This window comes from Ensifer sp. R-19, from assembly GCF_049905105.1.
In the GTDB taxonomy this organism is placed as follows: Bacteria; Pseudomonadota; Alphaproteobacteria; order Rhizobiales; family Rhizobiaceae; genus Ensifer.
This window is the reverse complement of sequence record NZ_CP184569.1, coordinates 2,802,776-2,847,500: the sequence shown is the minus strand read 5'-3', so window position 1 is coordinate 2,847,500 and position 44,725 is coordinate 2,802,776. Positions and strand designations below refer to the sequence as shown.

Here is a 44,725-nt window from a genome sequence, read left to right as displayed (position 1 = left end):
GTATACCAAGGCGCTTGAGAGAACTATGCTGAAGGAACTCGGCAAATTGCACGCGTAACTTCGGAAGAAGCGTGACCCTTTTTGACGCAAGTCAGATGGGGTGGCACAGACCAGGGGGTAGCGACTGTTTATCAAAAACACAGGGCTCTGCGAAGTCGCAAGACGACGTATAGGGTCTGACGCCTGCCCGGTGCTGGAAGGTTAAGAGGAGGGGTGCAAGCTCTGAATCGAAGCCCCAGTAAACGGCGGCCGTAACTATAACGGTCCTAAGGTAGCGAAATTCCTTGTCGGGTAAGTTCCGACCTGCACGAATGGCGTAACGACTTCCCCGCTGTCTCCAGCATAGACTCAGTGAAATTGAATTCCCCGTGAAGATGCGGGGTTCCTGCGGTCAGACGGAAAGACCCCGTGCACCTTTACTATAGCTTTACACTGGCATTCGTGTCGGCATGTGTAGGATAGGTGGTAGGCTTTGAAGCAGGGACGCCAGTTCTTGTGGAGCCATCCTTGAAATACCACCCTTATCGTCATGGATGTCTAACCGCGGTCCGTTATCCGGATCCGGGACAGTGTATGGTGGGTAGTTTGACTGGGGCGGTCGCCTCCGAAAGAGTAACGGAGGCGCGCGATGGTGGGCTCAGACCGGTCGGAAATCGGTCGTCGAGTGCAATGGCATAAGCCCGCCTGACTGCGAGACTGACAAGTCGAGCAGAGACGAAAGTCGGTCATAGTGATCCGGTGGTCCCGCGTGGAAGGGCCATCGCTCAACGGATAAAAGGTACGCCGGGGATAACAGGCTGATGACCCCCAAGAGTCCATATCGACGGGGTTGTTTGGCACCTCGATGTCGGCTCATCGCATCCTGGGGCTGGAGCAGGTCCCAAGGGTTTGGCTGTTCGCCAATTAAAGCGGTACGTGAGCTGGGTTCAGAACGTCGTGAGACAGTTCGGTCCCTATCTGCCGTGGGTGTAGGAATATTGACAGGATCTGTCCCTAGTACGAGAGGACCGGGATGGACATATCTCTGGTGGACCTGTTGTCCTGCCAAGGGCATAGCAGGGTAGCTATATATGGAATGGATAACCGCTGAAGGCATCTAAGCGGGAAACCAACCTGAAAACGAGTATTCCCTTGAGAACCGTGGAAGACGACCACGTTGATAGGCTGGGTGTGGAAGTGCGGCAACGCATGAAGCTTACCAGTACTAATCGTTCGATTGGCTTGATCGTTCCCATTGCTTGTGCTCATCACGTTCGGACGAATGCTTTTGCATTCGCCTTGAGATGAGTGACGTGTTCAAAACAACTGAAGTGAAAACTTCAACCAGCTTCTCATTCGGTTTGCGCCAAGCTAGGCGCAAATCTTGCGCTTTGCCGACCTGGTGGTTCTGGCGGGGTGGCTGCACCCGTTCCCATTCCGAACACGGCCGTGAAACGCCCCAGCGCCGATGGTACTTCGTCTTAAGACGCGGGAGAGTAGGTCGCTGCCAGGTCTGCAAAACGCAAGAGAAACAAAACCGAAAACGATCTTCTTCTCTTCTGTCTCGGCCCTGCCGAACACGGGCCGCCACCAAGCGGCCCTTTTGTTTTGCTAGGCTGAAAATAATCAGTGCGTCCCTTACGCGAGACAAATCCTCACGGATTTGCTCGGCAGAGACAAACAACGAGATTTTGCTTCGCAAAACTCGGACCGGATTAAACGGGATTTTGCCTTCGGCAAAACCCGGAAAGAGCGGATAAATCCGATAGGGATTTACCGCGATGACGGATAAACCGCTTAGCGGTTTACCTAGATGGCGCGGGGTGGAGCAGCCCGGTAGCTCGTCAGGCTCATAACCTGAAGGCCGCAGGTTCAAATCCTGCCCCCGCAACCACTGAGACTTGAATATTTTGCCATTCAAGTCGTTTCAACGAAAGCTCCTCCGCGTAGGCGTCGAGGAGCTTTTTTTGTTTCTGCTCCGTGTCGAGTTCGCCGGCGCGCAGCTTCTCCAGATAGTCGTGCTGCTTCAGTGCCTCGAACTGCTTCTCGAGAATCGTTGCGGCTTCCATCGCAGCCAGGATCGAGGCAATGCGGCCGTGGACTTCGAGGGATGCCGGCTGGTGGCCCGGGGTCTTGCCGATGACGACCTTCTGGATGAACTGGCGCACGATGTTGATGAACGGCTGCTTCGTCTCGGTATCGGCGTGCTCGCGCAGGTAATAGAATGCGGAGTTGATGATCAGCTCGACAGCTTCGGGACTGACTTCCGCCTTCAGCTTCCTGATCTTCTCCCCGAAATCTTCCTCCGCCGGCGCCTGCGTCAGGCGCGCCTCGAGGCCGGCACGGCGTTCCTCAAGCGTGTCGAGCATATCGTCTAGGGCGGCGAGGCGAGGGCGGCCTTCGGCCGCACGATCGCTGATCTGCTGGATGATCTGGCGCTGTTCCTGTTCGGCGGCTTTCAATTCCCCGGAAATGCGCTGGCGCTCGTCCGGTTCCTTCTTCATCGAGGCTGCAAGGTTATGGCGGGCCTGTCCGGCGACATCGTCGAATACACCCATGCCGAAGAAGGCGGCAGGGAGGCAGGACAGCACCCGATCCTCCAGGTTCTTGCGGAGAATGGTCTTCTGGTTGGAGCAGCAGGCGCCGTCGAGCCCGTCGATAGGCAGCTTGTTCTTGTGGTTGGAGCAGCCGTAGCGTTCCTTGGCCATGATGGCGTAGGAGCCGCCGCACTCGGCGCATTCCAGCATTCCGCTCAGCAGGTAGCTCGGCCGATGCGTCCTGTTGAGCCGGTTGGTGGTCGTGCGGGAAAAATTCTCGAGCGTCGCCAGTTGCCTTTCTTTTACGCGCGCCCAGAGTTCGTCGCTGACGATGCGCATGGACGGCACTTCCGTCACGACCCATTCGCTTTTGTCGTTGAGGCGGGCGGTGCGCCGTTCGGTCTCCGGGTTTTTGCGGTAATTCTGCTTGTTCCAGACGATCCGGCCGACATAGAGTTCGTTGTGGAGGATGCCGGCCTGCCGCTTGCCGTCACCGCGGATCGTGTCGTCGCGCCAGTATTTGTGCTGCGGCGCGGGCACGCCGCGGGTATTGAGGCTCTGGGCAATTGCCGCCGGACTGACCCCGTCGGCATATTGCTCGAAGATCCAGCGCACGATCTCTGCCTCGGCCGGTTCGATCTCACGCAGGCCCCTGATCCGGTCGCCATTGGCGTCGCGCTGCTGGCCGAGCCGGTAGCCGTAGCACAGGCGGGTCGTCGCCTTGCCCTTGCGCGCCGCCGTCTTCATGCCTTCGCGCGTGCGATAGCGGATCTGCTCGACCAGTTCATGGCTGAGCGTGGAGCGCATATGCAGCTCGATATGGCTGATCGGCTGGCCGGCCTGCACGGTCCAGATCGCCGCGTCGTGGTAGTTGAGTTCCTTGAGGATCTTCGAGCTGTGCTCGACGTCGCGCGACAGGCGGTCGACGGTGACGCAGAGGACCACGTCGATCCGCTCGCGCTTCACGTGGGCCAGGAGCTGCTGGATGCCGGGGCGCGATGTGAAGGAGGTTCCGCTGATCGCGGAATCGGCATAGGTCTCGACCAGCTTCCAGCCCCTGTCGGCGACAAACGTCTTGCCGAGTTCGATCTGTGTTTCGATCGACACTTCGTTCTGGCGGTCGGTGGAGTAGCGGGCGTAGAACAAAACAGTCTTGGTCATGTGTAGGCTTCCATCTCAAACAATCTCTTTGGTGAACAGTGGCCGGCTTTGCGGGCCAATGTGATGCAGACCTGCTCGTGGTGGTGGGCTATTCTGCGACGCCCCGTGCTGCCAGACGCTGACGCTGCTTCACGCGGTACCAAAGATCCTGGGTGACGATCTGAAGCGCCGGCACGAAGTCGAAACGGTCGCGGCCCGGTATCCAGAAGCGGCCGAGATAGATCTCATCGTTGAGAATGCCGGTACTTTGCGTGCGGTCACCGCGGATCGTGACGTCGCGCCATGCCTTGCCGCGAGGGCCGGTGACACTCACTGTATTGAGGAGTGCTGCAATCTTTGCCGGCGACATGCCCTCGGCATACAACTGGAAAATCTGCTGAACCGCGTTGGCAGCGTCTGCATCCACCGCCGTGAAGCCGAAGATGTATTGTCGGTCGGCGTTGAAGGCGCCCTTATAGCGGTAACCGAATGGAAGGGGCACGAGGTGTTCATCTTCCCGCAGGTCATCGGGCACGTGGGCAATGTGGCTGCCCATGGCAAGCATCGTGCTGCGGTCATCGATATAGTGATCGGACAGGTTCCGGGCGGTGATCCGCTCGCCGGGATCAGCAGCCCAGAGTTCGATGCCCTTGCGAGCGAGTTCGCTCAACAGTCGGCTGGCGATATCAAATCGCGAGCACAACCGGTCCAGTGTATGGCAGAGGACGATATCGACCGTCTCACGCTCGATATGGGCGAAAAGCTTGCGCACGCCGGGCTGCGCCATGAAGACGACTTCGCCGATGTCCTCGTCAGCATAGGACTTCACGAAGGTCCAGCCATTCTCCTTGATGAAGCGGTGCCCGTAGTAGAGCTGCGTTTCGAGGCAGGCATGGTCATGGTATCCGGCGGAATGGCGTGCGTAGAACAGAACGTTCCTGGTCAATGAAGTGATCTCCGTTCGAACTGGCTAAGTCGGGGGACACGGTAACCGGCGGCGGGGTGCTTGAGAGCCCCGTCGCGATGCCGGGTCATCATGGCCCGGCAGGTGTGGGGTGCCGGCGGCAATAATTGCCGCCGATGAAGTGCTGCTCCTGAGCGCTGGTCAGTAACCCATCGTGGCGCGGTAGGCCGCGGCCGCATCGGTGTTGCCGCCAATCCAGCCATGCTGCTGAAGCGTGAGCAGGCTGTCGACGACGCCATCGCGCGCGCCGCACCACGTCCAGCCGGAATCGGCGGGGCGGATAATGAAGACTTCGGTGGAGGTCACTTTGATCCGCGTTGCACCGGTCTCCGCCTTGACGGCTTCGCGAAACAGGCGGTCCAGTTCCTTGATCCGGCGTTTCTGTTCGGACGTCAGGTGCGCCGGCTGGACGCGGGACGGGGTCCTCGACGGGATCTGCGTCGCGGGGATGCGGTGGGTGAGGACGAACACATGGTGCACCTGCTTGCGCCGCCAGGGTGCTCGGTCGATATCGACCATCAAGCCGTTATTGGTCACATCGCAAAACAGTTCGCCACTGATCGCGACGCGGTGGTTGCCCAGAAAAACGATGCAGGGATGGCTTTGCTGAATTCCCGTCCTGGCTGCGAGGTACGCAGCAAGGGTCGGGCGACCTTTGATGTCGTGCCATGCTCCTGCATAACCCAGCAATCGCAAGGTGCTCTCGATCTCGTCGTCACTTGTCGTTGTGACCGCAGGAGTGCGGCGGCGGTCTACCCAGCCTGCGCCGTGACGGACGAGCCGCACGGCATCCCGGACGCGGGACATCGATGCGCCCGTGATGGAGGCCATGGCTACTGTGCCGGAATACAGCCGGGCTTTGGTGTCGTTGTCGACATCGTGGAGGTGATGCGTTTTAACCGCAACGATGGCAGACGGATGCTGGATGATATTCGACATGGAATCTCCTTGTGCTCGTGGATCGTCGTCGCTTGCGACGGCGAACCACGCGGAGAACTTCCTCGCGCATGCGGCCGGTGCAGATTCCGAGACCGGAACCGTCCTTGCACTCGATGTCCCGGGACGGCTGGATCGTGGCGCCGTCGACATGGATAACGTGAACCATGGGCGCCTCCTTTCCGTTGCGGGCTGGCCTGTTGAACACTTGTCGGCGCCAATAGCGCACAAAGCGCGGCACTTCTCAAGCGTCCTCATCTGTATGGCTTTCGATGCCAGTTTGCCGAAAATTACCGGAATTCCCGAAATGGCACGGCCGGAATCATTGATCTGCGGGGAAACGTCATCACCGACCCAAACGGCGGTAAGTCATTGTTAGGTATAGAGTTATGAAAACTGTGGCTGATGTGCAACACGCTTGTTCCCGCGACCTATCCGCCAGTCGTGGATCACGCGTTGGCCCCGCGTCCCCTGTGAATAAGCTCGAAACATTCGATTCAGAATCAAACGGCGTTTGACCGAGTAATGGGGGGAGGAGCCGTAGAGTCTGCAAACGCCGTTAGGCGTTCCCGTAGCCATCGTTGATGTGCAAAAGACCGAAACCGCAGGCGGCCGTTCGGATGCAACCGGTCAGTCAGCGTCGTCGGCACCATCAGGATAGAGCAGGTGGGGCTTGCGGCGGAAGGGCGAGCCCCCCGTTCGGTATTTGTAGATGAGCTCGTCGAGAACGATCTCGGATTGGCGGTTGTCGAAGCCTTGTTCTGCCAGCATCGCAACGATCCTGGCTCTGAACTTCTCGAGGTCCTCGTGCAGCTCCTTCTCGATCGCCCGATTGATGAGCCAGTAGAGTGCGACGCGGGCCACATCGTCTCGTCCGGGGCGCTTGGCCTTTCTGTCGGCATCGCGAAGCTTCTGCTGTCGCTCGCGCTGTTTGCGGTTGCGGATCTCCTCGGACTTCGCTGGCATGCACTCTTCCCCATCAGGTCTCTGGCTACCGATGCCAGACCGTTGTCCATCCAGCAACGCCGTTTGCATGGAATCGGAAATCCCGGTTTATGAAACGTTTTTTTAGGGTTCTGAATCAAATGATCGCAATTTGAGATCAATTGCGGGCACGTTGAGACAGGTCGAGATAAGCTGGCGAGGGCAAACGGCGGTCGTGAATCAAATGACCAGCGTTTGGAATCAAAAATATCGGACCATGAATCAAATGAGCGCAATTTGTCTCGACGTGCGGGCACATTGAAACGACCTGTGGGCAAGCTGACGGAAATCGCCAGCGGTTCGTGTCGCGATTGCGCCTGCAGGGCCATCTCCATTCCGGACTATGAGGCGGCGACGAACCAAAAACTTCCCGGTGGGTACATCCGCGAAGTCGCTTGTCATATGTCCAAGCCGTTCGTGCGGAATGTGCCATCTTCGGGTGGAAATCGAGCGTCGCTCTTAGACGGCAAGACGCTGGCTTCGTGTTTACTTCGTCGCGTGTTTCCGTGACGGCCAAACTACTTCGTGAAGGCCTTAAATGTGGGGGGCGGCTATCCGGCTCCGGATTCTGGATTTTGCGGTGAAATAATATCGATCGAATATGAGTAAAAAATTTCCATAGATATCGTATATCTCAATATTAATTGATTAATTCGTCGTTTATAATTGAATATAGTTGCTGAAAACCGCAGGGAAATAAAGATTATAATCAATATTATACTATAATGATATTTTACTTAAATTTGCATTACATCCGTATTGGCGCGATCATATAGTCATCCGACGGGTTGTTCGTCGGATGCATTGTAAACGCGTCACACGGAGACTTCCATGCCCACAAAGCCCACCAAAACAACCACGACTGCCGCCTTCTCCTACAACTACGAAGAAGAGGGGATCGCGCACACAACGCGCGATCTGCTCGAAAGCAGCGCGGCCCATATCTTCGACCTCGGGCGCCGCACCACCGAGCAGACTTTTGAGCTCGGCGATCATCTGGCGAAAGCCGCGGACCTGCTGGCCGATGGCCGGTTCGACAAATGGGTAAAGATGCGCTGCGGCCTCGCACCTCGCAGCGGTCGCAACTATATGGCGGTGTTCCGCAACCTCGGCCATGTTCGTGATGAACTGGTCGATCTCTCGGTCGGCGCGACGGTGTTGTTCCACCTGAGTTCGGCAACCGATGATCAGGTGAAGGCGGCCATTGCCTTTGCCGAGGAGAACGGGCGCCTTCAGGTCGCCGACGTGAAGGCCATTTTGGCCGGCGGCGAAGAAGGCGGTGACAAGGCCGAGAAGGACGATCAGTTCTGGACCGGTGGCGTTGGCGGACTGAAAGTGTTGATTGCGGCCAAGATCCGCGATGGATTGAAGGTGTTCATCGAGCATGTCGTCACGATCTGCAAGGCCGTCGAGGCTGCGCTGACCAGAAGCCGGGTGATCAAGGAAGCGCTGGCGAAGGAAATCCAGGACATGGCCCGTATCGCCCGTCAGGAGCTCGAAAGCCTGGCCTTGTTCCTCGAGCCGGAACTCGATTATGGCCGCAACACCCGGCCGACCAAGTTCCCGAAGAAGACCGGCTGGGCTGAGGTCAACGATACGCTCTATACGTTGGGTGGTGTCGATGGCTGGCCGAAGTCGAAAGACATGCGCGACTGGCTTGCGCTGCATGTGCTTCCGGTGCTCGGCTGGGCGGTGTCCAAAGAGCGGAAGCCGGAATGGCCGCTCGCGGCGCCAACTGCTCCGGCTTCCGAACCGGCGGTTCCGGCAGAGGCGGACAGTGTCGGCGATCGTCACGATAGCGAGCCGGCTATGCTGGACGAGGTCTCTGATGATGCCGATGTCCCGGATGAGGTGACCGACCGGTTCGGCGCGGCGCTGGAGGAGGCGACCGGCGGCTTCATGACCGTCAGCCGGGAGGTGCCGCGAAACCGCAAGCAGTTTGCCAAGGTGCCGGCGCTCGCCGATGACAGCGTCGCCGATGTTGAACTCGCGCCAGCCGTCACGCGGTAAGATGCAAGTTGCACGAAGGCCTGTGAACCGGCCTTCCCGCCAAACTCGAAAGGGCCGCATGTCGGCCCTTTTCCTTTTGCTCGATGATAGCGAGCGGAAACGCGCAGGCCGACCGCGATCGCCGGAAGCGACCATCGGTTTTGGACTTCGTGAGCCCGACGTTAACTATGTACCGGCTTTGTTCTTTTTTGCTCTCCCGGGTCCTTGAGCCCGGCTCCCGGTCCTGCCAGGTTAGGGCTGTTCGGAAGACCGGACACAAAACGGCCCAAGGCAGCGCGCCAACGCTACCAAGGGCCTGACCCTCAGCCTTCGTGAAAAGGAATCGGGCTATGAGCACCATTACCTCTACACTTCCCAATGGGGAAGTTCTCCGTTCGACCGTCGTCGCGGCATCCATGTTCTCCCAACGCTCGTCCGGCGCCGGCGCCCGGGTCGGCATCGGCGCCCGCAGCAGTATCGCCGAGCCGGCGGCGTTGCGCCGTCATCCGCACATCGTTCGTTTTGCCGAAGTCGAGGCTGATCTCGATCTGCTGATCGATCGTGCCATCGCGGCGATCGCCGACGGCGAACCGGTCGAGGACGAGATCCTCGGCCATTACGTTCACATCGCCTCGCTCGTCCGTGCGGTGTCGTTCCGGGAAGGCAAGTTGCTGGAGCAGGCGGTAGAGCGGCTGGCCAAAGCCAATCCGAATGTAACGGTGCTGACGCAGTCGCTGAAGCTGCCGCTGGTCAAGGCGGCGCTCGAAGCCGTCTCCGGCAACGACTGGTCGAGCCTCGATGGGATCAAGCTTGACTGCGAGGCGCCGGCAAAGGGATCGTACACGCCGGACCTGATCCTCGTGAACCGCGCCCGGCACACCGCCTACATCCTCGACCTGAAGCGGTCGCTCGCTTCTTACGGCGACACCAACCGTCTCGAAGAGTTGAAGCTGAAGATGATGGCCTCGGCGATGGTGTTGCCGGACTGGCTCTACAAGCATCACAAGCGGATGATGGTCGATACGGTCGAGGTTGCGATCGTCGACGGTGCCAGCCGCCCGAGCGATCATGCCACCGGGATCTGGGCCTTGTCCGAGATCGACGACCTGCTGGAAATCGACGGTGTCGCCGCCTGCATGGCCGATCTGCGTCTGCGCTTCGGCCGCCGCGTGCAGCAGCTTCTCGAAGCCGAAGCCAGCAAGGCGCTCGGTGTGACGATGACCGCGTCGGACGCGGCCGCTACCTCGACCGTTTCCGGCAAGCCGATGATTGCGCTGAACGGTTCGTCTCGCGCTTACGAGGAAGAGCAGGCGATGGCCGCGCCGGACGAGGACGATGGTCACTACGATCTCGGCTGCTTCGACGATCAGGACGACGAGCCCGAACCGGTCCGTATCCGGGTCGGCTTCGCCCGCCGTCCGCGCCGGCACTGACGAGCCGCTAGCCTAACGGCACTGATCGCGGCCGCGCCTGAAGCGCGTGGCCGGCTTCTCCAGTCCCTTCCATTCTACGAACGCCGGATGCGATGCGCTCCGGCGAGGAGACAGTCATGTCCATCGATACCCACAGCCCGTCTCTGGCCGGCTTCCGTTGCGAAGCGGTCACGACCGATACCATCGCGTCGCCCTGCCTTCGCAGCAAGCCTGCGAATCTCTCTCATGTCGAATCCGCCGACCTTAGCCACGGTTCGAGCGATCGCGACGATCCCGCCGTCGTGATCGGGTTGGCGCTCGCCTTCGTTCGGCAAGGTCCTCTGCTGGATGGCTTTGTGCCGGAGCCACTGATGCTTCGGTTGCGTGCACTTGCCGATGGTGACAATGCGGCATGCCGCCTGCTGCTCGACTGGCTGCGGAGCCGCAACCGGCATCTCGATCGGTCCCGGAACGAACAACTGAGCCTGTCTGTCTCGACCGGTTCGTCGGCTGACGCGCATCCGCCGCGTCGTTCGTCGCGCGAGCGTGTGTTGGCGCGGATCTCGAAGTCCGGTGTCATTGACGGGCGGCGGCGTGGTCGGACGCGTCCGCGCGATCCGGTGCAGGACGCCCAAACGGCAATTATTGCCGCGGAGACGGGAGGTCTGATTGATGGATAAGATCGCTCATCTGTTTATCCGCCGCCTTCGTCATCTTGCCCGCCGCGAGGCACGCCGGATCGCTCTGCGCAACGGTCTTCTGGAAAGCAAGATCGTCGATGTCGATGGTCATCTCACCTGCCGCTACAGCCCGGCTTTCGACACGACACGACTGACCGGCGATCCGATCCGTGACGATACCTGGTTCCGGCGGAATTTTGGTGACTGGCTTGTCCCACCGAAGGAAACCGGCAATCCGACGCCCGGCTCTGCTGGCGATGGTGTCGTGACCGCCGGGATCGTTCATCCGCCGTTCGCCTCGCAACTCGTGGCCCTGCCTCGGGCGCGTCACGGCGCAATCGCGCAAGACGCGGTGCTGGGTAACGGAGTCGATCGGCGTACCTACACCGTCGGCCTGGTGGATCGGGTGGCAGTTGCGCCACTGGTCAGTCACATCGTTGCAACACTGGTTCTGGCGCGTGCGGTGCAAAGGAGCGGACGGTCGCTTCGGGAGATCGTTTATACGCTGACCCGTGTGACACCGGTCGTCACCCTCCATGCGCCACTTGCAGGCTTCGAGCGGGAAGTGCTGCGGCTCCTTGAAAAATCCCGGCTGGTACCCGGCGGCCCGTTCGCAGTCATCGAGTCCGATCACATGTTCAACGACGATCACTTCGATGCCCTCGAAGCTGAGACACGCAGGCGTCTGATGACCTTCTCGGGCGCGGGCGTGCATCGCGTCACGGGCAATGCCCTGCGTCGGCGGATGCTCAGCGCGCTGTCGCGCGACTTGGCCGTCCTTGCCATCGCGGAAAAGCGGTCGGACATTCCCTCGCTTCTGCAGATCTCCGCCGACCTGTCGCTGGAAATGGGAAAGCTCGACCGCAGGTTCGCCGCCGATCTGGTCGAGGTGCTGTATCCGGGCACGGCAATCGAGATGCTGGGCCTGCCGTCGGATTCCGATGCGCGCTGGCTGTCGCTGGAGGATCTGGTTCTTGCCTTCCGTCCAGGGCGACATGTTCGCGACGTACTGCATGTCCTTGCAGTGCTCATTGAGCGCAATCGCGGTGACTTCGAGGAAGAGGAGGGCGGTGGTGGCGACAAGGCATCCGGATCGGCATCCTCCAGCACATCCAGCGAGAAACCCCAAGGCTCGCACGAGCAGTCGAAGCCGTCCGACACCGAAAACAGCGGCCGTTGGAAGAAGGACAAACCGTCCGGCGCCGAAGTGATCCAGCCGGAGCCAATGCCGATGGTGGGCGAGATCGGCCATAAGCCGCCGTTAACCGTCGAGACACTATCCGGATATGGCCGAGCGAAAGACTGGGCGCTCGATCTCAAGGCAGATCTGGATGATTACCGCGCCAGCATTCTCGCTTGGTCGGAGATGAGCACCAACCTGCTGCTGTCCGGTCCGCCCGGGACCGGCAAGACGACCTTTGCCCGTGCGCTGTGCAACAGCCTGCAGGTCCCGCTGGTCGTCACCTCGGTGTCGACCTGGCTGCAGGGCGGACATTTGAACGACGTGATCGACAGGATGAGCAAGACATTTGTCGAGGCGCGGGCCATGGCGCCGGCGATCCTGTTCGTCGACGAGATCGACGGCATCGGCAAAAGGCAGCCGGCCGAGCGGGAATATGCCGACTATTGGAATACCGTCGTCAACAAGGCGCTGGAACTGCTCGATGGCGCCGTCAAAAACGAGGGGCTGATCATCGTCGGCGCCACCAACCGGCCCGACCATATCGACGAGGCCATCAAGCGCTCCGGACGGTTGGAGACCCATATCGAAATCCCGAAACCTGACGTGCCGACGCTGGCCGAAATCCTGGCTCATCATCTCGGCGACGATGTGACATCGCTGATCCGGGAGCCGGTGCCGGACGTCCGGTCGGAGGCCGATGAGGGATTCTCCCTGAAGAAGATCGTTGCCGATTATCGGGAGGAAGACGCAGAAAGTGAACGGAAGGGAGCCAGCCGATGACCGAGCCACAGAACACCAACGCGTCGGAATTGTCGGCAGCCGTGCAACACGGTAATTCCGCCGATGCGATTCTCAGGCGTCTCGCCACGCGGGCGATGGGACTGACGGGTGCTGATATCGAGCGCATCGTCCGGGAGGCGCGTTTGAAGGCGCGCCGCAGCAAGCGGGCGATCCGCTATGAGGACATCGAAGACGGCATCCGCGGTCATCGGCCGCCGGTGCCTTATAATCTGCGCTGGCGCTACGCCTTCCACGAGGCGGGGCATGCCGTCGTCCATCATGCGCTTGATCTCGGACCTGTTCGCGGTCTCAATATCGATACTGGGCAGGGCGGCTACAATCTCGTCGGCTTCCACGTCTGGGCGACCGACACGCGCGACTGGTATGAAAATATGCTGACGATGCTGATGGCAGGGCGGGCCGCCGAGCAACTGATGCTCAAGCGTGTCTCGAGCGGCTCCGGGGGCAGTGACGACAGCGATCTGGCGCGGGCGACGCGGCTCGCCTTCGATATGGAACGCACCCTCGGCTTCGGGACCGAGCTTCCGCTGCTTTATCGCCCGCATCGCGATCCGGGCGCGGTCCTCGACCGTGATCTCGAACTGGCGGCGCGCGTTCATTCCAAACTGGAAGCTGCGCTCGACGGGGCCGCGGCGATCCTCAGGAGGCGGAGGCCGACCTTCCATGCACTCGCCAAGGCACTATTCGATTCCCAGTCAATGGATGAGACGGCAGTCCGGCAGATCCTCGAGCGGTTGGAGGGATGACCTGCCACTGAGAATTTCCTCCAGATTAGATTAGAGTCCGGCCCATCGAGGACGGACTTATGAAGAAGCAGAGATTTACGGAAGAGCAGATTATTGGGGTGCTGAAGGAGCAAGAGGCCGGCGTTAAGGCGGCTGATCTTTGCCGCAAGCACGGGATTTCCGAGGCGACCTTTTATAATTGGAAGGCCAAGTATGGCGGCATGGAAGTGTCAGAGGCCAAACGTTTGAAGGCGCTTGAGGACGAGAATGCCAAGTTGAAGAAGTTGCTCGCCGAGCAGATGCTGGACGTTGCCGCTCTTCGGGAGCTTCTCGGAAAAAAATGGTAGGCCCTGCCGCGAAGCGTGAAGCTGTCACGCATCTGAAGGCCGTCATGGGCCTTTCGGAACGGCGGGCCTGCCAGATCATATCCGCAGACCGGAAGACGATCCGCTATCGATCCTCTCGACCGCCTGAGGTCGAGTTGCGAGAGAAGTTGCGCGATCTGGCCAACGAGCGACGACGGTTCGGCTACCGACGGCTGTTCATTTGCTTCGGCGAGACGGAGAGTCTTCTGGGGTCAATCGCATCTATCGGCTGTATCGCGAGGAAGGTCTTTCCGTGCGCAAGCGGAAAGCCAGGCGTCGTGCTGTTGGCACCCGTGCCCCGATCCTCGTCGAAGCAAAGGCGAATGCTCGCTGGTCACTGGATTTCGTCCACGATCAGTTCGCCTGCGGCAGACGCTTCCGCATCCTCAATGTGGTCGACGATGTCACGCGCGAATGCTTGGCGGCGATCCCGGACACATCGATATCAGGTCGCCGTGTCGCGAGGGAACTGACGACGCTTGTCGAGCGAAGGGGCAAGCCCGGCATGATTGTTTCAGACAACGGGACCGAACTGACCTCGAATGCCATCCTTGCCTGGTCGAAGGATCACAAGGTCGAGTGGCACTACATCGCGCCGGGAAGGCCGATGCAAAACGGTTATGTCGAGAGTTTCAACGGCCGCATGCGCGACGAGCTGCTTAACGAGAGCCTGTTCTTTGGGCTCGATCATGCCCGCAGCGCCATCGCGGAATGGGCTGACGACTACAACAATTTCCGGCCGCACTCATCGCTCCGATACCAGACCCCGGCCGACCATGCCGGGATCATCGCCGCAACCGGCTCCACCGCTACGCAATGTGTGAGCTTCGCGTCTCCGCCGGTTGCTCCCATCGTGCCATCTGGCTTATCAAAAACCGCCGAGGCTCTAATCGCAGCCGGATGAAACTTCAGTGGCAGGTCAGGGAAGCTGAAGGCAGGCCCGATGCCAGGTGACGGGAGCCAGATTGCCGATTACGCACATCGGATCGTCGGCAACATGAAATAAACTTCGCTTACTTGTTTCCAGTTTCGGAAGGCTTGATCCTTGGCTCTGATCCATTCTGGACGACATTCTCAATGGAAGGCCACCGGCAAGGAGCATTATGGCTCTCAGGGGATCAAAGGTCTGACGATTTGTGGCTCGCTAGCCAAGCCAGGTAGTAACGAGATGGCCTGCGTTACTTCTGGCTGAAGTGCTCTTCCAAGGCTCGGAGAATACTCGAAAACCCGCGTCCCTGGGCATAAAGCAAAGTCCGATCCCCTCGATGCTCTCTGATGAAATCAGTAGCAGCATGTTTGGCCGACAGCCATGTCACGACGAACAAATCAGAATTTTCAGCCAAAGCGCGGAGGCGGACGGTCCCTCCGTGATCGGAGTTACAATCGACCGTGGCTGAAGGCACCATTTCCTCGAGCGCTGCTTTAGCTTGGCGACTAGACGCCTCCGTCAAGGAGTAAATAGCGATGCGCAAGCCGTTCATGTGATTTGCAAAGTCGTCGATTGGCGGAGTGTCGACGACCCCAATTGGAATATGGAGCGACCAGCCGAGTTCTGTCGCGAGGCGCCTTATGGCGGCTTGCTGCAGACTGCTCAGCCGACCGAATACCGGTGCACTCCGGGCGAGAACACTGTGCAGGAAGGCGTCACGCTTGACAGCATCCGGAGTGCTTGATCGCATGAAGGCTTCGATCGTATCGAGAACCCAATAAATCATATCGACGCCGAAGCCTTCTCCTACCAACTCATCAATATCTGCGATCAACGCATGATATTCTTCGGCAGAAAGGCCGACCTCTAGGAGGGCCTCGACCAAGATCCCACAAGATTCATACACCGTACCCGTGCGCGTAGAATTCAATGCGAACAGCGTAAGGAGGCTGGAATATACCGGCTTCATGATCGGCGTCGGAAATGTTTCATCCCTCTGCAGCCATGCGACGAGGAAGGGGAGAGCTTGCGACGTTCTCTCTGAAGCTAGAGGATCGCTTTGCGCATGGTTTAGGGCAGCGACGAGCGCATTGACAGTCGATGGGTCACTCCGGGTTGCTGCTGGCGACCATTCATCTTTTCCCAGTCGCGCAATATCGACAGCGTTTGTGAACGACGGGTCGCTGGTTTTTTGAAGCCATTCGGGCCATGAGGATGGTACACCGTTGACGGCGGAACCATCGGCAATTCTCATAGCAGAACCGAACGGTTCGGCTTCTCGAAGCCGGGCAATCTGATCCGGAGAAAGCTTTGCCAATATCGCCAGGGCCGCGGCGAGGTTGTCGACGCCTTCCACGGCTTCGACGTGTACGAGAGCATTTCTGGCTTCGTCCAACTGCGTCAATGTGACTTGCGGCAAAACGTGAGAAGCCGGCGCGCTTGCTGCCATCTCCTCGGCAAGCCAATCTAAGCTCGCCTCATTTTCCAATACCGCTTGATGAAGGTCGCTTCTTGACGGAGCTATCCAATATTCCAAGCCGTAGATTTTCCATCCGGCGTCGGACAAGGTTGGCGGCACCGGCAAGCCTAGCATTGGTTGGGCAAAAATTCGCACCGTCGAATTGTAGATTTCTCGTGTCGCCTCTCGATCACCGGCCTCAAAGGGTTTGGCGAGATGGGTTTGGTAGAGGGCTTCAAGCAGCAAAGCGGTGATGGCTGGGGGGCGACGGGCAAGACACAAACTAGCGAAGCCAGGCAACTTGATGACGGCTGCCCAATCCTCAAATGCCGCCGCCAGTTGGACCTCAAGAAACTTTATGTTGAGCGCATCTAGACGGAGTTCGTCGCCAAGGCGTTTAAGGATCTGCGCAGCAGCGTCGCGGCGCCGCACGTTCAGATTATCTTGAAAGCGAGCCAGTAGCCAGCTTGTAGGCTCCGGCGCCGCCGTCTGAAGATCTGGTGCACGTGCGAAGGTTTCCCTGACGCGAACAAGAGCTCGAAGTGCCGTGACGATGCTCCTTGTATCAGATGGGACATGCATCACGGCTGTCGCAGCGGGGTTTGAATTTGCGACGATACGCGCAGTCGCTTCAGCCTCCGGAAGAGGTTCTGTGATACCTGTAAACGATGTCAGTGTAGGGCCTGCAAATGCCCGCAGGACCGGAGATAGTTGCCGCCATGCCCGCATTGTGTGAGCAGCGATATAGATATCGAGTGCTCCGTTCGCTTTTGGAACAGGCACGAGCGCGCCGGGGAAGTTTGAGTCGGAAACCGTCTCGAGAAGTTGCCCGCATAACTCGGCGACATCCGGCCGCGCCGAACTTAAATCCAAGACGGATACGATATCGTCTTTCAGACTGCGTGATTCTGTCAACTCAGCGGCAATCATCTAAGAAGCGCCTCCCACCTGGATTCGAGCTCAATCGTTTGTTCCGCGATGGCGGCCGGGTCCGTCCGGAACACCAGGTGCTCCCCATTGATCGATATTCCACTCAAGGTCAGGTTCATCGATCCACTTAAAAAATAGTCTGACCCCAGGAGCCCTTTCGCGTGGAAGCTTTTCTCGATTGTCCATTTGATTTGATCGCCAAATTCGCTTTTAAGGGTTTGCAACCGCGCGATAAAATAGTCGTTATGGCCATCCTCTCGAATGATCAGGCGAAGTTGGACGCCGCGCGAAAGAAGCGCTTTCAACACTTCCGATAATCTAATCGCCTTACCCGGCCAGTCGGGCTGCAGTGCCGCGAATTGACGGGCAGAATTATCGATAACTTCGATGTCAGATATCCAGGCAAAGAACAGCCACAGCTTGGGGCTCGGAGCGACCAACTCCGATACGAATACGCTTTGAAGCAGATCCCGGACTGCACGTGACTGTGCCGGCCCCTGAAGATCGCGAGACGCATGAGATTGCATTAGATTTGTTCCCTCAGCATGAGCGTCGCTAAGATGCGGCCTTCTTCCCGGTCTATGCGCTCGATGACGGGATACAGTTGTAGAACACCAATGTTGATAGGGGTCGCAACGAGAGAAACGATGGTCCGCCTAAGCGCAACTGTATCTCCTGCATCGGCAGCAAGCCGGCACGTCCCGTGCTCCTCGAACGCGCTCGACAGCTTTTGAAACCAGTCTGGGTCGTTCAGTTCAACAGTCGGTGTCGAGCGCGTCAAAAGCAGATGCCGTACGACAGCAGGATCCGTGCTCCGGGCCTCTCGATAGGGGTTATACGATTGGAGCGTGCGCTGTCGCACGTCATGCGCCCGTGGCCACAGGAGGCTGGTAACGGCCGATAGGATCGTAACGTTTCCAATAGCTGCTGCCGGCAACGTGCTGGATAGGAATGCCCGCACAGCGGTGGACAGCCGTATGTCTTTGCTGCAGATGTACGCGAACTCGCGAAGGCCAACCGATATCGCGAACCGCTGCTCAAGTTGATCCCAATAAGATTGCAAGTCCAGCAGGAGTTGATCGAGTTGAGGCCCGCTGCCTGCTCGCAACAGTCGGTTATTTAGAGAGACTGCGAAGGCATGGCTAACGTCGATGCCGCCGTTCCGCGACAGCCGTTGCGACAATCTTCGCCAGACGCTTGCGCGTTCACTATGCGAATTCGTGCTGCGAAGACGGGTCATGTCGCTAGCAACGCCGTCGTCGTTAAGTGTCAGGCGGAGGATCTGCCGGAGGCTCTCGTCGACCAATTCCAAGTCCGTTGCCGCCAATGATGCTTCAAGTGCGGCCAAGAAAATCTGGGGCTCCGATGCAAAGCGTTCCGCAAACGCCTGTAGCACACCAGCACCGCCCAACGTTGTTTCAGTGAGCCAAACGCTTGCCTGCCCGGATTCAACATCATCGCGGAGGTCGACAAGGAGCGTATCTACTGTGGCCTGACGCGGTGCCGCGGATATACAGGCCTGCAAGATAGCTTCACCTAAAGTTTCCAAGACGAGGAGGCGCACCCATCTGGCAAATGCTTCGGTTTGGGGCTGTTGAATTTGTTCACCTAGGGCGCGCAGACGTTCTCGAACGATCGGTAGCCGCAATTGAGCCGAGAGAGCCTGCTGAAGTCGTCCCGGTCGTGCCGTTGCCGCGGCTTGGTGATTTAGGCCCGTCGCATTTTCGTCACCGTCAGACTTGTCATCAAAGTCGTCGTCCTCCGGTAAAGAAGGTGGCAGCGCGCCGAATAGTTCACTCATTGTATCGTTGAATGCGCCCTCGAGCCTTTCCTCGCTGAGGACGTCAGCAGCAACATCAGATAACGTCCGTCCGGTAACCGAAGCATCCGCCAGTAGTACAGATATCAGGATCTGGAATAGCCAGTCGCGCTGAAAGATATTGAGATCCGATGGCAATGCCTCGTCAGACCGGAAAGCATCCTTCGCAAAGGCGAGCTTGCATGCCGCGAGGAGAGGACCGGACAACCCGGTCGCTGCAATTGCAAGATGAGGCGGAAAGTTCAAATCGACCCGAAGACCATCGACCTCAAGTTCAAACCCTAAGGCAGCCGGACGGTTGTCGTCGCTCGTAAAGCGCACATTGACCGGGAAGTCGTCTTGGAGGGTCCGCACGTTCGCAAAAGCCGCCGGAGCAAACCTCCGTACATGGACGCTCGATCGAAATCTATGGAGGTAGAAGTCGATCGACCCCACCAAACTTCGCCAGGACGAGCGTGGCGGTATCGGGACGCTCAGCGGTTCGCCGTTTGGGAAAATATCGGTCTGCCAGGCCAATCTTGCGTTACTGCTCGGCAACGCGTCGCTGCGAGGCGCTTTTGAGAGGCGGATCGTCCAAGGGCGAAATACCAACACCGGTGCACCATCTGTGACGCCATTAAAACGACCAGTAAATTCGCCGACGAATTCGTGCTCGTCAGCATAGTCGCCGATGCGAATGTCCTGTTCTGGAAAGGCAGGATTCACCGGGATCCAGTGCGAGAGCGCTCCTCGTTCGAACGCGAACCGCCGCGTAACGCGGCCAGGCGCGAACTGCTGGAGCCCCTGAAGGATCGGCATCATTTCCGCGCGCTCTTCATGATTCGTGGTCGCAGGGGGAATGATTACCCGAATCTCGGGAAGACTTAGATCGCTGAACAGGCTGCGCGGAACGAAGTCAGGAAGCGGATGGTGGTTGATCTGTAGGTCTCGTTCGCCTTGCTGCCCTGGAAACGCAAGGTTCCACTGCCGAAAGACCCGTCTCACCAGGGTTGGGATCGCCTCGAGCAGGAGCGAACGTGGAGCCTCCCAAAGCAGGCTGTCAACGGTATTTCCGTCGATCGCGAGCGCGGCCATTAGGTATCTACGAAGATCATCGATCGTTGCTGGGTTACCCTGAATAACTTCCGTCAGCTTGGTTTTTGTCCGTTCCAAGACGGCTTGAGCGGATTGATTGGCATGTGTCTGCGGACGGCTCAATAGGTCCCACTGCCAAGCCCTCTCAAAACCAGTCGTCCTTGCCGACAGCCAATCGAACACCGCATAAACGGCCTGAATTTTCAGAATATAAGGGTTCCTGGTCGGCAGATGCTGGGGTTCTAGCACCGGATCGAACAGGTGCTCGTAGGCCTGGTAAAACGCCCGATCTCTGCCGTAGTCGGACAGAACCGTCAGCGTTATCGGCCTCATATCGCGATCACGACCGGCTCGGCCCTTGCGCTGAAGAAACGATGCCATGCCCTTGGGCGCTTTGTGCTGAATGACAGCCCCGACGGTCGGATCGTTGAAGCCGACTTCCAGTGCGGTCGTCGCCACGACTATGTTTGCGGATTGATTGACCCCGGTGTCTTGGGACGTTGTACGGCCGACCACAAGCCTTCGGTCGAGGGGATGGCCGATATCTTCACAGATCCGCCATCGCTGACCTTCCACGTCCCGCACGGTCGCGTCGCCGCCGCCGGCGCGAATGTTCGCGAGCGGGCTTCGCTGATTGTCGGGCTTCCCGAAAATTGTATAGGCTTCCGCATCGCGCAGATCATCGAACAGTCGGTTGGTGACGTCGAGATCGTCTGTAAACAGGAAAGCGCGGCGGCCAAAAGCACCTGACGCGCCGGTCAATTCAGGCGGATCGAGGAGCCGGGGAAGAAGCATTGACGTCTGGATCGTCGTCGACAGCAATGATGCTCGAGACGTCGGATCGCCCCTCAGCAGAATCTGATATTCCGCTCCCTGTTCTTCGTACTCTTCAGAGGTCGGCGTGATTTCGACAACGCGATCTGGATGAGCGCCTGTCAAATCTGCAAAAAACCGTGCAGCGTCGCCCAATGTCGCCGATAGCCCCACCCAACTCACAGGTGCTGACAGAAGATGGCGCCATCGTCTCAGTGTCAAAGCGGCTTGCGCGCCGGAAGCACCTTCGTAGGTGTGCACCTCGTCAAGCAGACCTAAGAATGGGCGTTTGGCCGGTGGCAGCCCCACCCCAAAGAGCCCTCTCATCCAGTGATCAGACAGGCGCTGGTTCAACATTTCGGTTGTTGTGAAAAGGATATCAGGCGGCTGGCGCTGCAGCCTTTCCCGGGTGAGCACGATCCGGCTATCGTCAATGATCCCGACGCATTGCGGTCGTACGCATCTCAGGCGTTCGGTCTTTGCTTCGATATCGGCCTTCTGCCAGAGCAACTCACTGTCGCAAACTGGGCAGCGCATGAAGGGACATACAAAATCTTGTCCGCGTCGAGGCCATTCGGCCTCGACCAGCTTCCGCTCATTCGCGCGAGACGGCGTGGAGCGGAACAAAGCGCCAATCCTCATTTGCCTGCGCCCATTCGTCGCAAGAGCCTGGTCCACGGCGCGTGCCATCCTAAAGGCTTCGAGGAATTGGTCTTTCAACAATTCAGTGCGCGGATATATGGCGACAGCTTTGACCCAATGGTCCGACCCTATCGCCTCTCCAATGCGGATCATTGCCGGCAAGTAGAACGCGATGGTTTTTCCACTGCCCGTACCAGCAGTCACGATTGTACCGCCATCATCAGTGGGAGCCGCAATCCGCACAGCCGCGCGTTCCTGAAACGCCGCTAGCTTCATTCCGGGCCGAGCAGTCAGAGCCACCCATAGATCTTCTCTTAATTGGCTGGCGGAGAATGTTGTCTCATGTCGGGCGAATACGTCGCGCGGCAGTTGATCTCGTCTCGGAAAACGCCGCGGCCTTCGGTCGACGCGGAAGTCCGTGACCAGATGCGGCGCCCCTTGCCACGGCTTATTTGGGAAAAGTTGCCGGTTCGCAGCAAGCAGACGGACCGCCTCACCAAAGCGCGACCGCAGGCGTACACCGCTTCCTGAGCCGTGTATCTCAATGATGACTTTAGCGTCGATGAGTTCCTCGACAAGATTATCCAGCGTATCTGCGTTAGCAATACCACCCAACCGAGACCGCATGAGCGTAAGGAGTTCAGCCTCGCTAAGAGAGCCGTCCGTAAACCCCCATTCAAGCGACCGCATTTCGACGGATTCAATAATATCAAGGACAACCAGTGCCTGCTGCGAAAGCGCCATAGAAGAGATACCTAGCTGAGCCTGATCCTGAACGCCGAGGTTAGACCTTTGTCGTTCAGCCACGTTCTGACTTCCTCGGTAAAGGAGGCTAGCATTGCCCCCTCGCTCGCTGCCGTCCGGATGAAGGTGATAACACTCGCGGGGATGTCATCAGCCGAAAGCTCGGCCCAAGCCTTCTCCAGGTCAGTCACAAACGTGTTGATCTGTTTGATCGCGGCTTTTGGATCCGAAGGGACAATCGCTCCTATGCTTTCGATAGCGCTGCGGCACTGTCGGATCTTCCTTACACTCTCTTGGAATTGCGGAATTGCTGCGAGCGCACCAAGGACCTCCGTAGAGCCACGATCCGCACGCTGCGCCACATAAGCGCTCCACGAGGCACTCAATCCCTTCTCGGCGCTGAGTGCGATTGCGTTTATTCGATCAGCGAATTCGTATTTGAGATCGAACGGCGGATCGTTGATAATTGACGGATTGTCGACAAGCGCCTCACGGAGTTGCTTGGCTTTGGCGGCGTAAGATCTAGCATCCGAATTGAACACCGGAACCCGGACGCCAGCCTCAGAAAAGTCTCGGAGACTTTGCAATGCCAAGGAAAGCTTTCCAGCAAGTGCGGTGAATTGGTTGGCGCGCGTCTGAAAGATCGCCGCCTCATCCGCTGCCCCTTTCAGACGCTGAAATTCTGCGATTTTGGTTGCTAGACCGGCCGCACGTTCAAGTAACATCTGATGCCTCCGTGGTGGCACAAAGTTCGTCGAGACCTGATTCAATGCTTTGAAGCGAGGTGTCGATCTGCTGAAGATTGTTCGCCAAGCCACCGTGCTTTGCCGAAAGGCTTTCACCGTAGGCGGTGAAGTTTTCGTCAATGGAGTCCAAGAACCGTTTCGCTACATTGGCCAGCAGAAGACCTGCCTCGACTGCATTCCGGCGCCCTTTCCCGAAATGTGGAAGTGCGGCTAACCCATCGTCCTGCTTAGCCAAATTGCGAGCAGCAGCAAGGGAGTCGTCAAAGAGAGCGGATTGGAAGGTTTGGAGTGCGTCGAGGAGACTCTTTCCTGTATTGTTTGAACCTATGCCGGCCGCGAAGGCCGTCTGGTGCGCATTTTCGAGCGCGCTCACAATGGACGCCCGCGTTGCCTCTTTGCCAAACGCCTCCTCCATCTCATTCAGCCATTGCTGCCTTATCGCCATCTCAGCACCCGCCGCCGTTGGAAGCGCAGATTGAACATCGCGATAGATCTTGGCGATCTCGCTTCGATCACCTTCGGGGGGCTGGAGCAGAAGACGCCATTTAGACCGCCGAATACCACGCACCGGGCCAACTACGCGCGCCGGGTTCAGCATGGCGCCCGCGCGACCGCCCTTCATGCTTGATGTCTGGGCTCGGGCGATGCCAACAATTTTTTCGCGGCTTTGGACGAGGACCTTATATAGGGCCTCCATCTCACGCGCGGTACTAGCACAATCAGGCTGCCAAGGGGTAAAAGCGCCGTCGATCATATCGGCGACAAGCGCGTCCGGCCTGATCTTACCGGCGATGGCGGCGCCTACACATAGCAACTCCAAAGCAGCATCAGCCTGATTCCATGTCGGTGAAGGAGCGCAAAAAAGTCGCAATTGTTGTTCGATGGCTTTCGACCAGGCCTCGACGCAGTCGAGGAAGGCGGCCAGCATCGTGTCGCCGTTCTCGAAATCCCATCGGAATTGTTGTCGATTTGCACGGAGCAGGCCTTGCAGCGCTGCACCAGCCATTGGTGCAGGAATGAGATCTCCCGGGATGCGGATTTTTACCGGAAGGTGTTCCTGTATTTGAGTGGTCTGCCGATCGAAGCTGATGCTGTTGATCTGAAAGGGCTTCCCAGTCCTGCCGATAAAGTTGGTACGCGCAAGACCGAGCATATCCCAATCAATGGAGTCTACGATCGCAGGAAAAATAAGTTCGCGAAGTTGCTGGGCGACCCTCTGATCGAGACCTCCGCCGTTGATCCATTGCTCAATCGCGACGTCCTCGCGGCTGACGGTCGGAGATTTTGATTTTTCTGGCGGAGCTTCGAGGGTTTCCGTCGTGGTACTCTTCGTACTTACTTCCGATGCACCGGGAATTTCGGGAATATCGAATGCAGAACGAAGCGCGGCATCGAGGTTCTTGATCTCGCCCGATCCATCGTACAGTTCGAGAAACGCTTCCCAACGTTCGAATACGTGGGGGTTGCGGTTCTGGAGTTGGGTCTGAGCTGACAAAGGCAATACTCTAACGCCGCCCAGTTTCTCCAGCAGTCTGTAGGGCGGAAACGTGCCGGTTCGGATCGCGTCTCCACAATTGTCAAGAACCTCCACAAGAAGGTCGTTCTGAAGGATTCGCGGGTTTAGACTTTGCGGCATCGTGTTGTCGGCACGGGATGCCGAGTTCCAAAGCGCGGTACCGGTGAAAGGATAGAGCCCATAGCCATCCACCTGACCAAACGTCGTGTGACATTGACCTTGATAAGGACAGGTCGCACAGCGTGATGGAGGATCTTCTCCTGGCGTAGCTGTTTTACTCCAGTCATCGATGCGGTCTCGCCCGAGCCGGACAGCGTTGAGATAGCGCGAGGCGAACTGGCTTAACGATGACGCAGTGACGTTCATGCCGTCAGTGCGACCTGCCGATCGATTCATGTCTACAACATGCGTCGTTCGCATGTATGCCGTTTCAGCGACGCTTTCAAAAAAGCCTGTGGTGACAGCGATCGCCGAACGCATTTTACATTGACGATCATCTCCGTGTGATGTGATCGCTTGTAACAGCGCGCGGTCAATGCCTTGGAGACGCGCAAATTCCTCAACGAGAAGCACAAGTTCCATGCCCTGGCGCTTCAAGTGCGTACGGAGGCGGGCCATCAATTCTTCGATGCGGTCGCCGGAAAAACTCAAGGTGCGAGCGACCGCCCGGTCAAGGTTGCGATTGATTATCTTGATCGCAAGCGGGAGGTAGGTGGTTGCGTCAATGGCGATGATGTCCATGGCGTCTCGCGCCTGCTTGGAGGCATTGACGAAGTCCGTGCCACCGAGAGGGAGATCCGCTTCCTCGAATGTACGGCGTCGGTCTGGGCGGTCCTTCGCGTTCGAGCGCGTGAAAATATGATCGACGATTTCTGCAATGACTGTGTCGTCACCCAGAAAATGCGTCGCTCGCATATGAGGGTCTTGGAAAAGATGGGGAAGGTGCGTTACGAGTTCCTGTTCAACCTCATCCGCATCATTGGGCAAGACTTCTTCGCGGATGACCTGGGCAATGTCATTGAGCAGTTGCTGCTTCTGGTCATCTCGGGTCTGGGTCCCGTCACCTGCGGATTGCAGCGTGTCTAGGAAGCTTTGCTGTTCTTCTGCCGGCAGCTTCCCAATGATCATACCAACAATAGCACGCAGACTCGTTCCCGATTTCGGGACCACGAGAACCATGCGCGTTCCATCTTCCTTGATGTTAAGACGCATCCAGTGGACAAGGTGAGACTTGCCCGATCCTGTCTCACCAAGGATCGCGGCCAGCACGTGAGGGCGGTCGGAGCTAAGAAAATCGGCGAGGAACTCACTCGGCTCCGCATCTCTCCAGGAGGCCTCGTTCAATTTCAATTCCTGGAAGGACTTTCCAACGGGAGGGCTTACCTTCAGATCCCAATCGCTGTGAACCGCTCGAAACAAACTGTCAGGGATATGTTCGGCAAAGGGATTTATCACCTGCCGGACAGCGTTTGGATCCCAACAGAGGACGTTACGCATTTGCGTTGCTCCTCAACTTCACATGGCTAATTCTTATATCGCGGATACCGAAATCGAGAACGCGAGCCGGAGCGTCGGCGACAACGTTCAGGGCGAGCCGTTGGCGATCAGCAAGACGCTGAAGTGCCAAGCTCGTGGCGATCGAAAGGCGATGTGCGGAAGCATCATTAGCCGGCGGGTTCAAACGCATGGAATCGTACTGCTGACGGACGCTGCCCTTTTCGAAGACCGGGAAGATTGCGGCCAGCCGGCTTAAGAACTGCTCTATCGGCAATTCATCCTCTTGCGAGAAAATGACGGGAAGGACCCTGTCAATCGCGCGCACAGGATCAGGGACCGCACGGCGTGAGCTTGTGTCTTCAGCATCACGTCCGCCGATGATCGTCGCGAACCCTAAGTAACGGGCCCAATAAAGAAAATTTTGGTATCTGTTAAGCGAGGTCAGCTCAGTTTCATCCGCATTTTCCCCGATCTCCGCTCGCAACTCGATTTGCGGAGGAGCCGAAAAATTCATTGGCTTCAAGGGGTTTGCGCTCAAGAACCAAGACAGCGCCAGCATGAAGGCACTTTGTTGAGCTTCCTCCGATTGTTTGGCATCAAACAGCTTTGCAAGGAGGAACTCACGAAAATAATGCTCGCAGTCTTGCGCGCGTTTTCCCGCGCCCCGGGCTTCGTCGGTCAGCCGTAACCTTCCGTCGATTTCCTCGACCAATCCCATTCTGCGCGCTTCCGAGAGCGTATTGCTAAACAATGTGGTTGACGAGTCGCCATCCTCGTCGGCACCTCGGCTTGCGAGCGAAGGCGGGGTCGCCCATGCCTCGATTCGTTCCTTCACCTCGCCGTTTTCGGAGTCAAATAACGAGGAGTATATTGCGAAAAGGCGGCTGGGAACTGCCTGTGCGGTGGTGATGATACTCATTGCGTAACCCGTGAGAAAAAATCGCCGAGAGTGAGTGTGCGGCCACCGAAGACATCGCGCAAACGACGCTGGTCATGGCTTTTCTGATCCCGAGGAGCGATGAAAATCCTAGGAGCCCCGCTACGTGGCTCCAGGTTTTGTGCGAACAGTTGCTGGTCGTTTCCGACTAAAACTATCTCCGGCCCTTTCGGGAGGCGCGAAAGAGCGAGTGATGGGACATGTGACACGAAAAACGGTACATATTCCGCAAATTGCAGTACTCGTGCCATATCAAAAGGCGGACGCCCCAAAATGAGCAGCTTCGACAGGCCGTCTTTTTGCAAACGGTGAAAACTTTCGCCAAGCCGCCGCGACGCCTTGCGGTCAAGTTCATCGTGGTCATAGGTCACAAGAAGTCGACCGTCGCGATCCAAAAGCCGATCGATCTCGGGAGTAATCACTCCAGGCCATGGCGCGCGCGGTTCGCCAACCGGCCTTGTTTGATGACGAGATGCCATGCTTACCCGGCATTTGCTGCAGCGACTGCAAGTACGGCTGACACGATCAGCCCCGTACAGCTCTTCAAAAACCTCCGCAGGACAGCGGTCGCTGGCCAGAAACTTGCGCATAAGATCGAGGTTGCGTTTGTTGGCAAGCCAAATCTCACGGCGAAACGGCTCAACACGTTCGCGCCACGTGTTTTCATCGAGATGGTGGTCATCAACGATATCAATTTCGAGCCAGTCGCCCTTCTCAAGGATCCGCGGGTAAGGGGTGCCCAACATGCGTATGAGTCCGGCTCTGGCCATCAGTGTCAGCGTCCGCAGATTCCAATCGGTGTTCGCGTCGCCAACCATATCGATATCGCCTTCCTCGGACCCTGGCCGACCGTCAATCCGAACTGCAAAGCGCGCGCTGCCGAGCGACAACTTCCGCGTAAACATTGTGGACCACCGTTGTAGGCCGCGGTCGATGCCTATAACCTTTTGAGCGTTGATACTCTCTGCTGTCTTGTAGTCCTTCGGGGTGGGAACGATGATCGAGAGGGACGCCTTTCCGTCCCGGCCTCCTCGACCAACCTCTTGGTAGAACCGGTCGAGTGTCTCTGGTACGCAGGCATGGATTACCGACCGTGCATGAGCATAATCAATCCCGAGGCCGAACGCTGAGGTGCCGACAACAATATCCAGAACGCCGTCGCGCCATTGTGACACCGTCGACTCGCGGTCGTGTTGCTGCGTCTTGCCATGAAGTTTTCGAACTCGACGGAAACCCGCATCGATGAGGCGGGAGTACCAGGCGTTCGCCTCGTCCACCTCCGTGACATAAAGAACGGCAGGGCGCGGTGCGTGGTGAAGGGCCTCAAGCACGCGGTCAACTCGAACAGCCTCGGGGGTGTCAGCGGAGATCCAGTAATCCGGCTCGGGCCGAAGTTGGACGGCAGCGATGCTCTCAAAGTGGCCATCCGTTCCAAAAAGCGTCTGAAGCGTCTCAAGGGACGTATCGGTCAAGGTCGCAGAGAGAAGTATTGTCCGCATTCGTTGTGTTGGGGGTGCGGCCGCTATTAATTCTCTTCTTAGGCTGCTCAGTTCCTGGAACTCGGTGCGAAACCCTGTGCCCCATTGATCGACAAGATGGGCCTCGTCTACGACGAGAGCGCGCAGATGCCCAGCTTCGGCCGCGCGGCGCAACGGAGCGCGAAGCGCCCCGCAAGCTGCCTCGGGCGAGGTGAAACACAACCCTTGTGAGCCATCAACAATGCGTTGAGCGATGACGGCGTTTTGGACGTCATTTCCCCCCTGATACAAAAGCGGCTTGCTCAATCCGCAAATTTCGACACCCTCTTGCTCATGATTGATCCCGAGCGCCACGGTCGGAACAATGACGAGCGTCACGCCTTTTCCGGACTGGTTGTCACTCCCTGTGAAGCCAACGCTCTGAGCGAGTTGGAAGATCATACTCTTCCCCTCGCCAGTCGGTAATGCAACAACAAGAGTACCGCCCACGGGCGTGGACAAGGCCGCGCGAACTGCCGCCCGCTGTCCACGACTGCGATAAGCGCGTCTTTTGATCGATGCTAAAAACGGGTCGCCCGGATCGTCTGCGGCGCCAAATTCGCGGCGCGTAGTCTCTGAAGCCGCTAATCCATCGACCCCTTCAACCGTAAAACGCCTTCCATTTCCAAGCCAGTCCGGTTGCCATGGAAGAGCAGTCACGTGAACGCCGCTCGATGCAGCTTCGACCTCGAGGCCCGCTTTCTCCCAGCCGCGAAAATCAGAAAGCCGGCTATGGGTGACAAGAACCGTTGGCGACACTTTGTAGCCGCGTCTGGCATGTTCATGGCGCAGGGCTTGGCGTAACAGGACCGCAAGATCGAGTTGACTTGCCAAACACGGACTTTCACAAAGCGCGTGCCGAAGACGCTCTATGGCCGGGGAGGCCGAACGCCATCCCTGACCATCCTCTTTGTCCGCGAGAAGCCCGATTAAGGCAGCAAACGCTTCATGTCCGTCCAGTTCAATCATGCATGCTCCCCCGGCGGACGAGCAGAGACCACGACGCATCCCATGGAGTCCAGTCGGATCGACGGCTCACGGACGCTCGGCACGATTGTCATCAGGAGCGTAAGGTCGCGGTCAACAGTGGGGTCACTGGTCGCGCTACGACGGAGGAGGCGATACCGATGGCGTTCAACATCTGCCTCAGCCAAACGTGCAGCCGCCGAGAGCATTTCAGCCACCTCTGGACGCGCAGCCAGACCTGCACGCGCGCGGTCGCGTGCTTTGCGGCATAATTCCGGAAATATCGCCGGATCGATGATCTCAGCGAAGACATGCGGTCGGCTGCCGAGATTAAGGTCGCCAGCCGCAGTTCGACTTCCCTTGCGGTAAGGCTGCTCGAGGATAGCGAGAAGCTTCGGGTCAGTGACTTCTTCACCGTTCACATCAATGAAGACTGTATAACTGCGTGGGGCTAGATAACGCTGCGCTCGCCTCCACAGTGCGAGGTCGGAACGGCTAGGTGCTAGCAAATCGGAAAGCTCGACTGCGGGTTCTATGATGAAACAGAGCTTGAAGCCGATCCAAAGTCCGCCCTCCCACGCGGGCGATGAGCGGTATGTGATAAACGCGGTACCGCGATCGTCCCACCGTGTGAAGCGTTGAACGATGTCCACCAGAGGCGTCCCGGGGCGCAAGAGCACGACGTCCGGCCGTTTCGTCGCAACACGACGTTTCCAGCTATAGGGCCGCGTGCCGTCTGCGGACAGTTCGGATTGCCAGGGTATCCGTGGAATAAGTGTGAGTCTGGTGGCATCCAGTCTGAACGGGTCTTGTGCGGGTGGGGAGAACGGACGCTTTCTCAACTGCAGCGTATCGAGAAGCCAGCCATCGACCGCAGTTTCGATTAGCTCCTCGTTTTCCTCAGCCGCCTCCAAAGCCTCGATGTAAGTCTCGACACGCTCGTCCGCGAGCGCGATGCGATCCAAAGCGTACTGCTCATCCTGCGACTTCCGCTCCTCGACAATCCGTAACCTTATGTCGGAGACGAGTGCTTTCAAAGCATCGGGACCGTTGCAGAGTAGAGTGTTGAAAACCTCTCTTTCGAAGTCGTCGAGTAAGAACTGGATGTCGCTAATTGACCGGTTGAAGATCGCCAACCCGTCAGTCAGCAGATCAAACCATGCTTTCCATGGACTGATATCGTTTTCGGAAGGAAGTAAAACACGATGGCGGATCGTACCTTTTCTTCGACCAAATCGATCAAGCCTTCCAATCCGCTGCTCCACTCTTGCAGCCGAGAGCGGCAGATCTAGGTGAATAATCGCGTCTGCGAAGCTTAGATTGAGGCCTTCTTCCCCCGACATGTCGGTGACCAAAACCGATGTTTTTCCAGAAAATTCGAACGCGGTCAGAACCTGACGAGACTGCGCAGTGTTCTTAGTCAGTAGGAACGTGGCACAATCGTCGTTGGACCTCTGATAGGCATCGTGAAACTTTGTCGCGATCTCGGCCGAGGAGGAAAATACCACAATCCGGGGATGGAGGCCGTCGGATCGAACCGCCTTAATCAAGCGAGTAGTGCTTTCGACCATTGTTTCAACGCGGCCGCTATCACCTCTGTCTTGGGCAATCGAGCGGAGTGCCGTGAGCAGATCTTCTTCGCCATCGAATGTTGATCGCGCAGCTTCAAGCCATGCGCGCAGATCCCGTCCCCCATTGCTGGCCGCAGTCAACAATTCCCGGTAGCGGTGTGTGGCGCGCTCAACCGCGTCTGGCTGGCCGATCGATGCTTCGGCGGCAGCGAACCGCCAGTCTTCCAGGGTCGCGAGCAGATGTTCAGTCGTATCGTCAGGATCTTCCTCGCTGCGCAGGTGACTTAGACTGGTTTCTCCATTGCGAACGGGGCCGCGAGGAGTGAACTCCCAGCCCGCCGCGTCTGCGCGACGCGACCGGATCAACCGTTGATGAATGCGGTAGCTATCCGCAACATGGACTTTGAGCGCTGAGCAAGCGGCAACAAGGTCGATAGTGCTATCGCGTGTTCCCTCTATAATGCGCGGCGCCAAGTCCTGGACAACAGTGTCATTGGGGAAAAGCTTCTGTAACTCCGCCCCCCTCTGTCGCAACACAATGCCAGGAGAGTCTGGGTTTAGGCTCAAAAGCAGGCGTCCGATATTTCGCCGTTGCTTAAGCTTTTCGCGGAAGCCGCCAACGTCCTCAAGCGGATGGCTTGTCGGATCAAGTAGGTTCAAAAGTGCAAGAAATCTAGCTTCTTCACCCAGTGGAGGGGTAGCGGACAGCAACAACAGGACGGGCGATTTCAACGCCAGCGAGCGCAATCGTTCGGCAGACGAAAGAAGGTTTCCGTGATCAAGCCCGACGAGGTGATGGGCTTCATCGACAACCAAAATATCCGGAGACAAAGCGACTTTGGCTAGGTCCGAATGTCTGCAATAGTGAACGGTGTCCGGAAACTGATCAAGCTTGAGCTTCTCCGAAAGCTCGTTCCGCCATTGCTCCACGAGATGGTCCGGTGCGGCGATAACGACTCGGGTTGTGGGGTCATCAATGAGGTGCTGGCGTATGATCAGTCCTGCCTCGACGGTTTTGCCCAGGCCGACCTCATCTGCAAGCAAGTAACGCTGAATGGGATCGCCAAGGACCCGCTTTACAGCAGCGATCTGGTGCGGGACGTAGTCAACGCTTGCCGAAATGAGCGAGGTGAAGCCTTGAGCCGCGCTGTTCAGTCCGAGCAATGTGTCGGACGCCTTTTGCCGGCGGTCGTGGAGAAACTGGGTCTCCGCGGCACCTTCGGCCAGTATTTCGGCCGGATCCTCTGGAGCGTTCCACGGCCGAACAAAAAGATTTGCCTCGCTATAATCCTCCGATTTCCCGTTTGGGAACCGCACCTCATAGCTTATAAGCCCCTGGTCTTGCTGCTGGAAATCGACAACGCGGCCAACACGGAATCGATTAGCCCGCCGCGCGTAAACGCGGGTTTGCGGGCTGAGGTAGGCGCGTTGAAGTTGGGCAAGCTCAACATCTACTGTTTGTGTGGAGCGAGCTGACCGAAACAGTGATACGGCCGACAGTGTGCCGGACACCGCTTCGAGCTTTCCGAGACCTACGCGACCCGGCAACTCTACAAACATGCCCGGAATTAGCATTTCCGAAGCTCTGTGACCCAAAGGCGCTCCGCTACACATCTCCTCCTTGTCATTCCGCCTCGCGCGCGCGTTTAAAGTACCACAACTACTCAGTCGGATCGAACTGCGATTCGACAATGCTGAGTGTGTCATAGAATCATATTATAGGTTAAGGTTTGATTGTTAGCTCGCTACAGAAGTTTCTATCGCGCCAGTAGCTGATATCCTGGCGTTCAGAAAAGTAATGAACGAGTTGGCTTGAGATACCATATTAAAATAGTCGCAGTTGCCGAGGCGGAGGCAGGCTTTCGACCAACGCACTTTCAACATTCGCCTGTTGAGTTGGCGTTAGCCGCGAGATTGGGAACAACTTGGTGAACTGCCTGCGCCATGGATTTTCAGGCATAAGGGGATCGATCATTCTTATCAACTTTCCCTTGTCGACAAGATCGATCGGGACGCCGACGTCGGCCGCGCGGCCAATTTGCTTGTGCACAGCGTGTGTGAAGTGATCAGCAGTGGTGGCTATGATTCCATATCTTCCCCCTTTTAGTAGCAAAGTTCCGAGCAATTTCTGCAATGTTTCGAAGCCCTCAGACGTACCCTTCCGTCGCCGTTTGACTTGAATTAGCCATTCCCGATCTGCTGACTCGACGAAGATGACATCAACACCAAGGTCTCCTGGGCCTCCCACATGAATGACGTCGGCGTCGGCGTAATTCGCTCGAAATATATCGGCCACCAATTTCTCTAGCAATGTCGGGTGAAGGTCGTGCCATCGATCTGGATCACGAATGAGATATTGCGCCAATTCACCGGCGCATTCAGGGGGTATTTTGGAATCGAATGCACGAGTGATGGATGCAGCGACCCCCGACCAGATGTCACCGTGATCCTGCAGAGCATGCCACTGCCAAAAACCACAACGAGGGCAAAGCCAAAGTTCACATAGGCCCACCTCATCAGGCATATTGCCCGAAAGTTCATGCGTTGCTTTCGCGAGGTACGCTGAGCAGTGTGGGCACAGCCTTCGTTTGCGAAACTCGCTTTGAATCCATCGATCGAGGGGAAAACCCATCCCCTCTAATTCAATCGCTTCCGTTACCTCCTCCGAGAAAAGGTCAGTCTCGCACCGCCCACCAACGTGCCACAAACCCTCTATTAGTTCTGCTTCGTCAAGCCCCGGGCCGTACATGCGTCCATCCTTCTCATTTGAGTGCTACCTGGAGTGGCGATTGCATCGAAGCAATCTTGACGTGGCAATGCGAAGTTTGCAGAAGATACGAGTCGGTGCGTATTGCCGCTTCATCTTCTCAGAGATTTATATGGAACCCACAGGTATCATTTTAGAGCGTTCGTATGTCCTACCTGATGATCTCGAAAGCAAAACGGCACACTGGGGTGAGATTCTCTGGAGCCTCCTTAGACGAGAGGCGGCAATCGAGCTTCCGAGAAGCCTGAGAAATTTAGATGAGTTCGACTTCATCAATATCCGTCTCACCAACTATCTCCTATCGCGGTTGATTGTACAGGGGATCGTGGTCTTTCGGAAACATAAGGACTTGGACGATGACACTCTCCAGTCGAAGCTCGAAGACGTCGTTGACGATCTGCTCAATCTATCAGAGCCAACCCGGGATCAGGTCGTCTCCTATGTTCGTTTGATTTGCGAACGGCTCGATACAAATGCCGGCGCGTCGCTTACTAAAAATCAAAACAGACGGATCAAGGCTTTTGCTGGCCAAAAAGGTCATCGATGCTACATTTGCGGGCAGCAACTCACCTATGAAGAGCAGAGCATCAATAACGGAAGTGGAAACGGCGCCGGACACAACGCGCGAGCCTTCGAAGTAGATCACATCTTCCCTCAGTCGAGGGGAGGAGGGCGCGGGACTGACAATCTCGCTGCGAGCTGTAACTCTTGCAACAAAATCAAGGGGCACAGTATCAATTATGCGGACTTCCCGATCGAAAAGGCGTTAACGAAATCAGAGAGTCCAAACAACATCAAAGCTGACGTTGCTTCCGCTGAGATGAAATTTGCTCTTTTGTGGAAACAGAAAGGCGCCTGTGCGCTTTGCGGAGTACACTTTTACGCGCAGGAAGACGAACAACTTCATATTTTTAAGAAAAACACGCGCGACACTTACCACTTTCTCAATACGCAGATCGTCTGCGTTAGATGCGTCGAAGAACACGATTTGGATGGAGTACTCGTTCGTGAATAGCTATGAAGCTTTTTTTGTCGACCAGCAGCCAGGGGGGAGCGTTCCGTTTCTGGTCTTTGTAGCAAATCCTAAGGACATCATCCGTTGGGCGCACGCTGACGATATCAAGATCGACAGCGGGAATGTGCAACGCGCACTGGTTGAATCCAGGTTGAAGCAGATTACTAAATTCTTCAAGGCATCCCCCAACAACGTGATACCGACTGGAGTGACAATCGCGCTTGATGAGACCGTTGCCAAAGTGGACACTCTGGAGGAGATGAAAGCGGACGCCGCATGCTTTCACATGTCGGCACCGGTTGATGGGATGGTTCGGATAACATTTTCCGATGCAGTCAAAGAGTCGTCGTTCATTATCGATGGTCAGCATAGACTTCGGGGAATGGCTCTCCTTGACTTCAATGCTCCGATTCCGGTTTCTCTTTTTGTTCAGATGCCGAAGTTGGAACGCGCATTCCAGTTCGTTACGATCAACAATAAGGCTCACAAGGTTCCGACAGACAACCTGCGGGCACTGGTTGCGAATTTCGATCAGATTGAGTCGACCCTTCGCACGCGGCTTACGCAAGCCTCGGTAACGGTGCCGAAGTTCGCGACCGCTATTGACGTTGTGTCCGAGAATACTGATAGCCCATTTTATCGCATGATCGATTGGGTGAACAACCGGCACACAGATGGTCCAGCGCCAAGCCTGCCTCCGAGTGCCGTCGAGCAATCAATACGCGCGATAGTGCGCGCTTTTCCGGAGGCGAAGGAGGACGAGAGCGATGCGCTATCTGTCCTGTATGCGATCTGGACGGCGGTTTTTGGTGAATATCAGATCGACTACAAAAACGCCGCTCAGTTTCCAAACCTTGTATTAAAGGCAAGCATTCAAACGCTCACTGAAATGATCGTCGAAAAGTTGAAATCCGACTATGATCCCGTTTTTTCGGATGCGCCTGTGATGGGCGATAACGGCTTGACCGCGGGCAAGAAAGCGAAAGATCTTATCAAAGGAATCCCTGCGGATTTTTGGACTGATCCTTGGTCCCTGAAAAGTCTGGACACGTCAGCAGGCCGCGAACTGATAGAACGCGACATTCGTACGCTTAAGATCAAGTTGCACGAAAAGGTGACCGATTGGCCTCAGATCAAAAGCTATCTCAACCTTTACAAAACGAGCGACCTGGAGTGATGTATTGGTCAGAACTGGCTGAGCGCGATAGATTGATGTTTGAAGCGGCGAGCTAGGTCATGCGGGCGATATTCCGAAATGCGAGGATTTGACGGCAAGATCGACGAAAGCGTCGACATGTTCCCGGCAGGTTGGCCACGACGGACGACGAATATGTTCTTTGCTGGACCCGGAAGTGATCTTCGTTTGCCCGCTCTAATTGATGAGCGGGTATTCCTGCGATCGATCGCACCTTAAGGAATGGTGGTTTCGGGCATCCAGGGCTCGAATGCGGGAAAGCCTAAAATTGCTGCCGACCGACTATTTCGGCATCTCTGCCATTTTTTCCTCCATATCAGCCAGAACAGTTCGAGCGAGTTCGACAAACTCTTCCTGATCATTCGCGTGAGATTTGGACAGTGCCTCTTTCAAAGCGCCGATGGCCTGCTCGACTTTTACGTGATCGTTCGAGAGGTGGCCGAGCATGAAGGCGTGCTGTGCGTCCGCCAATTCAAAAAGAACGCGCCAAGACGTGTTCCGATATGCGGCAAGCCGAGGTTGAAGCTGTCCACTCGCTAAGGTGATAACTCGAGAAGCGGCGGGATGGCGCCCCAAATAAAGATGCAGCACGACGCTCGCTTGCGTATCCAAGGTGCGCAGCACAAGTTCCGCATCGATAACACGGTCAGCGAAGTCAGCAACCTCAGAGAGGCGCGTAATCGTCTTTTCGACGATGACGACATCGACATCGTGACCTTCCCCCAGCATTTCCGCAATTATGGTACCGGAGTGCGCACACGCGTTCGCCCAGTCTTGAGGTGAACTTTCACGCGTGAGGACCGAAAGTGCGAGTTCCAGTCTTCTTAGAGCTGCCTGCGCATATCGGCGACTGGCGGGATGTCGGAATTTCCAAAACGCCCGTCCGTAGTTGGCGGCAATATTAAACTGGGTGCGAGCCCAATCTACAGGGCTAAGCGAGCGGCTACGGACTGCCAATGCCTTCCTATATGCTGCCATGGCGCGCCGAAAAGCGTCTCGATCCAGATCCGGAATACCGACGACAGCAAGCTCGGCGTAATCATTCCCGAGGCTATCATAAGTGTTTCCAAGCTGGCCCTGCGATAATTCCTCTTCATTGCTTAGAACCTCGAGGCGATGGAAAATTGCGCTTTCCAATGCTACTCGGGGATCCGCAGCGGCGGCCGAAGACCGCCGGTAAGCCGTCGCAAGATTAATTTCAATGTTTGTCAGTTCTGAACTGCCGGCTGACTTAGCGATTTGGGCCGCCCGTAAAAGGAGCGCGATCGCCTCTTGGTTCAAGCTTTCCGCGGTTTCTTTCTCGTAAGCGTGACGGACCGCATGATTCAGAATAGCTCCTAAGTTGTTGGCGAGTGAGAGCCAAAGTTCTTTATGTTTCTCTTCATCCAGCAGAAGCAGCGCCTCTCGCGAGAGATTTAGCGCATAGCGTATCATCTCGTTCGCCTCTGGTGCCGCCGCACGCTCACAGGCAAGCCCGAATGTCGCAGTTAGATCCGTGATGGATGTGAACCAAGCAAACGACTTTGGTGGCGCAGACTGTACGCGCTCTGAGAGAATTGCCAGCGCCTTGCGAAATCCTGCCATGCCACCGTTCAATCTCGATTGTTCGGTCAGGGCATCCGCCTGCGCGGCCAGCAGTGAGAAAGACCACTGCTTATCGAACGCTCGAGCGACTGCTGCGCTGGTCGCGAAGTGTTCAGCGGCGGTTTCGTATCGAAATCTTGCCGCAGCAAGTGATCCACGCATCGCAAATAGCTGTGCCGTCTGGGCAAGTATGGCTTCACGACCGACCGCCCCGGTTTCAGCGAGAGTTTCGAGCGCTTCGTCAGCGGCATCGAAGTCGCCATTTTTCACTGCGTCGAGAACCGGTTCGAACCGTTTGTCGTCATCTGGATCATCCGCCATCCGGTCTGCCAGATTGGCCTGAAGGGTCCGCAGTTCGCCCGCCTTGCGAAGCAGAAGCGGCATCGGGTCGTCTATCGTCGCATCGAATTCGGAGAAAGCGTTGAGTAGGGCCGCGACTTGCTCTTTATTCAGGCCCCCACTTTTCTCGGACGAGTTCAGAAGCCCGAGTATATCGTCTAGCTTTAATCCAAGGCCTGCGAGGATTCTATCGCGACGAACGGACGTTGTCGCGACTACATTCTCCGTCAGAACCTCGATCGCAACACGTTTGGCACTGACTGTCGGGCCTTCGGAACCCGGGGATGTGACGGCGTAAAGGTGGCGCTCTGGAGATGTGACATGCAGTGACGACGCTCGCGCGATTAGCCCTACAAGGGCGTCCCTGAGCGAATTGAGTTCCTCTGCTGTGCGATTCTTGTGCGCCTCGATACGCGCAAGGTGTTCGTTGGAAAGCGTGGCGTCAATCTCGCCGCGCGACGGCCCGACAACCAAGTGAACTTTACGCAGCGTGTCGAAAACGTGTTGAGGCGAGGCACGAAACTGATCCGCTAGACGACCGACGACGTCATAAAATGGCGGTGTAACGGCTGAAAGTTCGGAGGATTGTTTCACCGCAGCTAAGAGGGCAATAGGGCTGCGCGAAATACGGCTGCGGTCTTTCGAGTTGATCGGTGCTTGAAACTCAGCATTTGAAACAAAATGCAGGTCAGCGAGCGTCTCACCCATGAATTGTGTGAGGGCCACAAATCGTCCTAGGGCAGCGATAAAGTCTGGGCTCGATGTTGTCCACGCGCCCGACTCGGGCCGTCGGGTTTTGATCTGCCATCCATCGAACTTCCCGTCACTTCGTTCAGCAAGGATGTCTTCGTGATGCTCGCACCAGATGGCCTGATAATCGCGCTCACGGCGACAGGCAGAAGCGAGCAGAATAACGGCATAGGAGTGCTGGTATCGGTAATTGCGAGCAGTTTGATCCCCGACATCACGCACATTTTGAGGCGTTGGAGGTGTGCTCGGTCTGGAACTAATCGGTGTCTCCAATTCCGAAATTCCCATTTACTCTCTGTTGTATCATCAGGCACAATCACGACTTGAAGGCAACGTGGCATGGAGTCCGTCAATCAGCATCAGCATCAGCATGAAACGCGGTTGCTCAAGCGGGCATAAGTCCTAAGCGTCTGTCGCGATTGCGGATCCAGAACAGTACCGGCAGCGTGGCGACGACCATAATCAGCTTGCCAACAACTTGCCCGGCCAGGAAATCGAGTGAGCCAAAGGCTAGCCAGAGGAACATCACGCTGTCGACGATGAGACCGGCGATGCTGCTCGCAAACGCTGCTTTGACGAGACCCTTTCTCTGCAGGGGCGTGAAGACGAGGAGGTCCGCGAGCTCCGACGTCAGAAACGCGGTCGCCGATGCGAGCGCGAGAGCGGGGGGCGTGAATGTCGTGGACAGGAAGGCGCCTACGATGATGGCTCCGATCGCCCACCAGAGTCCGAGGCGACGCTGGACCAGGTCACGAAGGACGAGAGCCAAGCCGACAAGCAACACCCCACTTGGCGCGGTAAGCCCGGGACCGACCGGTATAAGGCAGGGGCCGTTCGGCACGCAGACTGTACCAACATTGCCGATCATGTAGTTGGCAAGGGGAATGCAGGCGGCGAAGCCAGCCAGAACGATCCCGCCCTCAATCCATCGCCTGTTTCGCATGTTCACCCCGCTCTCCATCTTGCACCTCTTCAGCAACGAATTTCTCATAGCCCTTCGCCCGCAATTCGCAGGCGGGGCATGTGCCGCAGCCGTATCCCCATTCATGAAACTCGCCGCGCTCGCCGAGATAGCAGGTGTGGCTGTCCTTCACGATGACATCGACCAATGCTCGGCCGCCTAGATCCTTGGCCAATTGCCAGGTCGCAGCCTTGTCGATCCACATGAGCGGCGTGTCCAGGACAAACCGCTTTTCCATTCCGATGTTGAGCGCTACCTGCAGGGCCTTGATCGTATCGTCACGACAGTCGGGGTAGCCGGAATAATCGGTCTCGCACATACCGCCGACGATGTGCTTCAAGCCACGGCGATAGGCTAGGGCCGCTGCGAATGTCAGGAAAATCAAGTTGCGGCCGGGCACAAATGTGTTCGGCAGGCCAGATTCCGCCATCTCGATTTGCATGCCGCTCGTCAGCGCAGTGTCGGAGATCTCGCCGAGGGCGGCGAGCGAAATCGTATGATCGTCTCCCAGACGATCCGCCCAGATCGGATTGAGTGCGCGCATCTGAGTGCGCAATGTGTCACGGCACTCGAGTTCAATCCTATGGCGCTGACCGTAATCGAAGCCGACCGTCTCAACGCGTTTAAATCGATCGAGCGCCCAGGCGAGGCAGGTCGTAGAATCTTGCCCCCCCGAAAACAGCACCAGTGCAGTTGCCGACATTGCACGCTCCCCGTTATTCGCCTTCATACTCTGCCCAGCAGGACGGTGTTTCAAACACCTTGACGGAGTTCAACTCCTCAAGCAGCGGCTTGACCTTTTGCCAGATCCAGACCGCGATGTTCTCAGCGGTCGGGTTTGCGAGGCCGTCGATATCGTTGAGTGTATGATGATCGAGGCTTTCGAGAACCGGGCCGAAGACTTTCTCCACATCAAAGAAGTCGATTACGAAGCCGGTTTTGGGATCGACAGTGCCTTTCAGTTGAAGTTCAACGCGGTACGAATGTCCGTGCATCCGGTGGCACTTATGCGTCGAAGGCACGTTCGGAAGTCGGTGAGCCGCTTCGAATGTGAATGCTTGCGTGATTTTCATGGGATCCCGATCATCTTGTGTGTCTGTAGGCTGAGGCGCCAGCGAGGGTTCTCAAGGCAGAAGGCCGTCACCGCGGCGATGTTTTCGCTCTGAGCCGGTCCGTCCATTGGTTGAAGGAAATAGTGCTCGAAAGCGACATCGGGCAGATCGTCGGGAAGCAAGTCCGCTTGCGGGTAAACAAGCTTGAGTTCGCTTCCCGATCTCAGATTGAACGGCGCCCCGGCTTTCGGACTGACGCAAATCCAATCAATTCCCTCCGGCGGTTCGATCGTCCCGTTCGTCTCGATGGCGATCTCGAACCCGAACTCATGAACAGCGGCGATCAGCGCTGCATCGATCTGCAGAAGCGGTTCGCCGCCGGTGAAGACGACGTACCTTCTGGTTTCACCGCTTCCCCAAGTCCGGGCAATCGCGGCCGCTAGGTCCGCTGCATCACGAAACTTGCCACCGCCATCGCCATCTGTACCGATGAAATCCGTGTCGCAGAACTGGCAGACCGCCTTATGGCGGTCCTCTTCACGGCCCGACCAGAGGTTACAGCCGGCGAAACGACAAAACACCGCCGCCCTGCCTGCCTGGGCACCTTCGCCTTGGAGCGTCTTGAAGAGTTCCTTAACCGCGTAGCTCATTAAAGACCCGCAATTTTCTGACGCGGTTCCTCTGCACTTGCTTGGTCCTCACTGCGCCGACGTCGGACGTCGGCACGAACTATGCCGACGAGATACTGCGCAAGCGTCACGATATCGCGGTTGACGTTCTGCACCGACTTCCAGTGGCGCTTGTCGTTTTCCGCAAAATTCCATTCCCCGGATGTCCAGGCGGTGTTGTCGACCAGGCAGGCGAGGCCCTTAGCGAAATCATCAAACGTCCGTGCGCCGTCGAGGAGTACCAGAATTTCCATCACATAGCCGAGCGCCATGATGCCCGCTCCATGGACAAGCCGGGACGTCTTCGGCGTGTGGTTCCTCCATTCGTCCTTGAAGATGTATTGAACGGCCTTGTAAAAATCGCTGATCAGCTTGAAGCAGAGGTCGGCGCCATCAGGTTCGCGGATCATTTCGCGCATGACGCCGTCGCTCAGCGAATTGATGATGACTCGCTGGATTGCCGTATCCCGGATCAGACCACTCGGATTGGTGTGCTGGTAGACCTGACCCTTGAGCGAGGAGTTTTCGTCGTAGTTCAAGCGCGCGGCGATATCGGCGGCGACCGAACGGTCGCCGAGCCTGCGCGGAAGGCCGGTAACGGTCGGCAGCAGTTCATAAATCAATGACTTTGGAAGCGGCCGCGTGTTGTTGATCAGCACGAATTGACGCCGGAGTTCCTCGTCGTCGCGGCAGATAATCGCCGAGACGAAGACCTGAAAGTCCTTCTCATAGACCTGGCCAAGCGCTGTCAATCGCTGCTGGCCGTCTACCACCATTCCCGGAGCCCCCGCCGCAATGTCGATTTCGACCATGCATCGGCCGTCGCCACCTTCGTCGCTGATCTCAACATTGTTCGTGAAGGCAACGACGATCGGGTTTGGGAGGATCGCCTCCGGCTTTTCCAGATAGTCGCGGATTTCCCGGATATGGCCAGCGATCTGCGGACGCTGAAACCCGCTTAATCCGCCCTCGGCATCGCGCGCGACCCGCTCGATGACGGCAAATTTCTGCAGGTCAGACGCTAGCGCTGCAAATGAAAGGACTTTGTGCGCTTCGCTCTGTCTGGCTCTGATCGCTGGAAATTTGAGTATCGTCATTTCGCCCACTGTTACTAGGGAGTTGGTCAACAAGGGCGTTGTAGACGCCCAGATTATGTATGCCGCGCCGCTTGTTCCGGTTGCTTGCGCGGAAGATCACGACTTCAATCGAAAGAGAAGAGCAGATCGGGCATGTGCAACGTTTCCAAGGCTTGTCGCTCAGTGTCCGTTTGTATCTGTCTCTCAGATCCTTGACAGCTTTTGCACCTGGCAACTCGCCAATTGTTTCGCCCATGACGGCGGGCGTCGCGTACTCGAGTACCGTGTCGAGGGTTTCCTCGAGTTCAGCATCACCTCGGTCATAAGACCTCAGAGCGGCCAGCGCGCTCTTTTCCATCGCAACCAGTTGCTCCTGGTTGAGAGCGCCGCGCTTGGCAAGTCGCATCAGTTTGGGGTTTTCGAGCGCCTGTGGTACCCGGATCGCAGTGTAATAGTCGAGTTTGCCTGTCTTGCTTGGCAGGTAATAATTTGATTTGGCGTCCTTGAAGGCGCGGATCAAAGGTGATGTTGTGTCGAAGCTCGTGATGTTGAAGGAACCGAACGTGTCGATATCGTCAGCCTTGGCAAAGCCCAGGATATGCAGACGTGTGTTTCCCGGAATGACGTCACGGATCGCCGCAAGGCAGGCTTTTATCTGCGAGGCCTTCAACGGCACTGTACCACCAAGCGCCAGGTAATCGTAGCCCATCGCGACAAGGCGACGTGCGCCTTCTGCCATGCTTCCAGGCGACCACCCCTGAATGACGCCCATGGGCGTGAACCGGTTTGACATATGCTGGGCCGAAGTCCGGAAGGCCGATGCGTTCTCAAGCGTGATTTCGAAGCGCCGGCGCGCTTCTTCCGTGCCGCCCTCGAAACCCTTCAGGCTTTCATCGAAATCGAAAATGATATGGTCGACGGAGCAGCCGTGGGTGAAGCGCGCATCGTCGTAGAATTCCGCGGTGTCATCGGGCGTATAAGGCGGCCTGTCTTCCTTATGGTAGGTGAAGGCGCCGCAATCGCCAAATATCGGCAGATGCTCGAATTGCGGCTTATCCAGGCGAAGGAACTCGCGTGCTCCAACTCGACGGAAGCGCATGGCCTGGGCCTCGGTGTATTTTCCTCCGACAGCAGCGCCGCCGACAATGCCGCGGGAAACCAGCATTCCTTTGTAGGGCGCATAGCCCATGATCTCGTGCGGATACGCATCGTCCCAGTAGGGCGTCCGTCCCTCGGAGTAACGATCTCTGATGAAATCGTAGCCGGGATCGACGTGATCGAGACTGTCGGCAAAAATAAACTTCATCGTAACGGTCTCGATAGCTTGCGGTCGAGTTGCATGAGATGATCGGCAAGCAGTCGATTATGCTGCGGCGTGCCCTGGATTTCATTCCATGACAGGCCAAGGCCTTCCCATGTCCCTTCTGTCCAGGCACAACGTGGGGCGATCCGTTGTAGTGCTTCTCTAACTTCGATTTCGGGCGTGGCGGAACTGTCCGCGCGAAGCATGACCTGGTCCATCAAAGAGCCCATTGCTTTGATGCCCGCCGAATGCATTAGGCGGCTTTCAGTCGGTTGCTTGCCCCAAGCATCCGGAAATACGTCGCGAACGGCGGACCAATAGAGGACGAGCGCGTCGAACATCGAATCGGGATTGTTGCCGTCTGCCGCTAGATACTGGCTCAGCGCGCCGTATGGCCCCTTTAGGTTCTTCTTGATCGCGTCGATCAACGCGGTATCGTTGACGACGCTATTGTCATTGCTAGTATCGGAGGCGCGGCGTATCAGACGATAAAACGGTGATTTCTGCTGGCGGTTCAGAAGATTGCAGAGTTCGCTCGGAAGGCGGTTTGCCGCAAGATCTCTCGGCAATAGCGAGCCGACTTCCGGAAGGAGTTCATTGATCAGCCTGACGTCGAGAGCCCTGACCTTATTGACCAAAATGAACTGTTCACGATGAACCTGCACGTCCTGGGAGACGAAGCCGACGACGGGTACAGGAAAACGGCTGTCTTTGGCTTTCGCGAGCGCAAGGGAGCGTTGCTGACCGTCCACAATCCAGGCCGCACGGTGGCCATCCTTGCCGATGGGAATGTTCAGCGTTCCCGATTGCCCTACTTCGGTAAGGCCCTTCGGTTTTGGCCCGCGCGAAACGTCGAATGTCACGTCGGAGGACAGAGCGAGCGTGATGGCGTTCGGGAAGAGAACCGGGCCGCTATCCAGAAATTCGACGATAGCATTCACGTGGCTGCGTATTTCTTTTCGCTGAAAGCCCTTGAGATCCTTCTCATCACGGTGAATGCGGCTGATGTCGGCGATCCGTGTCAGGTCCGAGCCGTGAAGAAAGAAGGCGTAGACATCGATGCCATCACCCTGCTGGGTTTTGACCGCCCGAACCATGAGATTGTTTTTTTCCTCGCTCACGGAGCCTGCTCCTCTCGGATCTCGGCCGCGAGTTTTGCGA

At 57.2% G+C, this 44,725-nt stretch carries 30 protein-coding genes, 1 tRNA gene, 2 rRNA genes and 2 pseudogenes (2 of these 35 cut by a window edge); 12 read left to right on the top strand and 23 right to left on the bottom strand.

The features are described from left to right. The 4 genes from ACN9MO_RS13920 to ACN9MO_RS13905 form a co-directional block, all read left to right on the top strand. Window positions 1–1,229 (top strand): 23S ribosomal RNA (locus ACN9MO_RS13920); it begins 1,568 nt to the left of the window's first position. 148 nt (window positions 1,230–1,377) lie between these two features. Further along, window positions 1,378–1,492, top strand: a 5S ribosomal RNA gene (rrf, locus tag ACN9MO_RS13915). Window positions 1,493–1,796: 304 nt separating this feature from the next. Further along, a tRNA-Met gene (locus ACN9MO_RS13910) sits at window positions 1,797–1,873 on the top strand. Between the two features lie 7 nt (window positions 1,874–1,880). Beyond that, window positions 1,881–2,357 (top strand): hypothetical protein, encoded by a 477-nt coding sequence (locus ACN9MO_RS13905; protein ID WP_425985317.1) that lies wholly within the window; start codon window positions 1,881–1,883, stop codon window positions 2,355–2,357. A gap of 513 nt (window positions 2,358–2,870) precedes the next feature. On the opposite strand, the pseudogene ACN9MO_RS13900 reads toward ACN9MO_RS13905, so the two are convergent. The 4 genes and pseudogenes from ACN9MO_RS13900 to ACN9MO_RS13885 all read right to left on the bottom strand — a co-directional run. After that, window positions 2,871–3,677, bottom strand: a pseudogene (locus ACN9MO_RS13900) (recombinase family protein); the annotation flags it as partial. A gap of 88 nt (window positions 3,678–3,765) precedes the next feature. Then, window positions 3,766–4,602 (bottom strand): recombinase family protein, encoded by an 837-nt coding sequence (locus tag ACN9MO_RS13895; protein WP_425985314.1) that lies wholly within the window; start codon window positions 4,600–4,602, stop codon window positions 3,766–3,768. A 159-nt stretch (window positions 4,603–4,761) separates the two neighbouring features. After that, window positions 4,762–5,559, bottom strand: a complete 798-nt coding sequence (locus tag ACN9MO_RS13890) for a hypothetical protein (RefSeq protein ID WP_425985311.1) — start codon at window positions 5,557–5,559, stop codon at window positions 4,762–4,764. 627 nt (window positions 5,560–6,186) lie between these two features. After that, entirely contained in the window at window positions 6,187–6,522 is a 336-nt protein-coding gene (locus ACN9MO_RS13885; RefSeq protein WP_425985308.1) for a hypothetical protein, read from the bottom strand. An 849-nt stretch (window positions 6,523–7,371) separates the two neighbouring features. On the opposite strand from ACN9MO_RS13885, the gene ACN9MO_RS13880 reads away from it, so the two are divergent. The 3 genes from ACN9MO_RS13880 (at window position 7,372) to ACN9MO_RS13870 (ending at window position 10,621) form a co-directional block, all read left to right on the top strand. Beyond that, window positions 7,372–8,550, top strand: a complete 1,179-nt coding sequence (locus ACN9MO_RS13880) for a hypothetical protein (RefSeq protein ID WP_425985305.1) — start codon at window positions 7,372–7,374, stop codon at window positions 8,548–8,550. Window positions 8,551–8,879: 329 nt separating this feature from the next. Then, the gene (locus tag ACN9MO_RS13875) at window positions 8,880–9,962 is read left to right on the top strand and encodes a hypothetical protein (RefSeq protein ID WP_425985302.1); all 1,083 of its coding nucleotides are present in this window, start codon (window positions 8,880–8,882) and stop codon (window positions 9,960–9,962) included. A gap of 92 nt (window positions 9,963–10,054) precedes the next feature. Further along, a complete protein-coding gene (locus ACN9MO_RS13870) occupies window positions 10,055–10,621 on the top strand; it encodes a hypothetical protein (protein WP_425985299.1) in 567 nt (188 codons plus the stop codon). On the opposite strand, the gene ACN9MO_RS13865 is transcribed toward ACN9MO_RS13870, so the two are convergent. Then, complete coding sequence (locus ACN9MO_RS13865) at window positions 10,584–10,907, bottom strand: hypothetical protein (RefSeq protein ID WP_425985297.1); 324 nt, start codon at window positions 10,905–10,907, stop codon at window positions 10,584–10,586. The two genes, ACN9MO_RS13870 and ACN9MO_RS13865, sit on opposite strands and share 38 nt — an antisense overlap. Between ACN9MO_RS13865 and ACN9MO_RS13860 the strand changes: the two genes are divergently transcribed. The 3 genes and pseudogenes from ACN9MO_RS13860 to ACN9MO_RS13850 all read left to right on the top strand — a co-directional run bounded on the left by ACN9MO_RS13860 (window position 10,887) and on the right by ACN9MO_RS13850 (window position 14,599). After that, complete coding sequence (locus ACN9MO_RS13860; protein ID WP_425985294.1) at window positions 10,887–12,584, top strand: AAA family ATPase; 1,698 nt, start codon at window positions 10,887–10,889, stop codon at window positions 12,582–12,584. The two genes, ACN9MO_RS13865 and ACN9MO_RS13860, sit on opposite strands and share 21 nt — an antisense overlap. Then, on the top strand, window positions 12,581–13,351 hold the full coding sequence (locus ACN9MO_RS13855) for an ATP-dependent Zn protease (RefSeq protein ID WP_425985291.1): 771 nt from the start codon (window positions 12,581–12,583) through the stop codon (window positions 13,349–13,351). The genes ACN9MO_RS13860 and ACN9MO_RS13855 overlap by 4 nt, the downstream gene beginning before the upstream one ends. A 59-nt stretch (window positions 13,352–13,410) precedes the next feature. Next, window positions 13,411–14,599 (top strand): annotated as a pseudogene (locus ACN9MO_RS13850) (IS3 family transposase). Between the two features lie 274 nt (window positions 14,600–14,873). Here the strand turns inward: ACN9MO_RS13850 and dpdD are convergent. The 9 genes from dpdD to ACN9MO_RS13805 all read right to left on the bottom strand — a co-directional run bounded on the left by dpdD (window position 14,874) and on the right by ACN9MO_RS13805 (window position 33,603). Further along, window positions 14,874–17,012 (bottom strand): protein DpdD, encoded by a 2,139-nt coding sequence (gene dpdD, locus ACN9MO_RS13845; protein WP_425985288.1) that lies wholly within the window; start codon window positions 17,010–17,012, stop codon window positions 14,874–14,876. Further along, complete coding sequence (dpdK, locus tag ACN9MO_RS13840) at window positions 17,009–17,539, bottom strand: phospholipase D-like domain-containing protein DpdK (protein WP_425985285.1); 531 nt, start codon at window positions 17,537–17,539, stop codon at window positions 17,009–17,011. Before dpdK ends, dpdD begins: the two co-directional genes overlap by 4 nt. Then, window positions 17,539–22,167 carry a protein DpdJ gene (gene dpdJ, locus ACN9MO_RS13835; protein WP_425985282.1) on the bottom strand — a complete coding sequence of 1,543 codons (4,629 nt, stop codon included), beginning with the start codon at window positions 22,165–22,167 and terminating at the stop codon, window positions 17,539–17,541. The genes dpdK and dpdJ overlap by 1 nt, the downstream gene beginning before the upstream one ends. Next, window positions 22,116–22,829 carry a hypothetical protein gene (locus tag ACN9MO_RS13830; protein ID WP_425985279.1) on the bottom strand — a complete coding sequence of 238 codons (714 nt, stop codon included), beginning with the start codon at window positions 22,827–22,829 and terminating at the stop codon, window positions 22,116–22,118. The genes dpdJ and ACN9MO_RS13830 overlap by 52 nt, the downstream gene beginning before the upstream one ends. Continuing rightward, complete coding sequence (gene dpdH, locus ACN9MO_RS13825) at window positions 22,819–25,863, bottom strand: protein DpdH (RefSeq protein WP_425985276.1); 3,045 nt, start codon at window positions 25,861–25,863, stop codon at window positions 22,819–22,821. Before dpdH ends, ACN9MO_RS13830 begins: the two co-directional genes overlap by 11 nt. Next, on the bottom strand, window positions 25,856–26,782 hold the full coding sequence (dpdG, locus tag ACN9MO_RS13820; RefSeq protein ID WP_425985273.1) for a protein DpdG: 927 nt from the start codon (window positions 26,780–26,782) through the stop codon (window positions 25,856–25,858). The genes dpdH and dpdG overlap by 8 nt, the downstream gene beginning before the upstream one ends. Continuing rightward, window positions 26,779–29,286: a protein DpdF gene (gene dpdF, locus ACN9MO_RS13815; RefSeq protein ID WP_425985270.1), complete on the bottom strand. Its 2,508-nt coding sequence runs from the start codon at window positions 29,284–29,286 to the stop codon at window positions 26,779–26,781. Before dpdF ends, dpdG begins: the two co-directional genes overlap by 4 nt. Continuing rightward, the gene (dpdE, locus tag ACN9MO_RS13810) at window positions 29,283–32,414 is read right to left on the bottom strand and encodes a protein DpdE (RefSeq protein ID WP_425985267.1); all 3,132 of its coding nucleotides are present in this window, start codon (window positions 32,412–32,414) and stop codon (window positions 29,283–29,285) included. The genes dpdF and dpdE overlap by 4 nt, the downstream gene beginning before the upstream one ends. A 265-nt stretch (window positions 32,415–32,679) precedes the next feature. Further along, window positions 32,680–33,603, bottom strand: coding sequence for a restriction endonuclease (locus ACN9MO_RS13805; protein ID WP_425985264.1), 924 nt, complete (start codon window positions 33,601–33,603; stop codon window positions 32,680–32,682). A gap of 130 nt (window positions 33,604–33,733) precedes the next feature. Here ACN9MO_RS13805 and ACN9MO_RS13800 point away from each other — a divergent pair, with 130 nt between their 5' ends. Both ACN9MO_RS13800 and ACN9MO_RS13795 read left to right on the top strand, forming a co-directional pair. Next, complete coding sequence (locus ACN9MO_RS13800; RefSeq protein WP_425985261.1) at window positions 33,734–34,636, top strand: HNH endonuclease; 903 nt, start codon at window positions 33,734–33,736, stop codon at window positions 34,634–34,636. Beyond that, the gene (locus ACN9MO_RS13795; protein ID WP_425985259.1) at window positions 34,629–35,813 is read left to right on the top strand and encodes a DGQHR domain-containing protein; all 1,185 of its coding nucleotides are present in this window, start codon (window positions 34,629–34,631) and stop codon (window positions 35,811–35,813) included. The genes ACN9MO_RS13800 and ACN9MO_RS13795 overlap by 8 nt, the downstream gene beginning before the upstream one ends. A gap of 300 nt (window positions 35,814–36,113) precedes the next feature. On the opposite strand, the gene ACN9MO_RS13790 is transcribed toward ACN9MO_RS13795, so the two are convergent. From ACN9MO_RS13790 to ACN9MO_RS13750, 9 genes are all read right to left on the bottom strand, one after another. Then, a complete protein-coding gene (locus ACN9MO_RS13790; protein ID WP_425985256.1) occupies window positions 36,114–38,792 on the bottom strand; it encodes a dsDNA nuclease domain-containing protein in 2,679 nt (892 codons plus the stop codon). 97 nt (window positions 38,793–38,889) lie between these two features. Then, window positions 38,890–39,447, bottom strand: a complete 558-nt coding sequence (locus ACN9MO_RS13785; protein ID WP_425987123.1) for a VUT family protein — start codon at window positions 39,445–39,447, stop codon at window positions 38,890–38,892. After that, entirely contained in the window at window positions 39,425–40,195 is a 771-nt protein-coding gene (gene queC, locus ACN9MO_RS13780; protein WP_425985253.1) for a 7-cyano-7-deazaguanine synthase QueC, read from the bottom strand. Before queC ends, ACN9MO_RS13785 begins: the two co-directional genes overlap by 23 nt. Then, window positions 40,182–40,538 (bottom strand): 6-carboxytetrahydropterin synthase QueD, encoded by a 357-nt coding sequence (gene queD, locus ACN9MO_RS13775; protein WP_425985250.1) that lies wholly within the window; start codon window positions 40,536–40,538, stop codon window positions 40,182–40,184. Before queD ends, queC begins: the two co-directional genes overlap by 14 nt. Continuing rightward, the gene (gene queE / locus ACN9MO_RS13770) at window positions 40,535–41,167 is read right to left on the bottom strand and encodes a 7-carboxy-7-deazaguanine synthase (protein WP_425985247.1); all 633 of its coding nucleotides are present in this window, start codon (window positions 41,165–41,167) and stop codon (window positions 40,535–40,537) included. The genes queD and queE overlap by 4 nt, the downstream gene beginning before the upstream one ends. Further along, window positions 41,167–42,282, bottom strand: coding sequence for a DGQHR domain-containing protein DpdB (gene dbpB / locus ACN9MO_RS13765; RefSeq protein WP_425985244.1), 1,116 nt, complete (start codon window positions 42,280–42,282; stop codon window positions 41,167–41,169). The genes queE and dbpB (ACN9MO_RS13765) overlap by 1 nt, the downstream gene beginning before the upstream one ends. Further along, entirely contained in the window at window positions 42,200–43,567 is a 1,368-nt protein-coding gene (gene dpdA, locus ACN9MO_RS13760; protein WP_425985241.1) for a tRNA-guanine transglycosylase DpdA, read from the bottom strand. The genes dbpB (ACN9MO_RS13765) and dpdA overlap by 83 nt, the downstream gene beginning before the upstream one ends. Further along, complete coding sequence (gene dbpB, locus ACN9MO_RS13755) at window positions 43,564–44,685, bottom strand: DGQHR domain-containing protein DpdB (RefSeq protein WP_425985238.1); 1,122 nt, start codon at window positions 44,683–44,685, stop codon at window positions 43,564–43,566. The genes dpdA and dbpB (ACN9MO_RS13755) overlap by 4 nt, the downstream gene beginning before the upstream one ends. Then, window positions 44,682–44,725: the final stretch of a DUF6884 domain-containing protein gene (locus ACN9MO_RS13750; protein ID WP_425985235.1), read on the bottom strand. It continues 871 nt past the right edge of the window; only the last 44 of its 915 coding nucleotides appear in the window; its start codon lies off the right edge, out of view — the gene reads right to left on this strand; it ends in the stop codon at window positions 44,682–44,684. Before ACN9MO_RS13750 ends, dbpB (ACN9MO_RS13755) begins: the two co-directional genes overlap by 4 nt.

Excerpts from the sequence above, each read along its gene's own strand:
- ACN9MO_RS13805 (WP_425985264.1), bottom strand. The coding sequence starts at position 33,603 with ATGTACGGCCCGGGGCTTGACGAAGCAGAACTAATAGAGGGTTTGTGG.
- dpdK (WP_425985285.1), bottom strand. The coding sequence starts at position 17,539 with ATGCAATCTCATGCGTCTCGCGATCTTCAGGGGCCGGCACAGTCACGT.
- ACN9MO_RS13800 (WP_425985261.1), top strand. The coding sequence starts at position 33,734 with ATGGAACCCACAGGTATCATTTTAGAGCGTTCGTATGTCCTACCTGAT.
- ACN9MO_RS13790 (WP_425985256.1), bottom strand. The coding sequence starts at position 38,792 with ATGGGAATTTCGGAATTGGAGACACCGATTAGTTCCAGACCGAGCACA.
- ACN9MO_RS13870 (WP_425985299.1), top strand. The coding sequence starts at position 10,055 with ATGCGCTCCGGCGAGGAGACAGTCATGTCCATCGATACCCACAGCCCG.
- ACN9MO_RS13830 (WP_425985279.1), bottom strand. The coding sequence starts at position 22,829 with ATGTTACTTGAACGTGCGGCCGGTCTAGCAACCAAAATCGCAGAATTT.
- queE (WP_425985247.1), bottom strand. The coding sequence starts at position 41,167 with ATGAGCTACGCGGTTAAGGAACTCTTCAAGACGCTCCAAGGCGAAGGT.
- ACN9MO_RS13885 (WP_425985308.1), bottom strand. The coding sequence starts at position 6,522 with ATGCCAGCGAAGTCCGAGGAGATCCGCAACCGCAAACAGCGCGAGCGA.
- dpdG (WP_425985273.1), bottom strand. The coding sequence starts at position 26,782 with ATGAGTATCATCACCACCGCACAGGCAGTTCCCAGCCGCCTTTTCGCA.
- queD (WP_425985250.1), bottom strand. The coding sequence starts at position 40,538 with ATGAAAATCACGCAAGCATTCACATTCGAAGCGGCTCACCGACTTCCG.
- dpdD (WP_425985288.1), bottom strand. The coding sequence starts at position 17,012 with ATGATTGCCGCTGAGTTGACAGAATCACGCAGTCTGAAAGACGATATC.
- dpdF (WP_425985270.1), bottom strand. The coding sequence starts at position 29,286 with ATGATTGAACTGGACGGACATGAAGCGTTTGCTGCCTTAATCGGGCTT.
- queC (WP_425985253.1), bottom strand. The coding sequence starts at position 40,195 with ATGAAGGCGAATAACGGGGAGCGTGCAATGTCGGCAACTGCACTGGTG.
- ACN9MO_RS13890 (WP_425985311.1), bottom strand. The coding sequence starts at position 5,559 with ATGTCGAATATCATCCAGCATCCGTCTGCCATCGTTGCGGTTAAAACG.
- ACN9MO_RS13785 (WP_425987123.1), bottom strand. The coding sequence starts at position 39,447 with ATGCGAAACAGGCGATGGATTGAGGGCGGGATCGTTCTGGCTGGCTTC.
- ACN9MO_RS13875 (WP_425985302.1), top strand. The coding sequence starts at position 8,880 with ATGAGCACCATTACCTCTACACTTCCCAATGGGGAAGTTCTCCGTTCG.
- dpdH (WP_425985276.1), bottom strand. The coding sequence starts at position 25,863 with ATGCGTAACGTCCTCTGTTGGGATCCAAACGCTGTCCGGCAGGTGATA.
- dpdA (WP_425985241.1), bottom strand. The coding sequence starts at position 43,567 with ATGAAGTTTATTTTTGCCGACAGTCTCGATCACGTCGATCCCGGCTAC.
- dbpB (WP_425985244.1), bottom strand. The coding sequence starts at position 42,282 with ATGACGATACTCAAATTTCCAGCGATCAGAGCCAGACAGAGCGAAGCG.
- ACN9MO_RS13855 (WP_425985291.1), top strand. The coding sequence starts at position 12,581 with ATGACCGAGCCACAGAACACCAACGCGTCGGAATTGTCGGCAGCCGTG.
- ACN9MO_RS13880 (WP_425985305.1), top strand. The coding sequence starts at position 7,372 with ATGCCCACAAAGCCCACCAAAACAACCACGACTGCCGCCTTCTCCTAC.
- dpdE (WP_425985267.1), bottom strand. The coding sequence starts at position 32,414 with ATGTTTGTAGAGTTGCCGGGTCGCGTAGGTCTCGGAAAGCTCGAAGCG.
- ACN9MO_RS13865 (WP_425985297.1), bottom strand. The coding sequence starts at position 10,907 with ATGAACGATCCCGGCGGTCACGACACCATCGCCAGCAGAGCCGGGCGT.